Origin of the sequence: Falcatimonas sp. MSJ-15 (genome assembly GCF_018918265.1) — a bacterium.
Taxonomy (GTDB): domain Bacteria; phylum Bacillota; class Clostridia; order Lachnospirales; family Lachnospiraceae; genus Falcatimonas.
This window is the reverse complement of record NZ_JAHLQC010000018.1, coordinates 1-57671: the sequence shown is the minus strand read 5'-3', so window position 1 is coordinate 57671 and position 57671 is coordinate 1. Positions and strand designations below refer to the sequence as shown.

At 32.7% G+C, this 57671-nt stretch carries 45 protein-coding genes, 1 other RNA gene and 1 other annotated feature; of the genes, 38 read left to right on the top strand and 8 right to left on the bottom strand.

The annotated features are described in order from the left end of the window. Positions 1 to 383 precede the first annotated feature (383 nt). From KQI85_RS13320 to KQI85_RS13310, 3 genes are all read left to right on the top strand, one after another. Positions 384 to 1133, top strand: coding sequence for a carbon-nitrogen hydrolase family protein (locus KQI85_RS13320; protein WP_216576566.1), 750 nt, complete (start codon positions 384 to 386; stop codon positions 1131 to 1133). A 106-nt stretch (positions 1134 to 1239) separates the two neighbouring features. Next, complete coding sequence (locus KQI85_RS13315) at positions 1240 to 2190, top strand: pectinesterase family protein (RefSeq protein WP_216576565.1); 951 nt, start codon at positions 1240 to 1242, stop codon at positions 2188 to 2190. Positions 2191 to 2597: 407 nt separating this feature from the next. Continuing rightward, positions 2598 to 3065 carry a GNAT family N-acetyltransferase gene (locus tag KQI85_RS13310; RefSeq protein WP_216576564.1) on the top strand — a complete coding sequence of 156 codons (468 nt, stop codon included), beginning with the start codon at positions 2598 to 2600 and terminating at the stop codon, positions 3063 to 3065. A 233-nt stretch (positions 3066 to 3298) separates the two neighbouring features. On the opposite strand, the gene KQI85_RS13305 is transcribed toward KQI85_RS13310, so the two are convergent. Next, positions 3299 to 3937, bottom strand: coding sequence for an RpiB/LacA/LacB family sugar-phosphate isomerase (locus KQI85_RS13305; protein WP_216576563.1), 639 nt, complete (start codon positions 3935 to 3937; stop codon positions 3299 to 3301). Positions 3938 to 4058: 121 nt separating this feature from the next. On the opposite strand from KQI85_RS13305, the gene KQI85_RS13300 reads away from it, so the two are divergent. The 3 genes from KQI85_RS13300 (at position 4059) to KQI85_RS13290 (ending at position 8182) form a co-directional block, all read left to right on the top strand. After that, a complete protein-coding gene (locus KQI85_RS13300; RefSeq protein WP_216576562.1) occupies positions 4059 to 4955 on the top strand; it encodes a sigma-70 domain-containing protein in 897 nt (298 codons plus the stop codon). A 165-nt stretch (positions 4956 to 5120) separates the two neighbouring features. After that, positions 5121 to 5318: non-coding RNA, 6S RNA (ssrS, locus tag KQI85_RS13295), on the top strand. Between the two features lie 539 nt (positions 5319 to 5857). Next, positions 5858 to 8182 (top strand): SpoIID/LytB domain-containing protein, encoded by a 2325-nt coding sequence (locus KQI85_RS13290; protein WP_216576561.1) that lies wholly within the window; start codon positions 5858 to 5860, stop codon positions 8180 to 8182. Between the two features lie 293 nt (positions 8183 to 8475). On the opposite strand, the gene KQI85_RS13285 is transcribed toward KQI85_RS13290, so the two are convergent. The 3 genes from KQI85_RS13285 to KQI85_RS13275 form a co-directional block, all read right to left on the bottom strand. Next, entirely contained in the window at positions 8476 to 9351 is an 876-nt protein-coding gene (locus KQI85_RS13285) for a YihY/virulence factor BrkB family protein (protein WP_216576560.1), read from the bottom strand. Between the two features lie 121 nt (positions 9352 to 9472). After that, complete coding sequence (locus KQI85_RS13280) at positions 9473 to 10153, bottom strand: ABC transporter ATP-binding protein (RefSeq protein ID WP_216576559.1); 681 nt, start codon at positions 10151 to 10153, stop codon at positions 9473 to 9475. Between the two features lie 11 nt (positions 10154 to 10164). Beyond that, positions 10165 to 13182 (bottom strand): ABC transporter permease, encoded by a 3018-nt coding sequence (locus tag KQI85_RS13275; protein ID WP_216576558.1) that lies wholly within the window; start codon positions 13180 to 13182, stop codon positions 10165 to 10167. A 282-nt stretch (positions 13183 to 13464) separates the two neighbouring features. Further along, positions 13465 to 13679, top strand: a binding site (T-box leader). 76 nt (positions 13680 to 13755) lie between these two features. Between KQI85_RS13275 and pheS the strand changes: the two genes are divergently transcribed. The 8 genes from pheS (at position 13756) to queA (ending at position 26214) form a co-directional block, all read left to right on the top strand. Further along, positions 13756 to 14775, top strand: a complete 1020-nt coding sequence (pheS, locus tag KQI85_RS13270) for a phenylalanine--tRNA ligase subunit alpha (protein WP_216576557.1) — start codon at positions 13756 to 13758, stop codon at positions 14773 to 14775. Between the two features lie 64 nt (positions 14776 to 14839). Then, positions 14840 to 17257: a phenylalanine--tRNA ligase subunit beta gene (gene pheT, locus KQI85_RS13265; protein ID WP_216576556.1), complete on the top strand. Its 2418-nt coding sequence runs from the start codon at positions 14840 to 14842 to the stop codon at positions 17255 to 17257. A gap of 82 nt (positions 17258 to 17339) precedes the next feature. Further along, positions 17340 to 17915, top strand: a complete 576-nt coding sequence (locus tag KQI85_RS13260; RefSeq protein ID WP_216576555.1) for a hypothetical protein — start codon at positions 17340 to 17342, stop codon at positions 17913 to 17915. Between the two features lie 51 nt (positions 17916 to 17966). After that, a complete protein-coding gene (locus KQI85_RS13255) occupies positions 17967 to 19328 on the top strand; it encodes an MBOAT family protein (protein WP_371820645.1) in 1362 nt (453 codons plus the stop codon). Between the two features lie 15 nt (positions 19329 to 19343). Beyond that, positions 19344 to 20675: a DHHW family protein gene (locus KQI85_RS13250; RefSeq protein WP_216576553.1), complete on the top strand. Its 1332-nt coding sequence runs from the start codon at positions 19344 to 19346 to the stop codon at positions 20673 to 20675. Positions 20676 to 20769: 94 nt separating this feature from the next. After that, a complete protein-coding gene (locus tag KQI85_RS13245) occupies positions 20770 to 22377 on the top strand; it encodes a SpoIID/LytB domain-containing protein (RefSeq protein WP_216576552.1) in 1608 nt (535 codons plus the stop codon). A 160-nt stretch (positions 22378 to 22537) separates the two neighbouring features. Continuing rightward, positions 22538 to 25063: an ABC transporter permease gene (locus KQI85_RS13240; protein ID WP_216576551.1), complete on the top strand. Its 2526-nt coding sequence runs from the start codon at positions 22538 to 22540 to the stop codon at positions 25061 to 25063. Positions 25064 to 25188: 125 nt separating this feature from the next. Further along, positions 25189 to 26214, top strand: coding sequence for a tRNA preQ1(34) S-adenosylmethionine ribosyltransferase-isomerase QueA (gene queA / locus KQI85_RS13235; RefSeq protein WP_216576550.1), 1026 nt, complete (start codon positions 25189 to 25191; stop codon positions 26212 to 26214). A gap of 301 nt (positions 26215 to 26515) precedes the next feature. Here the strand turns inward: queA and KQI85_RS13230 are convergent, their stop codons facing one another. Further along, the gene (locus tag KQI85_RS13230) at positions 26516 to 26881 is read right to left on the bottom strand and encodes a PilZ domain-containing protein (RefSeq protein ID WP_253293900.1); all 366 of its coding nucleotides are present in this window, start codon (positions 26879 to 26881) and stop codon (positions 26516 to 26518) included. 252 nt (positions 26882 to 27133) lie between these two features. On the opposite strand from KQI85_RS13230, the gene KQI85_RS13225 reads away from it, so the two are divergent. The 6 genes from KQI85_RS13225 (at position 27134) to KQI85_RS13200 (ending at position 34194) form a co-directional block, all read left to right on the top strand. Beyond that, positions 27134 to 28933 (top strand): ABC-F family ATP-binding cassette domain-containing protein, encoded by a 1800-nt coding sequence (locus KQI85_RS13225; protein WP_216576549.1) that lies wholly within the window; start codon positions 27134 to 27136, stop codon positions 28931 to 28933. Continuing rightward, positions 28933 to 30687 (top strand): alpha-amylase family glycosyl hydrolase, encoded by a 1755-nt coding sequence (locus KQI85_RS13220; protein WP_216576548.1) that lies wholly within the window; start codon positions 28933 to 28935, stop codon positions 30685 to 30687. The genes KQI85_RS13225 and KQI85_RS13220 overlap by 1 nt, the downstream gene beginning before the upstream one ends. Before the next feature lie 159 nt (positions 30688 to 30846). Then, positions 30847 to 31500, top strand: a complete 654-nt coding sequence (locus tag KQI85_RS13215) for a TraX family protein (protein ID WP_216576547.1) — start codon at positions 30847 to 30849, stop codon at positions 31498 to 31500. Positions 31501 to 31697: 197 nt separating this feature from the next. Further along, positions 31698 to 32510 carry a hypothetical protein gene (locus KQI85_RS13210; RefSeq protein WP_216576546.1) on the top strand — a complete coding sequence of 271 codons (813 nt, stop codon included), beginning with the start codon at positions 31698 to 31700 and terminating at the stop codon, positions 32508 to 32510. 168 nt (positions 32511 to 32678) lie between these two features. Further along, positions 32679 to 33719 (top strand): S66 peptidase family protein, encoded by a 1041-nt coding sequence (locus KQI85_RS13205; RefSeq protein WP_216576545.1) that lies wholly within the window; start codon positions 32679 to 32681, stop codon positions 33717 to 33719. A gap of 157 nt (positions 33720 to 33876) precedes the next feature. After that, a complete protein-coding gene (locus KQI85_RS13200; RefSeq protein WP_216576544.1) occupies positions 33877 to 34194 on the top strand; it encodes a hypothetical protein in 318 nt (105 codons plus the stop codon). Between the two features lie 207 nt (positions 34195 to 34401). On the opposite strand, the gene KQI85_RS13195 is transcribed toward KQI85_RS13200, so the two are convergent. Further along, entirely contained in the window at positions 34402 to 34881 is a 480-nt protein-coding gene (locus KQI85_RS13195) for an S-ribosylhomocysteine lyase (RefSeq protein ID WP_216576543.1), read from the bottom strand. A gap of 27 nt (positions 34882 to 34908) precedes the next feature. Continuing rightward, positions 34909 to 35958: a lactonase family protein gene (locus KQI85_RS13190; protein WP_216576542.1), complete on the bottom strand. Its 1050-nt coding sequence runs from the start codon at positions 35956 to 35958 to the stop codon at positions 34909 to 34911. Between the two features lie 497 nt (positions 35959 to 36455). On the opposite strand from KQI85_RS13190, the gene KQI85_RS13185 reads away from it, so the two are divergent. The 9 genes from KQI85_RS13185 (at position 36456) to yajC (ending at position 43968) form a co-directional block, all read left to right on the top strand. Further along, entirely contained in the window at positions 36456 to 36989 is a 534-nt protein-coding gene (locus KQI85_RS13185; RefSeq protein ID WP_216576541.1) for a helix-turn-helix domain-containing protein, read from the top strand. Between the two features lie 22 nt (positions 36990 to 37011). Next, positions 37012 to 38085, top strand: coding sequence for an ABC transporter ATP-binding protein (locus tag KQI85_RS13180; RefSeq protein WP_216576540.1), 1074 nt, complete (start codon positions 37012 to 37014; stop codon positions 38083 to 38085). After that, positions 38078 to 38890: an ABC transporter permease gene (locus KQI85_RS13175; RefSeq protein WP_216576539.1), complete on the top strand. Its 813-nt coding sequence runs from the start codon at positions 38078 to 38080 to the stop codon at positions 38888 to 38890. The genes KQI85_RS13180 and KQI85_RS13175 overlap by 8 nt, the downstream gene beginning before the upstream one ends. Next, positions 38884 to 39672, top strand: a complete 789-nt coding sequence (locus tag KQI85_RS17020; protein ID WP_371820652.1) for an ABC transporter permease — start codon at positions 38884 to 38886, stop codon at positions 39670 to 39672. Before KQI85_RS13175 ends, KQI85_RS17020 begins: the two co-directional genes overlap by 7 nt. 11 nt (positions 39673 to 39683) lie before the next feature. Further along, positions 39684 to 40751, top strand: coding sequence for a PotD/PotF family extracellular solute-binding protein (locus tag KQI85_RS17015; protein WP_371820644.1), 1068 nt, complete (start codon positions 39684 to 39686; stop codon positions 40749 to 40751). Between the two features lie 151 nt (positions 40752 to 40902). Then, the gene (locus KQI85_RS13165; RefSeq protein WP_216576538.1) at positions 40903 to 41136 is read left to right on the top strand and encodes a hypothetical protein; all 234 of its coding nucleotides are present in this window, start codon (positions 40903 to 40905) and stop codon (positions 41134 to 41136) included. A gap of 35 nt (positions 41137 to 41171) precedes the next feature. Beyond that, entirely contained in the window at positions 41172 to 42275 is a 1104-nt protein-coding gene (aroC, locus tag KQI85_RS13160; RefSeq protein WP_216576537.1) for a chorismate synthase, read from the top strand. Between the two features lie 212 nt (positions 42276 to 42487). Next, positions 42488 to 43621 carry a tRNA guanosine(34) transglycosylase Tgt gene (tgt, locus tag KQI85_RS13155; RefSeq protein WP_216576536.1) on the top strand — a complete coding sequence of 378 codons (1134 nt, stop codon included), beginning with the start codon at positions 42488 to 42490 and terminating at the stop codon, positions 43619 to 43621. 68 nt (positions 43622 to 43689) lie between these two features. Beyond that, entirely contained in the window at positions 43690 to 43968 is a 279-nt protein-coding gene (yajC, locus tag KQI85_RS13150) for a preprotein translocase subunit YajC (RefSeq protein WP_371820651.1), read from the top strand. Between the two features lie 201 nt (positions 43969 to 44169). On the opposite strand, the gene KQI85_RS13145 is transcribed toward yajC, so the two are convergent. Continuing rightward, positions 44170 to 44475, bottom strand: a complete 306-nt coding sequence (locus KQI85_RS13145) for a helix-turn-helix domain-containing protein (RefSeq protein WP_216576534.1) — start codon at positions 44473 to 44475, stop codon at positions 44170 to 44172. A 569-nt stretch (positions 44476 to 45044) separates the two neighbouring features. Here KQI85_RS13145 and leuB point away from each other — a divergent pair. From leuB to KQI85_RS13100, 9 genes are all read left to right on the top strand, one after another. Continuing rightward, the gene (leuB, locus tag KQI85_RS13140) at positions 45045 to 46127 is read left to right on the top strand and encodes a 3-isopropylmalate dehydrogenase (RefSeq protein WP_216576533.1); all 1083 of its coding nucleotides are present in this window, start codon (positions 45045 to 45047) and stop codon (positions 46125 to 46127) included. A gap of 46 nt (positions 46128 to 46173) precedes the next feature. Continuing rightward, the gene (ilvD, locus tag KQI85_RS13135) at positions 46174 to 47844 is read left to right on the top strand and encodes a dihydroxy-acid dehydratase (RefSeq protein WP_216576532.1); all 1671 of its coding nucleotides are present in this window, start codon (positions 46174 to 46176) and stop codon (positions 47842 to 47844) included. 17 nt (positions 47845 to 47861) lie between these two features. Next, entirely contained in the window at positions 47862 to 49547 is a 1686-nt protein-coding gene (gene ilvB / locus KQI85_RS13130) for a biosynthetic-type acetolactate synthase large subunit (protein ID WP_216576531.1), read from the top strand. Between the two features lie 491 nt (positions 49548 to 50038). Then, on the top strand, positions 50039 to 51124 hold the full coding sequence (gene serC / locus KQI85_RS13125; RefSeq protein ID WP_216576530.1) for a 3-phosphoserine/phosphohydroxythreonine transaminase: 1086 nt from the start codon (positions 50039 to 50041) through the stop codon (positions 51122 to 51124). A 224-nt stretch (positions 51125 to 51348) separates the two neighbouring features. Then, positions 51349 to 52512 (top strand): phosphoglycerate dehydrogenase, encoded by a 1164-nt coding sequence (locus KQI85_RS13120; RefSeq protein WP_216576529.1) that lies wholly within the window; start codon positions 51349 to 51351, stop codon positions 52510 to 52512. A gap of 161 nt (positions 52513 to 52673) precedes the next feature. Further along, complete coding sequence (locus KQI85_RS13115) at positions 52674 to 53909, top strand: DUF1015 domain-containing protein (RefSeq protein ID WP_216576528.1); 1236 nt, start codon at positions 52674 to 52676, stop codon at positions 53907 to 53909. Between the two features lie 1512 nt (positions 53910 to 55421). Beyond that, entirely contained in the window at positions 55422 to 55877 is a 456-nt protein-coding gene (locus KQI85_RS13110; RefSeq protein ID WP_216576527.1) for a hypothetical protein, read from the top strand. Further along, positions 55859 to 56452 carry a hypothetical protein gene (locus KQI85_RS13105; RefSeq protein ID WP_216576526.1) on the top strand — a complete coding sequence of 198 codons (594 nt, stop codon included), beginning with the start codon at positions 55859 to 55861 and terminating at the stop codon, positions 56450 to 56452. The genes KQI85_RS13110 and KQI85_RS13105 overlap by 19 nt, the downstream gene beginning before the upstream one ends. A gap of 222 nt (positions 56453 to 56674) precedes the next feature. Further along, the gene (locus KQI85_RS13100) at positions 56675 to 57370 is read left to right on the top strand and encodes a hypothetical protein (RefSeq protein WP_216576525.1); all 696 of its coding nucleotides are present in this window, start codon (positions 56675 to 56677) and stop codon (positions 57368 to 57370) included. Positions 57371 to 57671: the final 301 nt, after the last annotated feature.

The window sequence follows — 57671 nt, the reverse complement described above, 5'->3', positions numbered from 1 at the left end:
AAATATAATTAAGCTATTCAAAATTATATATAATAAACTTAGTTTATTCAAAATTGTATAAGATAGAAATTAGAAATTATAGAAAACAAGAAACTGAATGGATGATATCTAATTCATAGAAAACAAGAAACTGAATGGATGATATCTAATTCATGGAAAATAAGAAGTTGAATGAATGATATCTAAATCCATGGGAAATGATAAGCTATTTGAAGAAAATAATTTAATATTCAAATATGCTATAATTAAGATGCTGATTGCTGAATGTGGTAGTTAGAATATATAAGATAATCTAATTAACAAATATAGGCAGGAAGCACAGAAGAGTATAATTTTGTGCGTAATTTATCAGGTTAAAAAAGAAATAGTGAGGTATAGACAGAATGATGAGAATAGGATTAGCAGCAGTAGGATTTAAAGATAAAGATATTGACTATAATAAGAATACGATAATCAATTTTATGAAACAATATTCGGGCAATGCAGATATGTTAGTATTTGGCGAGAGTTTTTTGCAAGGGTTTGATGTTCTTACATGGAAGTATGAAGAAGATAAGTATATTGCAAAAGAACTTACAGATGCAGTAATTACCGAGATAAGTGAAAAAGCAAAACAATATGGTATAGCAGTATCTTTTGGATTTATTGAGATTGATAATAAAACTGAAGAATTACATAGTACACAGATAACAATTGGCGATGATGGTAAAATAGTAAATGTATTCAGACGTGTATCAGAAGGCTGGAAAGAAGGAGATGCTATTAATAATCTGCATTATACAGAAGGAAGAGAATTTCCAAAGTTTACATATAAAGGATATAATTTTTCAGTAGGATTATGTGGAGATTTTTGGTATGATGATAACGCAGATATTGTAAAAAATATGAATGTAGATGCAGTATTATGGCCGGTTTATACAGATTATAATGCAGAAGAATGGAATAATAAAGTATGCTATGAATATGAAGAACAGGCAGGAAAAATAGGAAAAAAAGTCTTGTTGGTTAATTCAGTATGCCTTAATAGAAAAAATGATGAGACAGCAAGCGGAAGTGCATCAGCAATTATAGATGGAAAGATAAATAGATATCTTCCGGCAGGAGAAGAAGGAGTACTTGTAATAGAGATATAAGAGAGTAGAATATCTATGGTAAGTATTTATGAGAAGTGATATATTATTATCACATAAATGGTATTAGAAATTAATTGATATTATAGAAAAAATGGAGGAATATATAATGATTACTGTAGCAAAAAATGGCACTGGTGATTTTACAACAATAATGGATGCGATTAATTCAATAAGTGGTTCTAATGAACCTGAGACAATAGTTATTCATGAAGGAATATACAATGAGATAGTAGAGATAAGACGTTCTAACCTTACGATATATGGTGATAACCCATCGAATACATATTGTACATATAATAATTATGCAAATATGATTATGGAAGATGGTATAAAAAGAGGAACTTTTCGTTCATATTCATTCCTTGTATTAGGCGATAATATTAATATTAATAATCTTACAATAGCCAATACATCAGGAACAGGTAAAGTATATGGTCAGGCAGTTTCAGTATATGCAGAAGGAGATATGATTACATTTAACAACTGTCGTATGCTTGGATATCAGGATACATTATTTACAGGCCCACTTCCTAAACAGGAGATTAAGAAAGGTGGTTTTACAGGACCGACAGAATACTTTGATAGAATTAATGGAAGACAATTGTATACTAATTGCTATATAGAAGGTGATGTAGACTTTATATTCGGAAGTGCAACAGCATTTTTTAAGAATTGTGAGATATGTTCACTTAACAGAGATGAAGAATGTAATGGATATGCAACAGCACCATCACAGCCTGAAGGTCAGAAGTATGGTTATGTATTTGAAGACTGTCGCTTTACAACAAAAGGATGTGCAAAAGGAACAGTATATCTTGCAAGACCTTGGAGAGACTATGGACAGACAGTTCTTATACGATGCGAGATAGGAGAACATATTAATGAGGCAGGTTTCCACGATTGGAACAAAGAACTTGCAAGAAAAGTATGCAATTTTGCAGAGTATAAATGCTATGGTGCAGGTTCAGATAGAAGTAAAAGAGCTGTTTTTTCAAGAGAACTTAGTGATGAAGAAGCTGCTGAATATAGCTTTGTAAAAGTATTTGCACAGAGATAATGAGATATGTATCGAAAAAATGGGGTTTGAAAAAATTCTGCAAATCTATATAAAAGCACTATTGAATTATTATGCAATAAGATGTATAATAACGCAATGAAGTGCGTATATGTAATACATAATAATGCCAAAAGTGCAGATTGCATAATGTCTATAATGCAATAGAGTATATGTGATGTATAATAGAGAAAAAAGTTCGAGTTATATAATATCTAATAATGCAAAGAGTATATGATGCATAATGGAGCAAAATGTATGAAGTATACAATCTAATATATAGAGATAATTGAGCAGATTATATTGAAAAGTAAAGCTAAAGATATCTTAATATAAAACTAGAGATATCTTATGTTAAGAATATAAAGCTACAATTATCTAATAAGTAATATAGGAAAAGGTGGATTAAAATGGGTATAGCATATGAAATAGCAATTGAACCAAGTAAAGATTATGATAATATAGAGTTGCAGGAGAATACTCTTGATGTGGAGACATATTTAAGTCTTAGAAAAGCTGTTAATTGGAGAAAACTTACTGTGAATCAAGCCAAGATGGCGATTAATAATTGTCTGTACAATGTAGTTGCGTATCTTGATGGTGAGCCAGTTGGAATGGGACGAATTGTTGGTGATGGTGCTGTGATATGTTATATTCAGGATCTGATAGTAGTTCCGAATATGCATGGTAAGAAGATTGGAAGTATGATTATAACAAGACTTATAGATTATGTAAAAAGTATAACAGAAGAAGGAAGCACGATGATGTTAGATCTTATGTCAGCACTAGGAAGAGATACTTTTTATGAAAAATTTGGTTTTATAAGCAGACCAAATGATAATCTTGGTCCTGGAATGATCCAATATATAACTAAGTAATATAAACTATTATAAAAGAACAACCAGAAAACTAATACAAAATAAGTATAAAAGAGCAACCAGAAAACCAATACAAAACAAGTTTAAAAGAGCAACCGAAAAACTAATACAAAATAAATTAGAAAAATACTACAAAAAATGGCGAATTCACAATATATGCACATTACCGGTAGTTGGTATATGTATTATGTTGTGAATCGCCATTTTTTTATAAATCTGTAAGATTTTGTATATTAAGCAAGAACTGATTCGATATAAGCTTTGATATCAGGACATTTGCAATTAGCAAAGAATAATTCTTTGAATTTAGCTCCACTTACAGTTGCTTTTAAGAAATCCTGATCAATAGTCTTTAAGATTGTAAGCATATCAACATGTGTAATCTTCTTAACATCATCAAGAATCTTCTTGTTTCTCTGCTCTGGAACAACTCTTTCTTTAGGATAACCACCACCTGGTTCGCCTTCGAATAATTTTTCAAAAATATATGTAAGATTTAATTCAGCACCCCATCCAAATCCTTTTGCAAAAGGAAGAGCGATAGCGTTACCATTGTTAATCTGGCTGAACATATATGCATCTGATGGATCAACAACATGTCCACAGAGTACATTAGGGAATGAGTTACATGCAAGCATTGCACCTTCACCTGTACCACATCCTGTTACAACAAAGTCAGCAGCACCACTGTTGATTAAGATAGCTGTAAGAAGACCGGCCTGAACATATGTAAGCTGAGCTTCATCATCAGCTGAATACATTCCGTAGTTATCTACTTCATAACCTTTAACATCTGCTACTTTTTTAAGAGTTTCGTATACCATGCTATTCTTTGCAGCCTGGCTGTTTTCATTAATTAATGCTATTCTCATTAAATAAATCCTTCTTTCTTTGATATTTGTTTTCCGTTAATAATCATAAGTGAGTAAGCGAGATTTGTCAATAGAATGGTATATGTGCTATAATAAATGAAAAGTATGGAGGATATTAAAAATGAATGAACAGGAATTATTTTCAAAAAATATAGAAGAACTTACTCAATTTGCGAGAGTTAATAATAATCAGATTAATCTGTCAGATGTAGATGATATGTTTAGAGAGATGAATCTTGATGAGAAGCAGATGGAGCTTATATATTCTTATCTTAAGCTTAATAAGATAAAAGTTATGAAGGATGGGGAAGAATATGAGAGAAAAGAGTGGGAGTACGAAGACAAGAATGAACAGGATACTTTGTATGATGAAAAAGATGAGGAAGACGAAGATGCATCTGGAATATTTGAAGCTGAAGAGGAAGAAGTTGGTGCTATCTCTCTTGAAGATGGCAAGACACCAAGCGAAGAAGAAAAAATAGAGATGCAGGAAGAAGAAGCGATATGCTTTGATATGTATATGGATGATATGACGAATGTCAGAAAACTTACTGAAGAAGAGATTATGGAATGTATTAAAAGAGATGATGCGATATCAAGAAATATGTTAATTGAACATTATCTTACAAAAGTAGTTGACTGGGTAAAACCATATACTAAAAAAGGGCTTGCATACGGAGATCTGATTCAGGAAGGCAATATTGGACTTATACAGGCAATTACAGATATCAACAGAGAACTTAATGATATTGATATGATAGATGCTTATATTAAGAAACATACAATAAGACATATCAAGAATGTGATTGATGAATCAGAGAGTGATAAGCTTGTTGGTGATAAAGTTGTTAATAGAATTAATGCAGTTAATGACTGTGCCAATATGTTAAAAGAAGATCTTGGAAGAAAACCTACAAGAGAAGAAGTTGCAAAACTTATGAATATCGAGATGGATGAGCTTGATGATATAATCAAATTATCGGGTGATAAGCTGGATTCTATTGAAAAAAATAAGTAATATACGAAAAAAGTGATTTGTCAAGACACAAATTTAATAAATCTTATTAAATATATTAATAAAATAAGTTGTACTTATAGAACTTTAGTATAAATGGAATCATAGCCTTGATTATAAGCATAATATGTACTATAATGTTCTCAGTAGCAAAGAGAACGTGCTTTACTATTCCTGGGATGTTCGACAACCTTATCCATTTGAACCTACATTTACGTTCAATGGGATTCCTAGATCTCTTCTCAGATGTCAGGCCACTTACTAATTCGAATTTTCTTTTCGCAGTGGAAGACAGATGTTAAGATGCGGTTGCCCACCTAGCATTAGCTAGGCGTCAAACGGGTAGGACCGGCATTTTGGGATATTTGAAAAAGGCTTTTTGAGAGAAGATATTTAATATCTTTTCTAAAAAGGCCTTTTTTGTTGCTGATATATACCGAAAGAGAATATAAGAATATTGAAGTATATAAAATAAGTAATGCAGATATTAAGAATATTAAAGTACTAAAATAAGTAATGCAGATATTAAGAATATTAAAGTACTAAAATAAGTAATACAGCTATTAGGAATATTGAAGTACTAAAATAAGTAATGCATATATTAAGAATATTAAAGTATATAAAATAAGTAATACAGCTATTAAGAATATACAAAATATGAATATCATGTATGGCAAAATGATAACATAGAGCTATATAAGCTATGGAAATAGCAAGAGTAAGAGTATAGCAAGTATATAGTATAGATATCATTAAGAGAAAATAAGACATAATAATAGAGAGGATGACATATTAATTTTTTAAGTAAGAATTACCGAAGTTTAGTTTTGAGAGTAACTCACATAGTAATGGAATGTAGAAGTATAATATTCAGACTGAAATAAATAATGGCGGGAGACGAGAGAATGTATAGATCTGGAAAACTTGAGAAAATACTTATACTTGGTGGTATTGTTTTTTCAATAATAATGATTATGGTAATTGTATTTCTTGTAAGGGGAGGAATGAATGATGACAAAGATACAGTTAATTATGGTATGTATGCCAGAATGATATCGCTTGCACAGGTATCATCATCAACAATAGAGAATACCGAGATGGACAACCATTATGATGGTGATGATGGCTGGTATGTAAAATATATGAATTACATGTATTATAAGAAAGATTTTGAAGCTGGTAAACATAAAAAAGCAGGAGATTATCTTACATATGGAGATTTGAAAGTATTGTTTGATAACAGGAATATTAAGACAGATGATGTTGAAGAGATGACAGGTCTTGCAATACGAAGTAAAAAGAGCAGAGAGAAAATATCATTTGAGAATTTTGTGCTTATATATGATGCGATAATACCATATTTTGACATTGAAAGAATTGGCAATTATGAAGAAGTAACTATATGTGGTAATTATGATTCACATAATATTGTTACTGGTGAAGATGGTATATATGAAGCAGATGGAATAAGTGGTGATGAATATAGAGATAAGAAAGTTAATGCTTTTATAAAAGACGGTGAACTTATATATGTAAAAGCAGTTGTAAGTGATGAGATTACATATAATAATGTATATGTTACAGAATATAGCGATAATGAGCTTAGAGTATATATAGAAGGTATCAATAGAGAATATAAAGTTGATACAGATAGTCAGATAGATAAAGGCAGCATTGCAGATTTGTATATAACAGATGGAACAGTAACGCAGATTCATCTTAAATCAGATAAGATAGACGGTAAAATATTATCTGTAACTGATGAATATATAGAAGTTGAAAAGTATGGTAAAGTTCCTTTAGAAGAGAATTTTAATGTGTATAGGAGTTATGGAGAACTCAAGATGATGAAGAAGTCAGATATTCTTGTAGGATATGATCTACAGGAATTTGTTGTTGCTAATGGAAAGATATGTGCAGCAGTTATAGACAGAAGTCTTACAGCATCTAATATACGAGTGCTTATTATGAGCAGTGGATATACATCAATATTCCATAATAATGTCAGTCTTACATGTACAGGTGGTTTTAGTGTTAATTATGGTGATATAACAGAACATTATGATGCGAATACACCAGTTACAGTTGATAATGAGAGTAGATATCTGACGGAAGGACGAGTGAAGATAGTACCTGATGAAGAGTCTTCAAGAATACAGATTAATTCTGTGGCAAGAAGTCAGGGAATTCCTGCATATCGTGGAGATATAGAGATTGCAAGGACAGAATCAGGGCTTGTAATAATTAACGAACTTCCACTTGAACAATATCTATATTCAGTTGTACCAAGTGAGATGCCTGTACGATATGGTGAAGAAGCACAAAAAGTTCAGGCAGTATGTGCAAGAAGTTATGCTTATATACAGATCCTTAATAATTCATATAGTATGTATGGAGCACATGTTGATGATAGCGTTGCTTATCAGGTATATAATAATATCAATGAGCAGGATATATCTGTAAAAGCAGTTAATGAGACTTATGGAGAAGTTCTAAAGTACGCAGGTGATGTGATTGAGGCTTTTTATTATTCAACTTCGTGTGGATATGCATCTGATTCTGGAATATGGAATGATAATCCGGATAGTTATCCATATCTTACAGGCCATACTATTAATGAGATGAATGAGAAAAAAGATCTTACAGATGAAGTTAGCTTTAGAACATTCATAGATAATCCTGATGCAACAGCGTATGATTCTGACTTTGCTTTTTTTAGATGGGATGCGGTAGCCGGAATTGGTGATATTAGTGGCATTGTAAATAGTAATATTAATGCAAGATACAAAGCTGCAAAAAATAGTGTGAGAACATTAAAAGATGGTGAATTTGTATCCATTCCAATTAGTACAGTTGGAACAATTACGAATATTGAAGTTACAAAGAGAAAAACAGGTGGCATAGCAGACGAAGTTAAGATAACAGGAACGGACAATACGGTTTTAGTATCTGGAGAGTATAATATAAGAGCTTTGTTTGGAGATGAGAGTCTTGTTATTAATAAAAAAGATAAAACTACATATAGTGCCAGTCTTCTTCCGAGTGCATTTATATATTTTGATCCAATATTAAATGATGGCAATCTTAGCGGATATATGATAAAAGGTGGCGGATATGGTCATGGAGTAGGAATGTCACAAAATGCAGTATCTAAGATGGTAGAGACAATGAATTACAGACAGATACTTGAATTCTTCTATAAGGAAACTAATATTGAGACTGTATATTAAAAGTATGAGTAAGGATATTAATAAAGAGTACAAATACATATGCAGATAAAAATACAAATAATTATATGATTAGTATTATGATATTGTGGCTTGATGTACGAATAAGTATGCAAATAGAGATACAATAAGAATAAGATAAATAGGAATGGCACTAAGTTCACCTACATTATAAGATGTATAATGAACTTAGTGCCATTTTTATTAAGAAACTGATTTGTGCAATATAAAAGATGAATAAAAGCCCCTTAAAATATATAATAATATGCAAGAAGTTATATTATAAAGAGTCTATATTATAATAGCTTTTTGTCAGACATTGCATTAAGTCTTTCTTCAATGAATGAATTAATCTCCGCACCAATAAAGAGGATATACATTATAAAATATAGCCATAAAAGAGAGACAACTATTGTAGTAAGACTTCCATACATATATGACATTGAATTAAAATTATCTACATATAGTGAATAGAAATATGAAAAAATCATCCATCCAAGAGAAGCAAATACAGCACCTGGAAGTTTTTTCGGAAACTCAAATGTAAAAAAGTGTCTTCTGTTATGTTTGTTAAATCTTCCTTTTCTGCTTGGAATAAAGTTATATAAAAGTAGGAAGAAAAGCATTAATGCACACCATACAAGCAAAATTCGTATACTTATAAGCCAACCGGAAAATCCTTCAAGAAAAGGAAAAGTGCCGGCAATAAAGTGATGTAATTTGTTGCCATATACTAATAATACAAGAGATATGACTAGTAGTATAATAAAGATTAATGTATAAAAACCTGATATAAGTCTTAGTAAAAAGTAGTTACGGTTTTCCTGTTTTTTATAGATAACATTAATACCTTTGGTTATGGCGAAGAATCCTTTGCCTGCAGACCACAATGCTGATATAACCGAGAAGGAGATAAGCGTTGTGGATGATTTGTCAAACATCTCATCAAGTATGGTTATTATAACAGGCGTAGTATTCTTAGGTGCAATCTGCACCAAAGTTTCTAAGAGAAAAGCCTTGGTTATAGGTGTATACTGAATTAATGTAAGTAACAGAATCAGGCAGGGAAACAGGCTTAAAAATAAGAAGAATGAGGCTTGTGCTGAGAAAGCACCAATGTTATCATTATTCATCTTATCCATAAATTTTCTGGCTATATTAATAATACCCATAGTAAAAGTCCTCCCTAAGTCATAAATAGTGCAGACATATAGAAGCGCCATCTATATGCCTGCACCTGCTAAAAATTCTGCACTTATTATTTTATCATACCTAATGTTTGAAGAGCAAGAACTAATTATCTTGTATTGATACCAGATTGCCATCGGATATAGTGATTACTTTATCAGCCATATCAGCTATCTGTGGATCATGAGTTACAAGTATGATAGTCTGATGAAATTCTTTTGCAGATTCTTTTAAAAGGTTCATAACTTCATTGCTTGTCTTGTCATCAAGATTACCTGTTGGTTCATCAGCAAGAAGCAGAGCTGGTTTTGATGCAAGAGCACGTGCAATGGCAACACGCTGTCTTTGACCACCTGATAATTCATCCGGATAGTATGAGAGTTTTTCACGAATTCCAAGTGAATCAATTACTTTATCTATATGTTTCATATCGGGATGTTTGCCATCTAATTCTATAGGTATAAGTATATTTTCCATAACGGTATGTTCTTCTAACAGATTGAATGACTGAAAGACAAAACCTATTCTTTGTCTTCTTAGTATTGCAAGCTCTCTGTCTCGAAGATCAAACATACTTTTGTCTTCAAGATACATCTTACCGGAGCTTGGTTTGTCAAGACCACCAAGTATATGTAAAAGTGTAGATTTACCAGAACCACTTTTTCCGATTATAGCATAGAAGATACCATCTTCTATTGAGAGATTAATATTCTTAAGTGCGTGTACACTTAGTTCACCTTTTCCATAAGTTTTTTCTATATTAACAGCTTTTAATATTGTTGACATAATTATTCCTCCTAACGTTCGTTTGAATTAATATTTTCAATTGGTGAATATCTTCTTAACTTTCGTACAGGAAGATATGATATAACTACGATTGCAGCTACAAATAGTATGCACAAAGCGATATGAAGTCCCCACCAGTAGTCTTTGAGTGCATAATTGAACATATCTGATATATATCTAAGAAATGTCATTTTACTACATTTTAGTGTAAGTATATCTCCGGTTAATATTATAACAAACATTATAATATGCACAATTATTAGAGAGAGGTAGCTATCTATCAGACCTTTTTTCATATATGTAAGTGCAAAATCATGGTTAGTAATTCCCATAGATTGCAGTATGCCTATTCTTTTGCGTTCTTGCTCAAAAGCAGACATATTGATGTTACCAAGAATTATTAATGCAATAGCTGTAGCACTTAATCCCGTGAGAATAATCATGAAACTGCTATTTAGAGCTTTGTAATATTCTGACCATGTCTGTTCGTTGTAATTAATAAGTGTAAGTCCATAATTAGAAGCGATTGTGAATAATGAAGATTCTATCATACTATTATCAGCAGAAGAATCCATATATATGTTAATCGCACTGTTTCCGTATGCGTAAGGACACTGCTTTAAAAAGAATTTTTCAAACTGACTTAAAGATAGTTCATTACCAACAGGATCAGTTGCCATCTGTGGATATAACGTCTGTGCAAGATTGATTCCTGATATTACTTTTACACCATAGTCTGTATCATACATATCTTCAGAGAATGGCCATAGACCATTATTAGGAAAATAGTATATTATTCCATCAACTTTTACATCATTAATAGTAGTATAAGCTATTGGGAGATTATCAGCAGTTGCAGACTCGATTCGTGTTGAGAGCGTAATAGAGTCACCTGCAGTTAAAGAGTCATCTGTTTTATAACTGCCTTTAAAACGCCCATCATAAGAGAATGTATCTTCATCATATATAGGTATCATAAGAATGACAGAATCACCTTTCGCAAAGTCAGAATCATTAACTGTTCCATAATTAATAAGTGATTTTATACGATTATAGATGTCTGTTGAAGGATCAATAGCATATATAGAAGTAATGACACTTCCTTCAATCATTGACAGATCATCCTGTACTTGTTGACCTTCATATTCCTGGTCCGGAACGATACCAATATAATCGCTGTAATTATCTTCATGTTTGAATCTTTCTTTATATGTATTAAACAACTCACTGTCATTTATGCCATTATATGTAAAATAAGCATGGTTACCATATTTATAATAATCAGTCTGTATCGATGCATCTAATGCTTTAATATCTTTACTTACTGAACTTAGAGAAGTAAGAGTCATTCCATGATTAGCATAGAGCGTATATGAAGGTCTATCTGTTCTTATATTATTATCTCTGTATGAGTCAAAACAATTATATGACAGATATGAACAGAATAATATAATACATATAATGATAAGTGACAAAGAGAATGAGAGAGTACGTGATGTACGATTCATTCGGTTGTGCTGTTTTGTTATATATGAAAAAGTAAGAGCATGATGTCTGTTAGATGAACCGATGACATTACGGGTACTTCTTTTCTTGCGTGATTTTTTTACACTTATTGCACCGACTAGAGGTGTACGGATTGCAATTATCATTGGAATTGCCATTCCTATAAAAAGTGCAATACAGCCTGTTATAAGCGCAAGCAGAAGAATTCGTATATCTATGTGAAATGACACGCTTAAACCTCCCGCATGATTCATTATAAGAGTAGCGAGATAAGTGATAATAAGACCGGTTAATGTTCCTAAAGGTAGACATATAATAAGTTCATATAATCCTTCCCACATAAGAATTGCAAAAATCTGACCATTAGTTGTTCCAATTGATTTTAACAGAGCCAGTTTGCGGCTTCTCTTTTTCATCTGAGTCAGAAAAATCTGGAATATGGCACATGCTGATGCTATGAATATTATTCCAATAATCATGAATGTCAGTGAATTCTCAGCACTGCCTGCGAGTACAGGATATGAAAAAGTATTGCGTCTGAATGGAATATCAGAAGTTGAAAGAGAAGTTAACTGTTCACTATCAAGAAATATATTCTTATATTTATCATATACTTTTCCATTATAATCTTTATTAATAAATATATTTGAAGTATAGTTATAATCTCTTAGATTATCTGTAAGAGTTGTATTATTAAGGTATGATAAGAATGTATCAGCAGCAGATTCTGTTATAAATGATGATGGCAGAATGAAGTTACCACAATCCCAATTACCAGAATAGCTTTTTATAACACCTGATATTGTAAAATCTTTGGTTATTGTTACAGACTGATAGAATAAAAGTCCGTTTTTAATTATATCTTCAGGGCTTGGAACTGATTCATCGGCTGAAAAAGCAATGATATACTGGGAATCAAAAGTTATTCGTGAATTGTCTTTAAATTCAGTTTCAACTGTATGATGTGTATATGTCTTAACAGGACAATCAAAGTAATTATTATCATTAGCAACATAGTCAGGTGCAATTTTCTTAGTCATATCATTAAGATAATCATCAGCAGATATGTCAAGAATTGGAGTATACATCTGCACAGTAATAGTATTGCCTACAGCATTGTCAAGCCCAAGAGATGTAGCTATATTGGATTCTATTAGAATCTCGTCATCATTAGCAGGATAAGTCCCTTGTAAAAAAGAAAAATTGGATATCTTTTTGATATCATTATTAATAGTACCTACCACGCCACAATTATCAGATGATGCAACATTTCTTGAGATGGCAAGATTAAGTGAATCTTCTTTGGAAAGAGTAGCATAAGCATGACCGTCATCTGACATATAAGCAGCTTCAAAGTTACCATAAGTAAGCAGTCGCTTGTCTTCTTTGGTCTTAGTTATACTTGTCTGCAAAGTTGTAGCTATAACTATAAATAGAAAAGTAAGTGATAGAACTGCTGACAATAGGATAGTCGCACGCTTTCGTCCTTTCATTCCGTTTTTTGCAATCTTTTTTGTAATCATATTGTTATAATCCTTCCTAGTTATTTTGAACAGATATTATACTACGATTAGCATACTATGATTAACATACTATGTCTGTCGTAGTAATAATAGCATTGTATATTACTCTAGTCAAGTGCAAATTTGAAAAGTAGTATTATTAATAAAAATTAAAAGTAAAAGAATAAAAATGCTTCATAAATTAAAAGCAAAAGGATAAAAATGGTTCATAAATTTAAAGTAAAAAAATAAAAATGGTTGACAGATTCAGACTAAGTGTTTAGAATGTGTATAGTATATTAATTAAAAGCTGTGAAAGTGCATAGTAGATTACTGTATTCCAACAGAGAGAGAGAATCACCGGCTGTAAGTTCTCTTAGGTTCATTCAGATAATTGAATTTCACACTGGAGCTGCATATCTGAAGATAGTAGGATATGACGTTAGTACACGTTACGTATATGAGAGCTCATTAATGAGAATCAGGGTGGTACCGCGGATATCAGACTCGTCCCTTACATTGGGATGAGTCTTTTTTTATGGCAACGAGGAAAATGCACCCAATATATATTATTGTTTAGATAGGAGAATTATAATGAAAGAAAAATTGCAAAAAATCAGAGAAGAAGCAATTCGTCAGATGCAGGAAGCAACAACTCTTGACAAATTAAATGACATAAGAGTTGCATATCTTGGAAAAAAAGGTGAATTAACAAGCGTATTAAAAGGAATGAAAGATGTTCCGGCAGAAGAAAGACCTATGGTTGGACAGTTTGTTAATGAAGCAAGAACAGCAATTGAAGAAAAACTTGATGAGATAAAGAAAGATATGGAGAAAAAAGCACTTGATCTCAGATTAAAATCAGAGACTATAGATGTTACTCTTCCAGCTAAGAAAAGCAATCTTGGACATCGTCATCCTAATACAATAGCATTAGAAGAAGTTGAGAGAATATTCGTTGGAATGGGCTATGAAGTTGTTGAAGGACCAGAAGTAGAATATGATTATTATAACTTTGAAGCACTTAATATACCAGCTAATCATCCTGCAAAAGATGAACAGGATACATTCTATATTAATGATAAGATTGTTCTTAGAACACAGACATCATCTGTTCAGGTTCATGAGATGGAAAAAGGAAAACTTCCTATAAGAATGCTTGCTCCAGGACGAGTATTTAGAGCTGATGAAGTTGATGCAACACATTCACCATCATTCCATCAGATTGAAGGACTTGTAATTGATAAGAATATTACATTTGCTGATTTAAAAGGAACACTTGAAGTATTTGCACAGGAATTATTTGGTAAAGAGACTAAAGTTAAATTCCGTCCTCATCATTTCCCATTCACAGAACCAAGTGCAGAGATGGATGTTACATGCTTTAAATGTGGAGGAAAAGGATGTAGAATGTGTAAAGGTTCAGGCTGGATAGAGATCTTAGGATGTGGTATGGTTCATCCAAGAGTTCTAGAGATGAGAGGAATCGATACTAATGAATATCAGGGATTTGCATTTGGTGTAGGTCTTGAGAGAATCGCATTGTTAAAATATGAGATTGATGATATGCGTCTTATGTATGAGAATGATGAAAGATTCTTAAAACAGTTCTAACATATAATTAAGAAAAAGATTAGTTTTGATGTTTAAAAAGCGATAAGAAAGGAAAATATAGATTATGAATACAGCATTATCTTGGATAAAAGCATATGTACCTGAACTTGACTGTACAGCTCAGGAATACACAGATGCAATGACACTTACAGGAACAAAAGTAGAGGGATTTGAAAAACTTGATGCAGATCTTGACAAAATTGTTGTAGGTCAGATTGAAAGTATAGAGAAGCACCCTGATGCAGATAAACTTATTATCTGTCAGGTTAATATTGGAGATACAACTACACAGATAGTTACAGGTGCATCTAATGTATCTGTTGGTGATAAAGTTCCAGTTGTTCTTGATGGAGGACGTGTTGCAGGTGGACATGATGGTTCAAAGACACCTGGTGGAATTAAGATTAAAAAAGGTAAATTAAGAGGAATTGAGTCAAATGGCATGATGTGTTCTATCGAAGAACTTGGTTCATCAAGAGAATTCTATCCACTTGCCCCAGAAGAAGGAATCTATATTTTACCAAAAGATGCAGTAGTAGGAAGTGATGCTATTGAATTACTTGGATTTAGAGATGTAGTATTCGAATATGAGATTACTTCAAACAGAGTAGACTGTTATAGTATAGTTGGTATTGCAAGAGAAGCTGCTGCTACATTTGGCAAAGAATTCGTGCCACCTGTAGTAAAAGAGACAGGCAATGATGAAGACGTTAATAACTATGTAAAAGTTACAGTTGAAGCTAAAGATCTTTGCCCAAGATATACAGCAAGAATGGTTAAGAATATTAAGATTGCACCATCACCTGAATGGATGCAGAACAGATTAAGAGCAAGTGGAATCAGACCAATCAATAATCTTGTAGATATAACTAACTATGTAATGGAAGAATATGGTCAGCCAATGCATGCTTATGATATGGATACAATAGAAGGCAATGAGATCATTGTAAGAAGAGCAAAAGATGGAGAAGAGTTTGAGACACTTGACGGTCAGGTTAGAAAACTTGATTCATCAATTCTTATGATATGTGATGCTAATAAACCAGTAGGAATTGCCGGAATTATGGGCGGAGAGAATTCTAAGATAACAGATGATGTTAAGACAGTATTATTTGAAGCAGCATGTTTTGATGGTACTAATATCCGTCTGTCAAGCAAAAAATTAGGTTTAAGAACAGATGCATCAGGTAAGTTTGAAAAAGGACTTGATCCTAACAATGCAATAGAAGCGATTAATAGAGCATGTCAGCTAATCGAAGAACTTGGAGCAGGTGAAGTTGTTGGCGGTGTAGTTGATGTATATCCAGAAGTAAGAGAAGAAGTTCGTGTAAAATTTGAGCCAGAGAGAATTAATAAGTTACTCGGAACAGATATTGATGAAGAGACAATGATTAATTACTTTAAGAAGATTGACTTAGGTTATGATGAGAAGACAAGAGAAGTTATAGCTCCAACATTCCGTCAGGATCTTCATTGTATGGCAGATATAGCAGAAGAAGTTGCAAGATTCTATGGATATGATAAGATTCCAATGACACTTCCACAGGGAGAATCAACAGAAGGTAAGCTTTCATTCAAGATGAGAGTTGAAGCTGTTGCAAGAGATATAGCAGAATTCTCAGGATTCAGTCAGGCAATGACATATTCATTTGAAAGTCCAAAAGTATTTGATAAATTACTTATTCCACAGGATTCAGACCTTAGAAAAGTAATTACAATATCAAATCCATTAGGCGAAGACTTCAGTATAATGAGAACATCACTACTTAATGGTATGTTATCATCTCTTTCAACTAACTATAATAGAAGAAATAAGAATGTTCGTCTGTATGAACTTGGTAATAGTTATATTCCATACGAATTACCACTTGACAGATTGCCAGATGAGAGAATGCAATTTACTCTTGGTATGTATGGAGAAGGAGATTTCTTTACAATGAAAGGTGTTGTAGAAGAATTCTTTGAAAAAGTCGGACTTAAAGAGAAGATTACATGCGATCCTAATGCAGGTAAGACATTCCTTCATCCAGGCAGACAAGCTAATATTGTATACGATAATAAAGTAGTAGGTTTCCTTGGCGAAGTTCATCCATACGTTCTTGATAACTACTCAATAGGTGAAAGAGCATATATTGCAGTAATTGATATACCATCAATCGTAGAACTTGCTTCATTTGACAGAAAGTTCAAAGGAATTGCCAAATATCCTGCAGTATCAAGAGATATAAGTATGCTTGTTCCAAAAGATATGCTTGTTGGAACAATAGAAGAAGCAATAGAAAAACGTGGTGGAAACATACTTGAAAGTTACAAATTGTTCGATATATATGAGGGAGCACAGATTAAAGACGGATTTAAGTCAGTTGCTTATTCAGTAACATTTAGAGCAAAAGACAGAACTCTTGAAGATAAAGACATTAATGAAGTTATGGAAAAGATACTTAAAGAGTTAGCTTCACTTGGAATTGAACTTAGAAAATAATTAAAAGCAGCGTATGATATGCAGCGTTTTACACTAAAAGCTACCCAACACCAATTTTTTTGATGATTAGGAGGAACTAACAATGAAAAACAAAACAATCACGTTACTATTAATATCAATGATTACTATATTAAGTATTGCAGGATGTGGTAAGAAAGATGGCTCATCATCTGATAATGGCAGTACATCTTCATATACATCAGCAGTTGAGATACTTAATGTTATCTGGGACAACTTTCCTGAAAGCGATAAGTTCGAAGTAATAGGCGGCGGAACAGGTAATGCAGTAGAAAATAAAGCAGGAAGTGTAGATGTTACAGATACAGATACATTAACATATAGTCTTCTTGTTCCGGAAGAACTTCAGGCTAAGATAAGTGATGCAGCATCGCTTACACATATGCTTAATGCTAACACATATACAAGTGCAGCATTAAAACTTAAAGATGCAGACAAGGATTCATTTGTAGATACATTAAAGACAGACATTCTTGGAGCAAGATTTATGTGTGGTTTTCCAGAGCGACTTGTGATTATATCAACAGGTGATTATGTTGCATACGCATATGGAGCAGATGATTTAGTTACAACATTTAAAGATATAGCGTCAGAAAAAATAGAAGGAGTTAAAGTTGAAGTAGATCAGCTTTTTGAATAAAATATGTTATTTTCAGGCATACCTTTTTTATTCTGTTTTTTACCGGTATTTATGATAATATATATTATAGTACCAAGACGCATGAAGAACATAGCTCTCCTAATGGGGAGCTTGTTTTTCTATGCATGGGGAGAACCCCGTTATATTATATTGATGATAATACAGATTAGTATTAATTATATACTAGGACTTCTTATTGAATATTCTTATGAGGTTAAAAATAATAAAAAAATGGCAAAAGGCTATATGATAATATCAGTGATATTTGGGCTTGGTATACTTGGATATTATAAATATGCAGATTTTTTTATTGAGAACTTTAATAATATAACCGGACTTAATATAGAATTATTAAAAGTTGCACTTCCTGTAGGAATAAGTTTTTATACATTTCAGACATTGAGTTATACAATAGATGTATATAGAAGACAAGTAAAAGCACAGAAAAATTATATTAATCTTGCTATGTATATAACTATGTTTCCACAATTAATAGCAGGACCTATTGTAAGATATACAGATATTAAGGCAAAACTTACAGATAGAGAATATAGTATGGAGCAGATTGCTTATGGAATAAGACGATTGGTTATAGGACTTTTCAAAAAAGTAATAATAGCTAATACACTTGGCGAGATAGTAGTGCAATATAATAATACAGATGAGAAGACTGTTATATATACATGGATATATGCGATTAGTGTATCATTACAGTTATATTATGATTTTTCAGGTTATAGTGATATGGCTATAGGACTTGGAAGTATGTTAGGATTTGATTTTCCGGAGAATTTTAGACATCCTTTTGAAGCAAAGAGTGCGACAGAATTCTGGAGAAAGTGGCATATTACACTTGGAAGTTTTTTTAGAGATTATCTCTATATACCACTTGGTGGTAACAGAGTTGGTAATATAAGATACATCTTTAATATTCTGATTGTATGGATGGCAACAGGACTATGGCATGGTGCAGCATGGAATTTTGTTATATGGGGATTGTATTTCGCAGTCTTTTTAATAATTGAGAAATATATACTTAAGACATATCTTGAGAAGACAAAAATTGTCGGGCATATCTATCTGTGCATTATTGTGATGATAAGTTTTGTAATATTCAGTGCAGATAATATTGCATCTGGAATTGATACTATATGTATGATGTTTGGACATAGTGTTGCATTAAGCGGAATTAAGACTTTGTATTGCATTAAGAACTATGGCATTATTATATTAATGGCGGTTATTGGCTCTACACATATTCCTATAAGTATATATATGAGAGCAAAAAAGATTAAATATATAGATAAGATTATGGATGTATGCGAAGTTGTGGCAATTATGCTTATAATGGTAGCAGTGACAGCATTTCTTGTAAGTGGTTCGTATAATCCATTTTTATATTTTAGATTTTAAAGGTGGTGTCTGTGGTTGAATAGACGTATGAAGAATATGATGATTATAGGTCTTTTTTCAATATATATTGTGGTGATGGCACTGTGGCTGTGGGGAAAGAGCGATATAGAATATTCTGTCAGTGAGAGAAGAAATCTTGCTAAAAAGCCTAAGATTACAGTGACATCTGTTATAAATGGAAGTTATATGAATAATTTTGATAAGTATGTGACAGATCAATTTCCACAGAGAGAAACATTTCGAAAGCTTAATTCATGGCTCCTTGTTAATATAATGCGAAAAAAAGATGTTAATAATATATATGTAAAAGATGGATATGCAGCTAAGATTGAAGATGTTATTGATTATAAATCAGTTAATTGGGGAATCAGGCAGATGAGATATATCTGTGATAATTATATATATAGCGAAGATTATATGCAAGATAAGAATTACAATATCAAACATACTGCAAATAGTGATATTGACAGTGATGGTGATATTGGTGAAGATTGTAATAACAGCTATGATATTAGTAAATATAGTAATGGTAGCTATGATGTTAGTAAAGATAGTAATAGCAGCTATGATAGTAATAAAGCTAATAATATGCCAGATGATGAAAGAAAAGACAGAGTATATATGTGTATAATTCCAGATAAGAATTATTATCTTACAGACGGAGTAGAGTATCCATATATTGACTATGATGAATTTGTACAGCTATATAGAACAGGAATGGACGATTATGCCAGATATATTGATATTAGTAATCTTCTTAATATAGATAATTATTATAAAACAGATATTCATTGGAGACAGGAGACACTTGTAGATATAGCAAAGCAGATACTTGATGCAATGACAGAATATGATAATGATATATCTAATGATAATATAGAAGATTATAAGGTAAATACAGGCAATGGAGAATTCTATGGAGTCTATTATGGTCAGAGAGCATTGTCAATGAAGCCTGACATTATAAGATATCTTACAAGTGATATTATTGATGATTATAGAGTAACGTATGCTGATACAGGAGAAGCTGTGTCGATGCCTGTATATGATATGGGTAAAACCTCCGGAAGAGATCCTTATGAGATGTATCTTGGTGGTTCTCTTTCGCTTGTAACAATAGATAATGCAAAAGCTGATACAGATAGGAGACTAATTATATTCAGAGATTCTTTTGGATCATCATTAGCACCGCTTCTTGCAGAAAAATATAAGCAAACGGTTCTCATTGATATAAGATATATATCGCCTACTGTTCTCTCTTCGTATGTAGATTTTGAAAATGCAGATGTATTATTCATGTATAGTGAACAGGTTCTTAATAGCTGTGCAGATCAGTTTAAGAGATGAAAATATAGAATAAGTATTATATAAGCCATATTTAATGCCGATAGGTTTAAGTGTGGCTTTTTGCACAAAATGAAAGGGCGGGGTGGAATAGACTATGAGATTAAAAAAAGTAGTATCGGTATTTTTGTGCAGTATTCTTATTTTTTCAAAAACAAATAGTACAAATATTACAGCTAATGCAGCTATTGCATCAGGTGATATAAGAGTCGGTTTAGTGAGCTGTTATTCGGGAGTATCAGCAATTAATATAGAAAATACGAGCATTATATTGGGCTATTCGTCAGGTAATACATATTCATCAGATATAACATTAAATAGTAGTACAGGATTTAGATTCAGTGTAGATAATGCATCTTACTATGTCAGTGATACAGGATTTTCAAGTCTTGATTCAGCAAGAGAAGCAGCCAATTATTATTGTGGGCTTGGTTATAATGCGTATGCAGCAGTAAGAAAAAGTGGAGATTATAAACTTTTTGTTGGAGAGACGGGTGATATAAGCGAACTTGAGAATATTCATTCAGCTATTGAAAGTGCAGGTTATACATTCTCGTCTTCTGTCAGTGAAGATGGACTTAGAATGAAGATGAGTTATGATAACACAAGCATTATAATTGATGCATCAAAGAGTGCGGCTTATCCTCAGTTTAAAGCAGCTTATGCTGATTCTGAAGGTATATATGCGATAGATCTTGGAGATAGAGAATATAGAGGAAGAATAGAGATTGGAAGATATGGAAATGGTACACTTACAGCAGTTAATATTGCAGATATAGAGCAATATCTCTATGGAGTAGTTCCTTGCGAGATGGTGTCTTCGTGGAATATAGAAGCACTTAAAGCACAGGCAGTCTGTGCCAGAAGTTATGCATATCTGACAGCCGGATATACATCAGATACAATTATAAAAAAAGGATATACTCTTGTAGATACTACGGCAAGTCAGGTATATAGAGGATATCTTGCAGAAAAGTCATCTTCGAATCAGGCAGTTAATGATACAAAAGGTCAGATGATCTATTATAATGGCGAAGTTGTAAAAGGATACTATTTTTCAACAAGTGGTGGAAGTACTGAGAATATAGAAGATGTATGGAGTACACCTGTTGGATATCTGCGTTCAGTATCAGATATATATGAATTATTTCCTGAGAAAAAACCTTGGATTGTAAAACTAACATCAAGTGAGATTGGAAGTAAGCTTCAGGCAGCAGGATTATCAGTTGGAAGTATAAAAGATATAAAAGTTGATATATGGACTGAATCAGAACATGCATATTCAGTAAGGTTTGCGGGAAGTGCAGGTAAAGAGAGTATATCAGGCGATAAAGTGAGAACTGCATTATCATTACCGGCAACCAAATTCAAGATAGTAAAGAGCACAGATGATCCTGATAAAGTATATACAATATCAGCCAACGGAAATAGTGAAGTTCAATTAAAAGATTCTTATGTTATTAATTCAGATGGTGAAACTGTCAAGATAGATAGTGAGATAGAACAGGTAATGGTTCTTAGTAAAGATAATATAACTAATTTTCCAACAATTGTACCTTCTGATAGTAATACATATTATTTTGCCGGACAGGGAAGTGGACATTCAGTTGGTCTTAGCCAAAGTGGTGCAAAAGGTATGGCAGATGCAGGATATGACTATAAAGGGATACTTGAACATTATTATACAGGAATAACTGTTAAGTAGAAGAAAGAATATATAATAATTATAGAATTTATAATTTAGAGTGTAAAACCCACTACCTTTAGGTGGTGGGTAGTTCACGAAGAACTATTAAGATACTTAAGATGTTTAAGATATATTAATATGTAATTGTGGTAGTGATGGAATGGAGTAGGATATACTAATGAGATCTATGTTAAAGCGAAGTACATTAAGGGAGATAAAATCAAGCCTTGGAAGATATTTTGCAATATTCTCAATCGTTGCGCTTGGAGTAATAATGTTTGCAGGACTTAAAGTCTGTAGAGCAGATATGGTTCTTACTGCAGATAAGTATTTTAACAAAACAGGATTATATGATTACAGAATTATATCAACGCTTGGGTTTGAGAGAGACGATTATCTAAGATTTGAGAAGTCTGATGAAGTTGTCTTAGCTAAAAGTGGGATAAATACAGATGTTATACAGACATTGTCAGATGGTACAGAAGTGGTTATATCGACATATTCTTATACAGACGAGATTAATACACCGGTTATTGTGTCAGGCAGACTGCCACAAAATGATAGAGAATGTGTTGTAGATTCAGAATATTATGATGTAGATGATATTGGTACTAAGTTTATAATTGCTGATTCTAATGATGATGATACAAAAGAGATGTTCAAATATGGCGAATATACAATAGTTGGTACAGTTAAATCACCATTGTATATTAATGCTGATAGAGGCACTTCTACAAAAGGTAATGGTAAAGTAGCTGCATTTGCTTATTTTATGAGAGAAGCATATAATGCAGATTATGATTCTGTAATATATCTTAGTATGAATTCAAAAGGTGAAATATATTCAGATGAATATGATGACTATATAGAAGCACATAAAGAAGATATAAAAAATGAAGCAAAGAGCATAGCAAAAGATAGATATGACAACCTGTGTGATCAGGCGATAGAAAGTATGGGAATAGATCCTGATATTACTGAGTATGATGCTGTTACGAAAGGCATTGTAGATGAGATTATAAAGAATATTGAAGAACCGGAAGTATATGTTCTTGGCAGGGATACTAATACCGGATATGTGAGTTTTAATAATGATAGTAATATAGTTAATCAGGTAGCAGCAGTATTCCCGGTATTTTTCTTTGCAGTAGCAGCACTTGTATGCATGACTACAATGACTAGAATGATTGAAGAACAGAGAACTCAGATTGGTGTGTTAAAAGCACTTGGATATAGTGGAAAAGCGATACTTGGAAAATATCTGTTCTATGCAGGTTCAGCAGCACTTGGTGGAGCTTTGGCAGGATATGTTATTGGAAGTATTGCATTTCCAAAAGTTATATGGACTGCGTATGGCATGATATATGATTTTGCAAAATTGACATACGTCTGGGATATAAAACTTGCAATTATATCTTTTGTATCAGCGGCAATATGTTCTATTGGAGCGACATATCTGTCATGTATATCCCAGCTTAGAAGCGAGCCGGCAGAACTTATACGACCAAAAGCACCAAAAGGCGGAAAAAGCATAATGCTTGAGAAAATTACTTTTATATGGAAAAGATTAAGCTTTTTACATAAAGTTTCAATTCGTAATGTTTTTAGATATAAGAAGAGATTCATCATGATGGTACTAGGTATAAGTGGATGTACAGCACTTGTAGTAGCAGCACTAGGACTTCTTGATTCATTTGGAGATGTTGTAAATGTACAGTTTGATGATATTGCAGTATATGATGCGGCAATATCTGTACGAGAAGGTAAGCTGTCTAAACAACCTGATGGATTTGAGGATGAACTTAAAAATTACCTTAGCGAATATGCATATCTGCATATTGAGGATGTTGATATAATATCAGATGATGAAAGAAAAAAGACGAATGTTGTAGTTGCACAAGATGAGGCAGCATTTGAAAAGGAATATAGATTTATAGATGTAAAAAGTGGTAAGACTATCGCATATCCTGCAAAAGGTGAGGCAGTCGTTACTAAAAAAATAGCAGATAAGATGAAACTTAAAAAAGGTGATAGTATTACAATTACGAATTCTGACGGCATTAATATTGATGTTAAGATATCAGGTATATGTAAGAATTATATATATACATATATATTTGTGAACAAAGATACATTTGTAGATGATAGTACTGAAGAATTGTCATATAATACGATATATGCACAATTTGACAAAGATACAGAGAGTACAGATATTATAGCAAGATTACTTGCTATTTATAATATAAGTTCTGTTGAGATTAATGAAGATACTAAAGGGATGTTTAATGATATGATGTCAAGTCTTGATTATGTTATTATGATGATAATATTTATGGCGGCAGCACTTGCATTCGTTGTATTATATAATCTTACTAATATTAATATCACTGAACGTATAAGAGAGATAGCAACGATAAAAGTTCTTGGATTCTATCCAAAAGAAACAGCGGCTTATGTATTTAGAGAAAATTTTGTACTTACAGCTTTTGGTGCATTATTCGGTCTGGTACTTGGGCGTGCATTGTTACAATTTGTAATATCCTGTATAGATGTTGATATGATAGCATTTGATTGTCGGATAAGTGGATTAAGCTATGTGCTTAGTGTTGTTATAACATTTATTTTTGCAATCTTTGTCAATCTGTTTATGTATGCGAAGATTAACAGAATAGATATGGTGGAATCATTAAAATCTATAGACTGATTCTTAGAAGAAAAAGTCATTAATCCGATTCTTTACACTGCTTATTCCTTATGCTATAATTATGCAGATATCAAAGTTGGGAATTTTTGCCCCGACATCATTATATATAGAAAAGAGAGAATATTATGAATTTACATGATTTTGATTTTTATCTTCCGGAAGAACTTATTGCACAGGATCCATTAGAGGATCGTTCAAGTTCAAGATTACTTGTACTTGATAAAGAAACAGGTGAGATAGAACATAAGATTTTTAGGGATATAATTGACTATCTTAATCCTGGAGATTGTCTTGTTGTTAATAATACAAAAGTTATTCCGGCAAGACTGATAGGAGAGAGGGAAGGTACAGGAGCACATATAGAAGTACTTCTTCTTAAGAGACGTGAGAATGATATATGGGAAGTACTTGTAAAACCTGGTAAAAAAGCAAAACCGGGAACTATAATTAACTTCGGTGGTGACAAGCTACAGGCCGAAGTACTTGAAGTTGTTGATGATGGTAACAGACTTATTCAGTTTAGATATAAGGGAATATTCGAAGAGATACTTGATGAACTTGGACAGATGCCACTTCCACCATATATTACACATAAACTTCAGGATAAGAACAGATATCAGACAGTTTATGCTAAATATGAAGGTTCGGCAGCAGCACCAACAGCAGGACTTCATTTTACTAAGGAACTACTTGAGAAGATTAAAGAAAAAGGTGTAACAATAGCGAGTGTTACATTACATGTAGGTCTTGGAACATTCAGACCTGTTAAAGTTGAGAATATTCTTGAACATCATATGCATTCAGAACATTTTCAGATTGAAGAATCAGAAGCTAAGAAGATTAATGATGCAAGAAAGAATGGTGGAAGAATTATTGCTGTAGGAACAACAAGTACAAGAACACTTGAATCGGCAGCACTTGAGGATGGAACGATTCCTGCAACAAGTGGAGATACAAGCATATTCATATATCCTGGATATAAGTTTAAGGCAATTGACTGTCTTATAACTAATTTCCATCTTCCAGAGTCAACACTTGTAATGTTAGTATCAGCACTTGCAGGAAGAGATAATATTCTTAATGCATATAAGGTAGCAGTTGATGAACGTTATAGATTTTTCTCATTTGGGGATGCTATGTTTATAAAGTAAATCTGGCTGGCAATATAAAAGAGAGCTAATAAGGCAATATAAAGAGAATTGATAAGGCAGTATAAAAGAAATTGATAAAGCAACATAAAAGAGAATTGATAAGATAATATAAAAGGAATGTAAAAGTGATATGCACAGGCAATTTTGGATACATATCAAAGTTTACATTCCTTTTTATTGTATATTCTATTGTTTTTATTCAAATATTAAGATATGACAACGTAATAAAGTTATCATTTGCTTAGATAGCGAAACAACACAAAATAAAGTTAAAACGTAGTTAATTCTTGATTAGAACAAGCTACTTATCACTATCAGAGTTCTCTTCAATTATCTGGTGAACATCTATAAGATATTGTTTAATAGCATTGATACCAATAAAGCGACAGCCATAAGTAGTCTCAGGCACACCAAGATTTTCCATACGAATTATCTCAATGACAGCATCGAAAGTCTCTTTGTTCCACAATTCAATAGTAGTATCATAGAATGTGTTAAGTTCCATCTTCTCAGTAGATTTGAATGCTATACCATCTTTTGAGATATTGATAACATGAACCACGAATTCTTTGTCACTAATATCTGTAGAAACAGCTTTTTCTTGAATTGTTTTAAGCTTGATAGATACAGATATATCCATTCTTTTTGATTTTCTTCTTTCTATCATTATATTCCCCACTCCTTTTATATCTATGTATTACCAGAATAACAGTTATATAATTCACAAAGTATACATAAATATCGTAAAAAATTAATTAAAATTTATAGATATTTTAAGAAAAAATTACAGTTATGTCAATAAGTCAAAAGGGAGATAAAATAGGTTTGAAAAAACGGCAGGATAAAAGGTTTGCCATACAAAAAAAGGTATGTTACACTTGTAATAGACAAAAGGCGAGAAAAATTGTGAGGTTTTATTATGAATTTGTTAACAATAAATGGAATGACAAAAGCTTTTACAGACAAGATTTTATTTGAAAATGCAGATTTTTCTATAAATGAGAATGAAAAAGTTGGTGTTATAGGAATTAATGGAACAGGTAAATCTACATTGCTTAAGATTATGGCAGGACTTGAAGAGCCTGACAGTGGTGAAGTTATAAAAGGCAATAATGTTATTATAAAATATCTTCCACAGAATCCGGTATTTGATAAGGATGATACAATTCTTGATGCAGTTATAAAGCGTAATACAACTAAAGAGAATGAGTGGACAATTGAAGGTGATGCTAAGAGTATACTTAATAAGCTTGGTTTTGATGATATAAGTCTTAATGTTAATACATTATCTGGCGGACAGAGAAAACGAATTGCACTTGCAGCAGTACTCCTTGCTCCGGCACAGATACTTATTCTTGATGAACCGACTAACCATCTTGATAGTGAGATGACAGAGTGGCTTGAAGAATATCTTAGAAGATATAAGGGCTCAATAATAATGGTAACTCATGACAGATATTTTCTTGACAGAGTAACTAATAGAATTGTTGAGATTGATAATGGTTCACTATATAGTTACAATGCTAACTATGAACGATTTCTTGAACTTAAGGAAGAACGATTTAATATAGAGACTGCACAGGATAGAAAGAGACAGAGTATATTAAGAAAAGAGATAGAGTGGATAAGAAGAGGTGCAAAGGCAAGAAGTACCAAGCAGAAAGCCAGAATAGATCGCTTTGAAGAGATGAGTAAAGCAAAAGGTCCACAAAGAGATGCGAGTGTATCGATGAATTCTCTTTCACAAAGAATGGGCAAGAAGACAATTGAACTTGAGCATATATCAAAGTCATTTGGAGATAAAAAAGTAATTGATGATTTTTCATATATATTTCTTAAAAATAGTCATGTAGGATTCGTTGGAAATAATGGATGTGGTAAGTCAACACTTATGAAGATAATCACAGGTGTTATAACACCTGATTCTGGCAGTGTTGAGATTGGTGATACTATTAAAGTAGGATACTTCTCACAGGAAAATGAGTATATGGATGAGGAACTAAAAGTAATTGATTATATTACCAATGTTGCAGACTATATAAGAACAGATGATGGAGTCGTGACAGCATCACAGATGCTTGATAAGTTCCTTTTTACAGGATCGCTAAAATATCAGGTTATTAAGAGATTATCCGGTGGCGAGAAGAGAAGACTTTATCTTCTTAGAATCCTTATGGAAGCACCTAATGTACTTATTCTTGATGAGCCTACGAATGATCTTGATATATCAACAATGAATGTGCTTGAAGATTATCTTGATACATTTGATGGAATTGTAATTACAGTTTCACATGACAGATATTTTCTTGACAGAACAGTTGACAGAATATTTGCATTCAAAGGTAATGGTATTATAAAACAGTATGAAGGCGGTTATACAGAATATCATGAAAAAGTTATGAAAGAAGAAACGCCAGTTGTAACTGTTACTAAAAAAGCAGATGAAGAAAAGAATTATAAAGAGAGAGTACAAAAACTTAAATTCACATATAAAGAGCAAAAAGAATTTGAGACAATCGATGATGATATTGCAGCACTTGAAACTAGACTTAGTGAGATAGATGATGAGATGATTAAGTTCGCAACAGATTTTGTTAAGTTAAAAGATTTAACAGAAGAAAAAGAAAAAACAGAAAATCTTCTATCTGAAAAAATGGATAGATGGATGTATCTTAATGAACTTAATGAAAAAATAGAAGAGCAGAAGAGGGATAAGTGATGAATATTTCTGGTGGTATATATGAAGTGAAAGGATGTAGCTATATACTAAAGGGCTATAATTTTTGCATAACTGCACCACATAATTCAACAATTGAATTACTGCTCTATGAGAAAGATAATATAGAAAGTAATGCCGATATTATTATTCCTTTTGAACAAAAATATAGATTAGGTAATGTCTGGGCAGTCAGACTATCTAATTGTAATCTTAAAAACTATACATATAATTATAGAATAGATGGAGCAGTTATAGCAGATCCTTATAGCAAGGCACTTACAGTGACAAGTGATGATATATATAGAAGCGTTATTATAGATAATGCCGCATATAATTGGGAAGATGATAAAAGACCTAAGATAGATTATAGCGATATGATTATATATAGGATTCATGTAAAGGGATTTACATGTGGGTATGCATCAAAAGTTAGAAATAAAGGAACTTATAAAGCGATTATAGAGAAGATACCATATCTTAAAGAACTTGGAATAACATCATTAGAACTTATGCCTGTGCATGAGTTTATAGATCATAATCCTAATTATTGGGGATATGCCGGTGGATATTATTTTTCACCAAAGATGTCATATTCTTCAGATAAAAAACCGGGTGGACAGGTAATAGAATTTAAGAATATGGTAAAAGAGCTTCATAAGAACGGAATAGAAGTTATTATAGAACAATTTTATGCACAGGGAACGAATCCATCAATGGTTATTGATTCAATAAAATATTGGTCAGAGGAATATCATATAGATGGTATTCATATTATCTCATATAATGATGTTGAGAAGATTATAGCAGAAGTGCCGGAACTTGCCGATGTGAAGATATTTGGCAATAGCTGGTGGAATATAGATTTTTCGCATGAGTATATTAGAGATAATAATAATCTTATTGAGTATAATGACAGTTTTATGAATACTGCAAGAATGTTCTTAAAAGGTGATGAAAATCAGGTAAATGCTTTTATTAACTGCTTTAAGGATAATCCATATAATGTTGCAAAAGTTAATTATATATCACATACTAACACCTTTACACTTATGGATATGGTAAGTTATGAACGTAAACATAATGAAGCTAATGGTGAGAATAACAGAGATGGAAGAGATTATAATAACAGTTGGAACTGTGGAATAGAAGGTGCAACAAGGAATAGAAAAATACTGGCACTTAGAAATAGACAGATAAAAAATGCACTATGTATGCTTTTTTTGTCACAGTCTATACCAATGTTATTATCGGGTGATGAATTTGGCAATAGTCAAAGTGGCAATAACAATCCATATTGTCAGGATAATGCTATTAGCTGGCTTGATTGGCGTATGATTAAGAAGAATTCAGAGATTTTTGAATTCGTAAAAAAACTTATAGGATTCAGAAAAAAACATCCTGTTTTACATCAGAAAGAGCAATTAAAACTTGCTGATTATAAAGGAAGAGGTATGCCTGATATATCATTACATAGTGAAAAAGCATGGTATCCCGGAATGGAAATCTACCAGAGACATATAGGAATATTGTTAAGTGGATTATATGCTTTTGGCGAAGATGGTAATAAGTGTGATGATGATATCTATATAGCATTTAATATGCATTGGGAAGCTCATTCTTTTGCGATTCCTGACCAAAGTGAAGAATGTGAATATGAAGTAGTCATATATACAGGAGAGAATGAAGTGATTATTAGTAATAGATGTGTTGAAGTAGAACCACGTTCAGTTCTGGTGCTTGTACATCATAATTAGTGATAAAAGCATATATTCTAATTACTTCATATATAAAATTCTTTCTTTTGTCATAGGTGGAAACACACTACCTTTAGGTGGTAGGTAGTTGACAAGAGCATAAATAGACAAAAGCAGTAAATATAAAAATAAAGTGGGGTGAATAGGTTGGATTATGATATGATAATTGAAAAATATGGTCTTTCAACATTTGCACTTAAGATATTTGCATGTATATTGATGTTAATTGATCATATAGGAGCAGTATTTTTTCCACAGATTATATTGCTTAGGATAATAGGAAGGCTTGCTTTCCCAATATTCTGTTTTCTGATTGTCCAAGGGTATATCCATACACATGATGTCAAAAGATATCTTATGCGACTTGTTATATTCGCATTAATATCAGAGATACCATTTGATTTGGCATTTTATGGGAAACTTACACTTGCACATCAAAATGTATTTTTCACATTGTCGCTTGGACTTATAGTTGTATGGGCTGTTGACAGGCTTAACAAAGGATTAAGTGGAATTATATATATTGTTGCATCATTTGTTGCATATTTTGGCAATACGGATTATAGTATATTTGGAGTCTTGCTTATAATGATGCTGTATCTTGTAAGAGGTAAGAAACTGTGGGAAGCTATTGCAATATTTGCAACCAATGTAGGATTATATACAGGGATACAGAGGTATGGTGCAGTAGCGGCACTTCCTATAGCTTTATATAATGGCAAAAAAGGACCGTCATTAAAGTATTTTTTCTATATTTTTTATCCGGGACATCTATTTATTATATATCTGATAACTGTTATTATGCAGCACTAAGATATGAATAAAAGATATATAGTTCGTTTTGATATTATGTATTCTTGAATGATATACAAACATTTTATATTATCAAATTAAAATGATGTTTAATACTGATGAATAAAGCGATAATGTGATTGAGTAATTATATATTATTGTAATCTGTATATATGTTCAGATTACAATGACGTAGAGAAGACAGAAAGGAAGAGAGCATGGAAGATACAAGACAATATGAAGAAGTGTTAAAGCTTATCGATGAAAAAGATTATGAAAAAGCAGTTACACTTCTTGCAGATTATATAGAGAGTATTAAGGATAAATATCCTGAAAAAGAAGATGCCAAATATTATAGTTTTAATCATGTGGTTGAATTATATATATATTCATATTATGAGAGACCACAAAAAGAGATTCTTTTTACAGAACTTAAGATGCATGAATTCTATCGTGTATATGCCTATGTGCTTGCACATATAGGAGAGTATGAAAAGGCATTAGATGCGGTTAACACATCACTTGAATGGAATCCGGTTGACATTGATACAATGTTCGAAAAATGTGAGATACTTCGTAATATGAATAGACTTGAAGATTTTCTTGCGATGACGAAGATAGCATACAGATATGCTTTTTCAAGAGCAACAATGGCAAGGATATATAGAAACTATGGCTATTATTATGTTGAAAAACTTGAACCTGACACAGGAGCAGTTCTGTATCAATATAGTAATATATATTATGAAACAGAGAATGCGAATAATGAACTTGGATTCATAATTAATGCAACAGGACGTCCTCTTATAAAACGTAATGTAAAAGAGATGCAGGAGATAATTATAGGAAAGGACATTCCGCCAGGACCTGATTCTGATACAATAGGAATTGTATTCAGAGTAGGACAGCTTCTATTAGGTGATGGAGATATTGAACCTGCTAAAGACTGTTTTTCAATAGTATATGATATAACACAGGATGAAGAAGTCGGAGAAGTATTGTGGCAGTTATCACAGAATGGGAAAGAATAGATAGCAATAAATATTGTAACTTGTTTAATCTTAAATAAGTACCATAATAAGTATCATATTAAAAAATATAATATCAAAAAGTATTATATTAGAAAGTATAATACTAAAAAGTATTGTATAAAAAGTATTATATTGAAAAGTATTATATTAATTAGCAGGAGGAAATATATGAGATATCCGGATAATCTAAGAGATAATGGCAGAATTGGATTTGTCGCACCATCGTTTGGATGTGCAACTGAACCTTATAAGAGTGCATTTAATAATGCATTATCAAAGTTTGGTGAGATGGGATATACACTGGTTACAGGTCCAAATTGTTATGAAGCTTTAGGAATTGGAATAAGTAATACACCAGATAAATGTGGTAAGGAACTTACAGAATACTATATAGCAGATAACAGTGATGTAATAATATCATGTGGTGGAGGAGAGCTTATGTGTGAGATCCTTGACTATGTAGATTTCGACAGAATAAGCGAAGCTAAACCAAAGTGGTATATGGGATATTCTGATAATACCAACTTTACATTTTTGTTAAATACACTATGTGACACAGCAGCTATATATGGACCATGTGCACCTGCATTTGGTATGGAACCATGGCATAGCTCCCTAGATGATGCGTATAGAATTCTCAGAGGTGAGATAAAGTCTGTATACAGCTATGATATGTGGGAGAAAAAGTCACTAAAAGATGAAGAACATCCATTTGAACCATATAATGTTACAGAACGAACTGTTATTAAGAATTATATTGGAAAGAGTATGACAGACAGAGTAGAGATGTCAGGAAGACTTCTTGGTGGATGTGTAGACTGTCTTGTTAATCTCACAGGAACTTCTTATGACAGAGTAAAAGAGTTCGCAGATACATATAAGGAAGATGGAATAATATGGTTCCTTGAGTGTTGTGATCTTAATGTTATGAGCATAAGAAGAGCAATGTGGCATCTTAAACATTCAGGATGGTTCAAGTATACAAAAGGATTCATAATAGGACGACCATTTATGCAGATATATGAGCCTGAGATGATGGGACTTGATATGTATGATGCAGTGCTTGAAGTTATAGGTGAATACAATGTTCCAGTTATTATGGACGCTAATATAGGACATTTAGCACCTATGATGCCAATTATAAGCGGAGCATGTGCGAAGATAGAGTCACAGAATAATAATGTTAAGATTGATTACGAATTCAGATAATTGCTATTAACAGAGAATACAAAAGATGAACAGGAATGATAATTACAGATGATAACAACACATAATAACTATATAGGTTGAATAAAAACTTTAGATTTGCAAGTAGTTTATAATGTGATTGATTAAGTAAATAATATAGAAAGTTAAGGCAGGTAATATGGAAGTAATAAGATTTTTAGCAAAACATATAGTAACAAGAGAAGGAATCGTTATCACATTAATGTTTGTGGCAGCAATATGGGAACTTATAGATATTTTTTCAAAGAAATGTACTTATGAGAAGAAAGAGAAGATATTCTCTTATATAATTGCATTTTCATACATTATTGAAGGAATACTCTTTCCTATAAGAAGTCTCAATGTTGTAATTAATGCAATATGCACACTTCTATGTGTCACATTGTTAGTATGTCTTATATTAAGACTAAGATTAAGAATTATACAGGCAAAGAAAGCTAAACAAGCATCATTATAATATTTGTAGATTTGTAGATTTATAGTGCAACCGTTAAAAATGATTTAAAACGGTTGAAATGATTAAAGTAATTAAAAAACGGTCGCAAAAACAAACAATCATATTTTTACGTTTGTTTTTGCGACCGTTTGTAATTATTGATTGTAATAGTTTAAGGTTATAATCAATAATATTCTGATATTAATTAAAATCTATCAGTTATATATCCTATTTAGGATATACAAGACGTTTCTCATCAATTGAATATAATGTATTGTCGAGATATCTTTTTGCAAGATATTTTGCCATACCAAGATTAAGATCAAGATAATTACCACAATCTCTTGGGCTTGCACCTGGAATATCACCTTCAAAGTCACGAATGAATTCATACATCTCGGTAATAAGAGTAACAATATCTTTAGATTCATAATCACCGGCAAGAATGAGATAGAATCCTGTACGGCATCCCATAGGTCCAAAATAAATTGTCTTTGATGCATATTCTTTATGATTTCTTAAAAATGTAGCACCAATATGTTCAATTGTATGAATCTCAGCAGTATTCATTACCGGTTCATCATTAGGTTTTGTCATTCTGAGATCAAAAGTTGTAATGACATTACCATTTACATTATCTTTTCTTGAAACATATATACCAGGATATAGATCAAGATGATTAACTGTAAAACTTGCAATTTTTTCCATTATAAATCCTCTTTCTTTTATAAAATACTAATCTAACTTCTTGAATGCAATGCAGTTAGGAGTTTCAATCTTTAACGGAGCACCATTCATAACAAGAAGTCCACGTTCTCTGTCTAATGTAAAGAATGTGATTGAATCAGATTCATGATTAAGGCTTACAAGATGTTTACCATCAGGGAAGATATGAATATCTTTTGGATAATCACCACTTATTGGAAGAACTGTCATAAGTGTAAGAAGTCCGGTATTCTTATCAATCTTATATGTAGCAACACTATTCTCGCCGGCATTAGAGCAGTATAAGAATTCTTCATCAGGTGAGAAGTCAATTGCAGCAGCAGCAGTTGTATTCTCAGGCTTTATAACAGTAGGAATAGTCTGAATCAATTCAAAAGAACCAAATCCATTAGTACATTTGTATTCATATACATTGATGTAGTTCTTAAGTTCGCATACTATATAAGCATATTTGCCATTAGAACTAAACATCATATAACGTGGAGCTGATTCAAGCTCACATCTGATAATCTCATAGAGATTAAGTTTACCAGTCTTATGGTCAAAGTGATATACTTTTACCTGATCAATACCAAGGTCACATACACATAGATATTTCTCATCAGGAGTGAGAATAGCACAGTTAATATGTGGACGGAAGTTACGTTCTGCGATACTTCCCATACCTTTGTGATAGACTTCATCAAGAATCTTACCAACACTACCATCTTCGTTGAGTTCAAGAACAGTAACTTTACCATCGTGATAACCTGATACGAATAAGAAATGATCATCTTTGCTTAATGAGAGATGACATCCTCGCATACCTTTAATACTTCCTGTATTGATAAAAGTCAGATCACCATCTTTTTCAATTACATAAGCAGTTACACCTTCATCACATATTGAATAAAGATATCTTCCATTGTGAGATATAACAAGATATGAAGGATTATTTATATCAATTTCCTTTCGTTCAGTCATTCTGCCAGCTTCACAATCAAGATCATAGATATGGATTCCTTTACTTTTTCCAAGAGTATAAGTTCCAACGTATGAAACATATTTATTATTTTCCATAAATACTCCATCCTTTCATTGTATATTAATGATTAAGATATAATCATATTAATCAGATGCTTACAAAACTTTTATAAAATGAAATGTCAGAATTGACAATTAGCTTTTGTATTATAAATAGTTTTGCAGACATCTAATTATGTCAAATTCATTTTAACTTAATATGCTTCTATATTCAAGTAAAAATACATTCAGATATGTAAAAAAATACCATAAAGTAGAATAAAAAATACTATTGACATGTGCATAAATATGTATATAATAATCTGTGGAAAGTTTAGTTCTACTAAACTTTTAATAAAGTTTTGGTGTTAGAACACAATTACTAAACTTTTTATTTGATTTTAGTGTTAGAATACAATTACTAAACTTTTAGTATAGTATGCTATAGTGCTTTTATAATATATAGAATTAAAATATATGTTGTGAGAGGATATATTATAGAAGTATACTTGCCAGTTTAGGTTGCATATACAAGAAAGAGACGAGGTGGAAATGTGGAGATAGGAGGAAAGATAAAAGAGCTTAGAATGCTTAAGGGGCTTACTCAGGAAGAACTTGCAGATCGTTGTGAATTGTCAAAAGGATTTATCTCACAGCTTGAAAGAGACTTAACTTCACCATCAATAGCAACACTTGTTGACATATTAAAGTGTCTTGGAACAGATCTCAGAGAATTCTTTGATGAAACAGAGGAAGCTCAGGTTGTCTTTAGCAAAGATGATTATGCTAAAAAAGAGGATCATGAACTTAAGAATAGTATGGAATGGCTTATTCCGAATGCACAGAAGAATATTATGGAGCCTGTGCTTTTGACATTAGAGGCAGGCGGTTCAACATATCCGGATAATCCCCATGAAGGAGAAGAATTTGGCTATGTGCTTAATGGAAGTATAATAATTCATGCAGGAGGAAGAATGTATAAAGCGAAAAAAGGAGAATCATTTTATTTTACTCCACAGACAGAACATTATATAGAGTCAAAGTCCGGTGCAACAATAATATGGGTGTCATCACCACCAAGTTTTTAGACAAAGGAAGGATTTATAGTATATGAATAATAAATTAATTGATTTAAAAAATATTACAAAGGCGTATGGCAATAATGTGGTGCTTGATGACCTTAATCTATATATAAGAGAAAATGAGTTCCTTACACTTCTTGGACCAAGTGGATGTGGCAAGACAACTACACTTCGAATTATGGGAGGATTTGAAATACCTGATAAAGGTCAGGTTATATTTGATGGCAAAGATATTACAAAGCTTCCACCGAATAAAAGACAGCTTAATACTGTATTTCAAAAATATGCTCTTTTTACACATATGACTATAGCTGAGAATATAGCATTCGGTTTAAAAATAAAGAAAAAATCAAAAGCTTATATAGATGATAAGATTAAGTATGCGTTAAAACTTGTTAATCTTGATGGCTTTGAGAATAGATATCCGGATTCATTAAGTGGTGGACAGCAGCAGCGAATAGCAATAGCGAGAGCAATTGTTAATGAACCTAAAGTACTATTACTTGATGAGCCTCTTGGCGCACTTGATCTAAAACTTAGACAGGATATGCAATATGAACTTATAAGACTTAAGAATGAACTGGGAATTACATTTGTATATGTAACACATGATCAGGAAGAAGCACTTACAATGTCAGATACAATTGTTGTAATGAATCAGGGATATATTCAGCAGATAGGTTCACCTGAGAAGATATATAATGAACCTGAGAATGCATTTGTTGCTGATTTTATCGGAGAGAGTAATATAATTCCTGCTACGATGATAGAAGATAGACTTGTTAATATTCTTGGTGTTAAGTTCCCTTGCGTTGATGAAGGATTTGGTAATAATAAGCCGGTCGATGTTGTAATAAGACCGGAAGATATAGATCTTCTTGAACCGGGACAGGGAAGAATAGATGGAGTTGTTACTAATCTTATATTCAAAGGCGTTCATTATGAGATGGAAGTTATGGCTAATGGATATGAATGGCTTGTTCATTCAACAGATATGTTCCCGGTTGGTAAGAATGTAAGTATTAGCGTAGATCCATTTGATATACAGATTATGAATAAACCTGAATCTGAAGATGAACAGGCGGTGACTATAGATGAATAAAAAATCACTTGCATATCCATACATTATATGGATGATAGGATTTATTGTACTTCCACTTATAATGGTAGTCTATTATGGACTTACAGATAACACAGGATCATTCACACTTGATAATCTGACAGAGATATTAGTTGATTATAACTACAAGGCACTCTGGCTTGCACTTGGTCTGTCACTTATAAGTACATTAATCTGTCTTATACTCGCATATCCGCTTGCAATGATACTTAAGAAGATAAGTCTTAATCAGCATAGTTTTATAATACTTCTCTTTATATTACCTATGTGGATGAACTTTTTGTTAAGAACACTTGCATGGCAGACATTACTTGAGAGAAATGGTGTAATAAATAGTATATTATCAATGCTTAATCTGCCAAAACTTAATATAATAAATACACCTTATGCGATTATACTTGGCATGGTATATAACTTTTTGCCATTCATGGTACTTCCTATATATAATGTCATTGTAAAGATAGATCCTAATGTTATCAATGCAGGAAAAGACCTTGGAGCAAGCAACGTACAAGTATTTACAAAGATAATACTTCCACTTAGCGTTCCTGGTATAATAAGTGGAATTACAATGGTATTCATACCGGCACTTACAACATTCGTTATATCAGATTTGCTTGGTGGTGGTAAGATACTATTAATAGGTAATGTTATTGAACAGGAATTTACACAGGCAGGTAATTGGCATGTTGGTTCAGGCATGAGTCTTGTTCTTATGATATTTATCCTCTTAAGTATGGCTATTTTAGCCAAATATGATAAAAAAGGGGAGGGAACAGCATTTTGAAAAAAATAATAAATTTTCTTGAAAAATTTTATATGGTGCTGATTTTTTTATTATTATATGCACCGATAATTACACTCATTGTATTGTCATTTAATAAATCAAGGACAAGAGCAAAATGGGGTGGCTTCAGTCTAAAATGGTATATCTCACTATTTGAAGATGAAGCTATACTTAACGCATTATATACGACATTAATACTCGCTTTGCTGTCAGCACTTATAGCAACTATACTTGGAACGATGGCATGCCTTGGACTTAGAATGATGAAAAAATGGTCACGCAATACAGTAATGAGTATAACTAATATACCAATGCTTAATTCTGATATTGTAACAGGTATCTCATTTATGCTTTTATTCATTGGAATTGGCATGAAACTAAGCTTTAAGACAGTTCTTATAGCTCATATAACATTCAATCTGCCTTATGTAATACTTAGTATAATGCCAAAACTAAGACAGATTAATATGAATACGTACGAAGCGGCACTAGATCTTGGTGCATCACCTTCATTTGCATTCAGAAAGATAATACTTCCGGATATTATGCCCGGAATTTTATCAGGATTTTTACTCGCTTTTACAATGTCATTAGATGATTTTGTAATTACACATTTTACTAAGAGTCCTGGAATAGATACACTTTCAACTAAGATATATACAGAAGTAAGAAAAGGTATCAAACCGGAGATGTATGCACTCTCGACAATAATGTTTGTTACAGTGTTAGTATTATTATTAATAATTAATTTAAAGCCTGCAAAAAAAGATAAGAAGGCGTAAGGAGGACTATTATGAGAAGAAGATTAACCGGTATGGTGCTTGCATCAGCACTAGCAATAACTACAATATTTGGCGGATGTAAAGGAAGTGGTTCTGCTGGTGAGAATGGTCAGATTGTTGTATATAACTGGGGTGAATATATTGATCCGGATGTTATAGATATGTTTGAAGAAGAGACAGGAATTAAAGTTGTATATGAAGAATTTACAACTAATGAAGATATGTATCCAAAAGTATCATCAGGTGCAGCAGCATATGATGTAGTATGTCCATCAGATTATATGGTACAGAAGATGATAGAAGAAGGACTGCTTGAGAAACTTAATTATGACAACATTCCTAATATCGCTAACATAGATAAAGACTACTTAGAGAGTGCAAAACAATTTGATCCGGATAATGAATACTGTGTTCCATATTGTTGGGGAACAGTAGGTATATTATATAATAAGACTATGGTAGAAGAACCAATTGACAGCTGGGATGTACTATGGGATGAGCAATATAAGGGCGAGATTCTTATGCAAAAGAGTGTAAGAGATGCATTTGCAGTAGCACTTAAAAAGCTTGGATATTCACTTAATTCTAAAGATGATGCTGAATTAGAAGCAGCCAAACAGGAACTTATAGAACAAAAGCCACTTGTTCAGGCTTATGTAATTGATGAAGTAAGAGATAAGATGATTAATAATGAAGCAGCAATAGGCGTTATATATTCAGGTGAAGCTATATATACACAGAGAGAGAATTCAGATCTTGAATATGTAGTTCCAAAAGAAGGTTCAAATGTATGGATTGATGGATGGGTAATACCTAAAAACTGTTCTAATAAGGAAGGTGCAGAAGCATTTATTAACTTTATGTGTGATCCGGAGATAGCACTAATGAATTTTGAATATATCACATATTCAACACCTAATAAAGCAGCAAGAGAACTTATTGAAGATGAAGACATTAAGAATAGCAAGGTAGCATTCCCAGATAAAGATGTTTTAGACAGATGTGAGACATTCAATTATCTTGGTGAAGAATATGATGAGATATATAATAATCTCTGGAAAGAAGTAATGTCTAAGTAAAAGATATAAAATTTATATGATAAAAAGTTCCATCTACCGATATATATGTATAAGTAGATGGGATTTTTTTGTGTTGATTTAAAACGGTAAAGTGTGATAAAATAAAAAGTACAAAAGGCGTCAGGTCATGTGTACTTAAGGAGGTAATTAAGTGCAAAGAAGACATAGAAAGTATATATTTTTAAAAACAGTTATCATAACAAATCCTGATTCAAAGGAAACAGAGTATGAGACTTATGAGAGTGCTTTTAGAAAAGATACAGACAGCAGATATGAGAGGCTGATAATTGCATTGACTGACGATGGCAGACCGGAAGATATTGTTCATATGGCTGTCAATGCCGGACTTCGTGAAAAACTATACATACAGTACGATATCAGGTAGACTTTTAGTAAGTTGATTTGGAGGAAAAAATAATTATGGCTGGTTCAGGCTTTGGAAACATATTCAGAATTAATACATGGGGAGAATCTCATGGAAAGGGAGTCGGAGTAGTAGTCGATGGTGTACCGGCAGGACTTGAACTGTGTGAAGAAGATATACAGAGATATCTAAACAGAAGAAAACCAGGACAGTCAGTGTATACAACACCAAGAAAAGAAGATGATACAGTTGAGATATTATCAGGAGTATTCGAAGGAAAGACAACAGGAACACCGGTATCAATGATCGTATATAATACATCTCAAAGATCTAAAGATTATAGTGAGATAAAAGAATATTATAGACCAGGTCATGCAGATTATACATTCGATCAGAAATATGGTTTTAGAGATTATACAGGTGGTGGACGTTCATCAGGAAGAGAGACTATTGGAAGAGTTGCCGGTGGTGCAATAGCATGTAAGATTTTAGAGCAGATGGGAATTGAAGTATGTGCATATACTAAACAGATAGGCGATATTGAGATTGAATATGACAATTTTGATAAAGAATATATAAGTAAGAGTACATTATCAATGCCAGACAAAGAAGCTGAGGTAAAAGCAAAAGAATATCTTGAAAGCCTGATAGCACAGAAGAATTCATCAGGTGGTATTATTGAGTGTATAGTAAAAGGAATGAAGCCTGGAATAGGAGAACCGGTATTTGATAAGCTTGATGCATGTCTTGCTAAAGCGATTATGTCTATTGGTGCTGTAAAAGGTTTTGAGATAGGTATAGGATTCGAAGCCGCAAAGATGACAGGTTATGATAACAATGACAGCTTTGTAATGAGAGATGGTAAAGTTACAAAGAAGACTAATAATGCAGGAGGAATACTTGGAGGAATAAGTGATGGAAGTGATATTGTCTTACGAGCTGCAATAAAACCGACACCATCAATAGCCAGTATACAAAATACTGTCAATAGAAGTGGAGAAGACATAGAGATCTCTATAAAAGGAAGACATGATCCAGTTATTGTACCACGAGCAGTAGTAGTAGTAGAAGCTATGACAGCAGTTACAATTCTAGATCTTCTTCTTGTGAATATGGCTTCAAGACTTGACAGAATAATTGATTTCTATAAGATATACTAATTGTGCAGTGTTGCCAATAGATTATGATTAGCTGTGATTATAAAAAAAGTGTAAAATATCAAAAAAATATTGAAAAAAGTACGCTTCTTGGTTATACTTGTAATATTGACGAGACATATATTTGATAGTAAAAATATAGTAAATATATGTATCAATAATAACAGCCTTATAATGCCACAGTGCATTATGAGCGGGAACGAAACGAGGTTACTATGTATAAGTTAATAGCACAGGATGGCCGTGCTAAGCGAGGAGAGTTCCATACAGTTCATGGAGTTATACAGACACCGGTATTTATGAATGTAGGAACAATAGCAGCGATAAAAGGTGCGGTATCAACCACAGATTTACAGGAGATAGGAACACAGGTTGAACTATCTAATACATATCATCTTCACTTAAGACCAGGAGATGAAGTTGTTAAAAAATTAGGTGGTCTTCATAAGTTTATGGTATGGGATAAACCTATTCTTACTGATTCAGGTGGATTTCAGGTATTCTCTCTTACAAGTTTAAGAAAGATCAAAGAAGAAGGTGTATATTTCAATTCACATATTGATGGAAGAAAGATATTTATGGGACCAGAGCAGAGTATGCAGATACAGTCTAATCTTGCATCAACTATTGCGATGGCATTTGATGAATGTCCTCCACATCCTGCAACAAGACAGTATATGGAAGATTCTGTTGCAAGAACAACAAGATGGCTTGAAAGATGCAAAAAAGAGATGGCAAGACTTAATTCACTGCCTGATACAATTAATAAGAATCAGATGTTATTCGGAATCAATCAGGGAGGAACATTTGAAGATATAAGAATTGAACATGCAAAGAGAATATCAGAACTAGACCTTGACGGTTATGCAATAGGTGGTCTTGCAGTAGGCGAATCACATGCTGAGATGTATAGAATTCTTGATGAGACAGTTCCATATCTTCCTCTTGAGAAGCCTACATATCTTATGGGCGTTGGAACACCAGCTAATATTCTTGAGAGTGTTGAAAGAGGTGTTGATTTCTTTGATTGTGTATATCCATCGAGAAATGGCAGACATGGACATGTATATACTAACAAAGGAAAACTTAATCTATTTAATGCAAAATATGAACTGGATGACACACCTATTGAAGAAGGCTGTGGATGTCCGGCATGTAAGACATATAGCAGAGCATATATAAGACATCTACTTAAAGCAAAAGAGATGCTTGGAATGAGACTATGTGTTCTTCATAACCTGTATTTCTATAATCATATGATGGAAGAGATAAGACAGGCAATAGAAGAAGGCAGATATAGTGAATACAAGAGACAGAAACTTGATGGCTTTAAGGAAAATGATAAATAATTTTATTAACAGGAGGAAATGAGATGAACTTTTTACTTACTACAGCTGCTTCAGCTTCAGGTGGAACAATGGGATGGGGCTTTATTATTGGTTATATCGTATTAATCGGTGCATTAATGTATTTTATGGCTATCCGTCCACAGAAGAAACAGCAGAAAAAACAGCAGGAATTAATGAATTCAGTAGAAACAGGCGACAGCATACTTACAACAAGTGGTTTTTATGGAGTTGTAATTGATATAACAGATGATACAGTTATAGTTGAATTTGGTAACAATAAGAATTGTAGAATTCCAATGCAAAAGAGTGCTATTGTTGATGTAGAAAAAGCTAAAAGCGATAATTAATAGCAATGAATAATAACGATAATTAATAGAAAGGCTAAGAACGACAAAAAGTTCTTAGCCTTTTTCTTTTCTTTTTTTGCTCTTTGTTAAGAGGGGGGAATAGAAAAAAGGCATCCATATAAATATGAATGCCAATTCCCTACACTGTTAAATGTCGTCTAGTCATATTTACGACATTTAAATAAAACTGATAGCTAATAATTAGTGTGGCTCATGAAGAGCATCTAAAAAGCCTAAAAGAGTTGCACGCTGCTTTGGTGAAAGCTCATAGATTCTCTTTACGAGTGGATCTTCAAGAAAACCTAAAGGTGCGTTATCATCAAAGAAATCGCTAAGAGAAATTTCTAAAACCTCACATAAATATGATAAGATTTCAACAGTAGGATTCTTATTTCCTAATTCAATCTCTCTTAAATAACTCTGAGATATTCCAGCTTTGTTAGCTAATCTGTTTACAGTGTAATTTTTTTGTGTTCTCAAAAAAGTAATTCTTTTACCAATGTCCATAATTTAGTACACCTCTATTCTGAACTGTTGTTAGGATATCAGAGATATGAAAAAAAAATTACAACTATATAAGAAAAAATTATATTTTATAAAAATAAAATTAATAAATAGTACCTAATATGAAAAAAATATAAAAAATCCAATTAGAAAAATCCGTCAATAAACTATATTTTGGCTAAAATGTATATCAAAAAGTTTTTTTACAAAAATAAGGAAAAAGAATTGATATGAAGAAAAATATTAAAAGAATGAATTTATTAAGAATATAGTAACTTTATCAGGATAAAAACTATATGAAAATATATTTCACAATAAAATGAAAATAATCACAATAAAAAATATCTGATATTATGTGTATTAGCTTATGCAGAAGAATATGAGAGTTCATCGATGTAAAGTGACATAAGAAAAGAGAAATATGATATACATTTGACATGATTGAAAATTAATGGTTGAAAAATAAAACAATATAGTATATGATATAAAACATAGGCTTTAATAACTTACAGCAATAAAGATTAAAGCGACAAATGGTAAAGAAATAAAGATAATATAAAGGAAGTGGCATAATGAATTACAATATAGCAGTTATACCGGGAGATGGTATTGGACCGGAGATAGTCAGAGAAGCAAGGAAAGTGCTTGACAGAGTAGGTAAAAAGTTTGGACATACATTCAACTATAAAGAGCTGCTCATGGGAGGAATCTCAATAGATACATACGGAGTTCCACTTACAGATGAGACACTTTTAGAAGCTAAGAAAAGTGATTCAGTTTTACTTGGAGCAGTAGGTGGCAATGTAGGTAACTCAAGATGGTACGATGTAGCACCTAACTTAAGACCAGAAGCAGGACTTCTTGCAATAAGAAAAGGACTTGGATTATTTGCCAATATAAGACCGGCATATCTATATGAAGAATTAAAGGACAGTTGTCCATTAAAAGCTGAGATAGCAGCAGAAGGTTTTGATATGGTTATAATGAGAGAACTTACAGGTGGTCTTTATTTTGGTGAGAGACATACAAGTGAAGTTAACGGAGTTATGACAGCTGTTGATACTCTTACATATAATGAAGAAGAGATAAGAAGAATTGCAATAAAAGGATTTGAGATTGCAAGAAAGAGAAGAAAAAAAGTAACAAGTGTAGATAAAGCTAATGTTCTTGATTCATCAAGATTGTGGAGAAAAGTTGTTGCAGAAGTAGCAAAAGATTATCCGGATGTTACACTTGAGAATATGCTTGTAGACAACTGTGCAATGCAGCTTGTAAAAGATCCTGCTCAGTTTGATGTAATTCTTACAGAGAATATGTTTGGCGATATTCTGTCAGATGAAGCAAGTATGGTAACAGGTTCAATAGGAATGTTGTCATCAGCAAGTCTTAGCAGCTCAAAGCTTGGACTTTACGAGCCAAGTCATGGTTCAGCACCTGATATCGCAGGACAGAACATTGCGAACCCAATAGCAACTATTCTGTCAGCAGCAATGATGTTAAGATATTCTTTTGACCTTGATGCAGAAGCAGATGCAGTTGAGAATGCAGTAAAACAGGTCTTAAGCGAAGGATATAGAACAGTTGATATTATGTCAGAAGGAATGACAAAAGTTGGCACAGATAAGATGGGAGACTTAATAGCTGACAGAATATAGATAAAGAGAATAATTATTAATATAGAATCGAAAGGAAGATAAGACGATGAAAAGTGATGCAGTAAAAAAAGGAACTCAGCAAGCTCCTCACAGATCATTATTTAATGCACTGGGACTTACAAAAGAAGAGATGGATAGACCACTTGTTGGTATTGTAAGTTCATATAACGAGATAGTTCCGGGACATATGAACCTTGATAAGATAGTAGAAGCAGTTAAACTTGGCGTAGCAATGGCAGGAGGAACACCAATTGTATTCCCTGCAATCGCAGTATGTGATGGTATAGCAATGGGACATACAGGTATGAAATATTCACTTGTAACAAGAGATCTTATTGCAGACTCAACAGAAGCTATGGCACTTGCACATCAGTTTGATGCACTTGTTATGGTACCAAACTGTGATAAGAATGTACCTGGACTTTTGATGGCAGCAGCAAGAGTTAATGTACCAACAGTATTTGTAAGTGGTGGTCCTATGCTTGCAGGTCATGTTCATGGTAATAGAACAAGTCTTTCAAGCATGTTCGAGGCAGTTGGTGCTCATTCAGCAGGCAAGATGACACTTGAAGAATTAACTGAATGGGAAGAAAAAGTATGCCCAACATGTGGTTCATGTTCAGGAATGTATACAGCTAATAGTATGAACTGTCTTACAGAAGCAATAGGTATGGGACTTAAAGGCAACGGAACAATACCTGCTGTATATTCAGAGAGAATCAGACTTGCCAAACATGCAGGTATGAAAGTTATGGAATTACTTGAGAAGAATATTCGTCCAAGAGATATTATGACAAAAGAAGCATTCTTAAATGCACTTACTGTTGATATGGCACTTGGATGCAGTACTAATACAATGCTTCATCTTCCAGCGATAGCACATGAAGTTGGAATTGATCTTAACCTTGATATAGCTAACGAGATAAGTGCTAAGACACCTAATCTGTGTCATCTTGCTCCTGCAGGTCATACATATATGGAACAGCTTAATGAAGCAGGTGGTATATATGCTGTAATGAAAGAACTTACTAAGAAGAATCTTCTTAATACAGATCTTATAACAGCTACAGGTAAGACAGTAGGAGAGAATATAGCAGATGCAGTTAATCTCAATACAGAAGTTATAAGACCTATTGACAATCCATTCAGTGAGACAGGTGGAATCGCAGTATTAAAAGGTAATCTTGCACCAGATTCAGGTGTAGTAAAACGTTCTGCAGTAGTACCTGAGATGATGGTACATGAAGGTCCTGCAAGAGTATTTGACTGTGAAGAAGATGCTATTGCAGCAATCAAAGGCGGTAAGATAGTAGCAGGCGATGTTGTAGTAATTAGATATGAAGGTCCAAAAGGTGGTCCTGGTATGAGAGAGATGCTTAATCCAACATCTGCAATAGCAGGAATGGGACTTGGCTCAAGCGTAGCACTTATTACAGATGGACGTTTCTCAGGAGCATCAAGAGGAGCATCAATTGGACATGTATCACCGGAAGCAGCAGTAGGTGGACCGATTGCACTTGTTGAAGAAGGCGATATTATTAAGATTAATATACCAGAGAATAAACTTGAACTTGATGTTTCTGATGAAGAACTTGCAAGAAGAAGAGCAAACTGGGTACCAAAAGATCCAGGTAATCTTACAGGATATTTAAAACGTTATAGAGAGCTTGTTACATCAGGTAACAGAGGAGCAGTACTTGAAGTACCAGCCAAATAAGATATAGGGGTGAAAAAATGCAACTTAATGGTTCAGAGATAATCATAGAATGTCTAAAAGAACAGGGTGTCGATACAGTATTCGGATATCCTGGCGGTGCAATACTTAACGTATATGATGCACTTTATAAACATAGTGATGAGATAACACATATACTTACATCACACGAACAGGGAGCTTCACATGCTGCTGACGGATACGCAAGAGCTACAGGCAAAGTAGGTGTATGCTTCGCAACAAGTGGTCCGGGAGCAACTAACCTTGTAACAGGTATAGCAACAGCTTATATGGATTCTATTCCAGTCGTTGCTATCACATGTAACGTTACAGTTCCACTTCTTGGCAAAGATAGTTTTCAGGAGATAGATATAACAGGTGTAACTATGCCTATTACAAAGCATAATTACATTGTTAAAGATGTAACAAAACTTGCTGATACAATACGAAAAGCATTCAAAATAGCAGCAAGTGGAAGACCTGGCCCTGTACTTATTGATATAACAAAAGATGTTACAGCGAATGTCACAGAATATGAAAGATTAGAAAAAGAAGAAATAAAACCGGTAACAGAGACAATCACAGATGCAGATATAGATAGAGCTGTAGAGATGATTAATGCTTCTAAGAAACCATTCATATTCGCAGGCGGTGGAGTAATATCATCAGGTGCATCAGAAGAACTTAGAGAACTTGCACATAAGATGAATTCACCTGTAACAGATTCACTTATGGGAAAAGGCGGTTTTAGCGGAGAAGATGACCTATATACAGGAATGCTTGGAATGCATGGAACCAAAGCCTCTAACTTCGGTGTTACAGAATGTGATCTTCTGATAGTCGCAGGTGCAAGATTCAGTGATCGTGTAACTGGCAATACAAGTAAGTTCGCAAAGAATGCGAAGATACTTCAGATTGACGTAGATCCGGCAGAATTCAACAAGAATGTTGTTATAGATGCAAGTGTAACAGGTGATGTAAGAGAAGTATTAAAGAGAATTAATGAGCGAGTAGAAGCTGTTGACAGAACAGAGTGGGTTAATCATATAAAAGAGTTAAAAGCGAAATATCCTCTTACATATAATGAAGACAAGCTTACAGGACCATATATAATTGAAAAAGTATATGAAGTTACTAATGGTGATGCAATCATATCAACTGAAGTTGGACAGCATCAGATGTGGGCAGCCCAGTATTACAAATACAAAGAGCCAAGAACACTTCTGACATCAGGTGGACTTGGAACAATGGGATATGGTCTTGGTGCAGCAATTGGTGCTAAGATGGGAAGAAAAGACAAAGTAGTAGTCAACATTGCAGGAGATGGCTGCTTTAGAATGAATATGAACGAGATAGCAACAGCGACAAGACATAACATTCCTATTATAGAGATTGTTGTTAATAATCATGTTCTTGGTATGGTAAGACAGTGGCAGACTCTATTCTATGGAGAGAGATACTCACAGACTGTATTAAATGATGCAGTTGATTTTGTCAAAGTAGCTGAAGCTATGGGTGCAAAAGCATATAGAGTAACTAAAAAAGAAGAATTAGAGCCTGTATTAAAAGAGGCAATAAGCCTTAATATACCTGTACTTATTGATTGCTATATTGGTGAAGATGATAAAGTATTCCCAATGGTAGCACCGGGTGCTCCTATTTCAGAAGCTTTTGAAGAAAAAGATCTAGAAGAGCAGAATAGATAAGATAAATAGAATAAACAGATAGTTTATATAAAGATGCCGCACTTTTGGGTGTGGCATTTTTATAAAATATGCACTGCTTAAAGTTAAAAAAGTGAAACTGTAGCACTTTTAATTGATGCAATCTGCACTATAATATCTGGATTAGAATGTTAAGTGATATATATTGTAGGTTACTTATAGAGTCTGACTTCAGGTAACAATGTCATAATATCATTAAGCAACAATGCTGGCATAATATAAGAGATGATAATACAGGTATAATATAGGCAGATAATAATGTTAACATAATATAAGCATTTGAATATGATATTTAATCATATTAGTCAATAAGATTAATAAAATTAAATAAAAATCAAAAAATAATTTACTTTAAAGTTGTAACGTATTGACTTTTGGCAAAGATTGTCATAAAATAGACATATCTTGTTGAGAAAAATGATAACATAATTTTAATAAGAAAATTTTGATAAGAAATGAAAGGGAGGATTATCATGAAGAGAGTATATAACTTTTCAGCAGGTCCGGCAGTATTACCGGAAGATGTATTAAGAGAGGCAGCAGATGAGATGCTTGATTACAATGGAACAGGAATGTCTGTAATGGAGATGAGTCACCGTTCTAAAGCATACGAAGAGATCATTACACAGGCAGAAGCAGATCTTAGAGAATTAATGAACATTCCTGACAATTACAAAGTATTATTTTTACAGGGTGGAGCTTCATTACAGTTCGCAATGATTCCTATGAATCTTATGAAGAATAAAAAAGCTGATTATATCATAACAGGTCAGTGGGCGAAGAAAGCATACAAAGAAGCTCAGAAATATGGCGATGTAAGAGCTATAGCTTCATCAGAAGATAAGACATTCTCATACATACCTGATTGCAGTGATCTTGATATTGATGAAGATGCAGACTATGTATACATCTGTGAGAATAATACAATCTACGGAACTAAGTACAAAGAACTTCCTAATACAAAAGGAAAGACACTTGTAGCAGATGTATCATCATGCTTCTTATCAGAACCAGTAGATGTAACTAAATATGGTATAATCTATGGTGGTGTTCAGAAGAATATAGGACCTGCAGGTGTAGTAATTGTTATTATCAGAGAAGACTTAATCCCTGAGAAGACAGAAGATTATGTTCCAACAATGATGCAGTATAAGATTCATGCAGACAATAAGTCATTATACAATACACCACCAGCTTATGGTATCTATATCTGTGGTAAAGTGTTCAAATGGCTTAAGAAGATGGGTGGACTTGAAGCTATGAAGAAACATAATGAAGAAAAAGCAGCTATTCTATATGATTTCCTTGATCAGAGTAAATTATTCAAAGGAACTGTTGAGAAAAAAGACCGTTCACTTATGAATGTTCCATTCGTAACAGGAGATGCAGACCTTGATGCCAAATTCGTAAAAGAAGCAAAAGAAGCAGGTTTTGAAAATCTTAAAGGTCACAGAACTGTTGGCGGTATGAGAGCCAGCATCTACAATGCAATGCCAACAGAAGGTGTAGTAAAACTTGTTGAATTCATGAAGAAATTCGAAGCTGAAAATCTAAAATAGTTATCAGTAGACAAATTATTATTAGTATACAATTATTACTAGTATATCAATTATTATCAGTATACAATTATTACTAGTATATCAATTATTATCGGTATACCAATTATTACCGGTATACTAATTATTATTAGTAGACAAATTATCATCAGTTAATTGCAAAACTCTTTATCTTAAAGAGTTTTGCAATTACTTAATACAATATTATATATGAAAGGAATAGTAAGATGTTTAAGATTAATTGCCTTAATCCTATATCAAATGTAGGAACAGATTTATTCACAGAGAATTATGAGATAGTAGAGAATTATGCAGATTCTGATGCGATCTTAGTAAGAAGTGCAGCTATGCATGACCTTGAATTACCAGATACAGTTGAAGCAATAGCAAGAGCAGGTGCAGGTGTCAATAATATCCCACTTGATGAATGTGCTAAAAAAGGTATTGTTGTATTCAATACACCAGGTGCTAATGCTAATGGAGTAAAAGAACTTGTAATTGCAGGTCTTTTATATGCAGCCAGAGATATAGTAGGTGGAATTAACTGGGTTCAGACAGTAAAAGATGATGAAAACGTAGCAAAACTTGTAGAGAAGAATAAGTCAAAGTTCGCAGGAACAGAGATTCTTGGTAAAAAACTTGGTGTAATCGGACTTGGAGCTATCGGTGTAAAGGTTGCCAATGCAGCAGAAAAATTAGGAATGGAAGTATTAGGATATGATCCATATATATCTGTTAATGCAGCATGGAATCTCTCAACTAATGTAAAACACATTCAGTCTATTGATGATATATTCACACAGTGTGATTATATAACAATCCATGTACCACTTTTAGACAGTACAAAATATACAATTAATAAAGAAACTATTGCTAAGATGAAAGACGGTGTTGTAGTTCTTAACTTCGCAAGAGATCTTCTTGTTAATGATGATGATATGAAAGAAGCACTTGAGAGTGGTAAAGTTAAGAGATATGTAACTGATTTCCCTAATCCAAAGTCAGTTAATATGCCAAATGTAATAGCAACACCTCATCTTGGAGCATCAACAGCAGAATCAGAAGATAATTGTGCAATAATGGCAGTAAAACAGCTTATGGATTATATTGAGAATGGTAATATTACTAACTCAGTGAACTATCCTGCATGTTCACTTGGTGTATGTCAAAAAGCCGGACGTGTAGCAATTAATCACAAGAATATTCCTAATATGATTGGACAGATAACAAGCGTAATATCAGCATGTGGACTTAATATCTCTGATATGGTTAATAAGAGTAAAGGCGATTATGCATATAGCTTAATTGACGTTGAAGCACCTGCAACAGACGAATTATATAATAAATTAAAAGAGATTGACGGTGTAATTAAAGTAAGAATTATTAAATAAGATTGATGGTGTAATTAAAGTAAGAATTATTAAATAAGATTGACGGTGCAATTAAAGTAGGAATTATTAAACAAGCGAGAAGTTATAGATTCGTGGCGAAACCCCATAAGCTTGCTTGTGGGGTAGCCAGTAGATGAAGAATAATGAAACAGGGGGATCTTATGGCAGTTATAAAGACTTTTAAATGCGTTCATCCGGCAGAGGATAAGATTGAGAAAGTGGCAGCTTTACCATATGATGTATACAATAGAGAAGAAGCACTTGCTGTTGCTAAGAAGAATCCATTGTCATTTATTAATATAGACAGACCAGAGACACAGTTTGAAACAGAACATGATATGTATGCAGATGATGTCTATCAGAAAGCAGCAGATATGCTTAATGAATGGATTGATAATGGAACATTTGTCGAAGAGAGAGAAGATGCATTCTATGTATATGAGCTTACGATGAATGGCAGAACTCAGACAGGTCTTGTTGCGTGTGCTTCAATTGATGATTATGTTAATAATGTAATTAAGAAGCATGAGAATACAAGAGAAGAAAAAGAGATTGACCGAATAAGACATGTGGATACAGTAGGGGCACAGACAGGACCTATTTTTCTTGCATATAGAAAAAATAATATAGTGAGTGCAATAATTAACAAAGCTAAATCTAAGAATGCAATGTTTGATTTTACATCAGAAGATGGAATACGCCACAGAGTATTTAAGATTGATGATGCAGTAGATATCGAAGAGATAAAAAAAGCATTTGAAGATATTAATGACATATATATTGCTGATGGACATCACAGAGCAGCATCAGCAGTAAAAGTTGGTCTTAAAAGACGCAATGAAAGCGTATGGTATAATGGAGAAGAAGAGTTCAATTACTTTTTATCAGTATTATTTCCTGATGAAGAGCTTATGATAATGCCATATAACAGAGTCTTGTATGAACTTAATGGAATGTCAGAAGAAGAGTTCTTAGCAAAGTTAAAAGATACTTTTGAAGTTGTAGCAAAAGACAGTGGAGTAGAACCAAGAGAAAAGCAGACTTATGGGATGTATCTTAGCGGACAGTGGTATGAGATAAGACCAAAAGAAAAAGTTAATACAGTAGATCCGGTTAAGAACCTTGATGTATCAGTATTACAGAATCTTCTTTTTGAACCCTTATTAGGAATTGAAGATCCAAGAACAGATAAGAGGATTGATTTTATAGGTGGAATCCGTGGAATAGCTGAACTAGAGCGACTTGTTGATGAGCAAATTGCAAAAGTAGCATTCTCTATGTATCCTACATCAATAAGCGAATTATTCGCAGTATCAGATGCAAAGATGTTAATGCCACCAAAGTCTACATGGTTTGAACCAAAACTTAGAAGTGGAATATTTATACATAAGATATAAGTGAGGTTGAAACCTGCAATAATTGTCTGTACAAGAAATATAGATTATATTCTTAGGATATAATCTATCATAAAATATAGGATAAACTATAAAATAATTATAAAATATATTGAAAAAGTGTAAAAAAAATTCACGGCAGCGAGGGCAAAGCCCTCGCTGCCGTACAAGTGAATCCACAATCAAGTTGTGGATTCACTTGCAATATTGTACTATTGTTCTTATTGGGATTATTGTATTATTGTGTTTATTAGAATTATTATATTATGATACTTATTAGATTACTGTATTATGATACTTATTAGATTACTGTATTATAGTACTTATTAGAATTATTATATTATGGTACTTATTAAAACTATTGTATTATTAGAATTAGATTGATAAAAATCATTAAATAGTTATATGTCTAACTGTTATAATTATCTGTGTAGCTATTATCTGTGTAACTATTATCTGTGCAGATAAATCTTGATAGAAAAGAATCTTGATAAAAAAATGCTCTGGTAAAATATGAAAAGATTAAGTTGTTAAATGCCTTAATGGTTCTTATTTCGTAAAAAAGACTGAACCTGTTGCATTTATTATGATTAAGAAATTCTTAAACGTTCATTATATAAGAATCCAATGAAATTGAATATTAAAGTGGAAATTGATATTATGTTATGCCTTATAGAATATGAAAAAAGTTGTCACTATATATATATAGGTTGATGCAAAGCGTATGTGTTGTATACTATTATTATATGAAAAGAATATAAATGTGAGATTAATTTATCTGTTCTTATTTATTATCAGTTAGAAATTAAAAATGAAAAAATAAGTCAAACCAATAGCTTTTAAGTTTTTAACTGTATGTGGTAGGTAATAAGAGATGAATTATATACATTCTAAGATATTCTTTTGTCTATACCTGCACATTGATAATTTCATATTGCTAATACTTGGATTCTGATTATTGTTCATATTTTGATTATGCTTATTATACATTGTAACCGTAGTAATTATATATGCCAACTGTATTAATGTATGTGTTGGTATTTACATATATACTTACTTATATCTGTTTTGGGCATCTGTATTGATTTTGGCTTCTTAGATTAGTATTTACATAGTTGTGAGCATCATTAATGCAGTATATACAAAATCAACATTAAGAACTTAAACTTACTTCGTCATTATTCAGATCAGTGCAAATTTGTTTGCACTGACTGATAATTCCTCGAACGTGTAAGTTCTTAAAGTTGTTTTGAACATACTGCATTAATGATGCTCACAAGGTATGGATGTATTGCACTATGTTCTATTTATGTATATATGCATAATATAAGATTATGTATGATTATAAAATGATTTGATGAATACAAGTATTAGATTGATAAAGAGTATAAGACTCAAACAGTGTTTTTCTAATATATATTATATACCTGTAGCTGTTTATCTGAACTATTAAGATAATGTAACTGATAATTTAAGGATAAAACCTAACGTAGAACAAAGGAGAAATATATTTTAATGCTAGATAATATTAAAGACACTACAATAGAATTTATTACGAGCAAATTCCTTGGCATTATTAAAGAAATAGGCAATGATATACTTTCTGAAAACGCTTTAAAAAAAGCCTGTGAGAGCAGTTCTGATGATAAGAGTGATATCATAGAAGCAAATATGCGACTGATATCAGATGCTTTGCAACAGGATCTTAACCAGAATGTTATGTATACTGAAGATGAGTTAAAGAAAATATTTGATGATTCTTATGACAACTATATTAAAGATGATACAAGTGATGAGATTAAGGATGAACTCTGGGAAAGGTTCCGTCTATATATGCCACAGTATCTTAGAAGATATGAAGAGTCTCTCTCTGTTGGTGATAAGAGAATTCTTCAGAAAATCAGAGAACTAGATGATAAGATTCAGAATACAAATAATATGGATACAAAAAAATGTTTCATGAAGAAATAAGAAAACTTAGAGCACAGCTGCCTTATAGGAGCAATGTTCCATGCATTGATTTTGACAAAATATATGGTGCAAGAGTTAGCTTTTATCAGCCTATATCTACATACTACGTCAACTGCTTTGATTTTGACAGATTAAAAAGAACAGAAGAATCGGAAGAATTAGGAGAATCAGAAAAACCGGAAGAATCGGAAGAATCAGAAACCCAAAATTCAGATAAAGACAGAAATTTATATGACCCAAACCAATTAACTGATATATTCGAACTTCGATTCCTTATCAAAAATATCGGAAACAGTATTATTACAAAAGTTGCTATTGAAGATGTGAACATTATGTATGTATCTACAATACATGATATTTCTTATGACAACAAAATGGGTGATTGGAAATCAGTAGCTGTTCATAATCAAAAAATTGAAAACATTCTTAATATACTTTCTGAAGCTGAAGATTATATTCACTTAATACTTACTGTAGATGATATGAGTATATTTGAGAAGGAGAAATTAAAGAATAGTATATTAAGGAGTACTGAATTACAGAATACTGAATTACAGAATAGAATATTAGCATAGCTTGAAGATTGGCACAAAAACGAAAGGTTATATATATCCTTCGTGCTTGGATTGCAAGGAAATATTACAAGAAAATACAGATATAGTCTTTTCTTAGCAAAGAAAATTCAATCCAAAGATAACGATAGTATATATGGCGAGTATACGATAGGGGATGTTAATGTTACAGAGATTCAATAAGTCTGCAATATCAATTAAAAGACAAGAGAGGAGCTGATCTTAATGATCAAAGACGTAAAGACACGTAATAAGATACTCGGAGGTATAGGCATCGCAGCTATAATAGCTTTACTGATAGCTATTCCCGCTGTCGGCAGTAGTTCAAAGCACAATGATGTTGCTGCTAATGATACGGAAATTACTTCTGACGCTCTGCAGAAGGAGTCGGACATTGATAGTCATCAATATCCGACTTCATCTGCAGACCTAGAAAGTCAAAGCAGTGAAGAATTAACCACAGCCAATACCCTAGAGAACAGCAGTGAGCCAGTAGAGAGTAGCACAGCTGGAGAAACAGTAGATACAACAAATGTAGCAAGTAATACAGCAGAGAGTGAGCAAGGCAATCAAAATGTAGATACTAGTAATAATACTGTTGTGGATAATAGTAATGCACCGGAGAATGTAGCAGATGATAGTAACAATGGTGCAGATGATACTGTTGTTGATAATGATAGTGGAGATACAGTAGATGTTGCTGATAATAGTGATTGGAATACTAAGATTGAAACTATAGATAAAACAACAGGTGGAAGGGACGAGTCCGGTGGTGCTTATGTGGTTCACGAGGGAGACCAAGCAAGACACGATGTTGGTGATAGTGTAACTGTAAAACAAGTATATGACCAATTAATAATGGACGGATATAGTGATGAAGAGGCTAGAGAAATTTTAAGAGGAAAAGGATACAACATATAGAAAAATAAGGTATATGCTTAATTGGTAAAATAATGTTTATACAGAGTAATTGATACTCTTTATTTTTTACTCTTAAGTTATAGATATAGACTTGATAAATGAATAATATAAAAATGAGCAATTTTGATAAACACTTAAGTGTTTATACAGGTTAAAGGGAAGAGTAGTTAATGGCTCTTCCCTTTTTGTGTTTGCGCGCCATGGGCGCGCTCTAACGGGTGCAAGTCCCAAACATGCCCAGATAGTGGGAAGTGTACAGCCGAACAGCAAGGGTGTCTATCGCAAGGTAGAATCTGAAGGA

What these genes read in the sequence shown, in the direction of transcription:
- KQI85_RS13320 (WP_216576566.1), top strand. Translation starts at nt 384, where the DNA reads ATGATGAGAATAGGATTAGCAGCAGTAGGATTTAAAGATAAAGATATT.
- KQI85_RS13315 (WP_216576565.1), top strand. Translation starts at nt 1,240, where the DNA reads ATGATTACTGTAGCAAAAAATGGCACTGGTGATTTTACAACAATAATG.
- KQI85_RS13310 (WP_216576564.1), top strand. Translation starts at nt 2,598, where the DNA reads ATGGGTATAGCATATGAAATAGCAATTGAACCAAGTAAAGATTATGAT.
- KQI85_RS13305 (WP_216576563.1), bottom strand. Translation starts at nt 3,937, where the DNA reads ATGAGAATAGCATTAATTAATGAAAACAGCCAGGCTGCAAAGAATAGC.
- KQI85_RS13300 (WP_216576562.1), top strand. Translation starts at nt 4,059, where the DNA reads ATGAATGAACAGGAATTATTTTCAAAAAATATAGAAGAACTTACTCAA.
- KQI85_RS13290 (WP_216576561.1), top strand. Translation starts at nt 5,858, where the DNA reads ATGTATAGATCTGGAAAACTTGAGAAAATACTTATACTTGGTGGTATT.
- KQI85_RS13285 (WP_216576560.1), bottom strand. Translation starts at nt 9,351, where the DNA reads ATGGGTATTATTAATATAGCCAGAAAATTTATGGATAAGATGAATAAT.
- KQI85_RS13280 (WP_216576559.1), bottom strand. Translation starts at nt 10,153, where the DNA reads ATGTCAACAATATTAAAAGCTGTTAATATAGAAAAAACTTATGGAAAA.
- KQI85_RS13275 (WP_216576558.1), bottom strand. Translation starts at nt 13,182, where the DNA reads ATGATTACAAAAAAGATTGCAAAAAACGGAATGAAAGGACGAAAGCGT.
- pheS (WP_216576557.1), top strand. Translation starts at nt 13,756, where the DNA reads ATGAAAGAAAAATTGCAAAAAATCAGAGAAGAAGCAATTCGTCAGATG.
- pheT (WP_216576556.1), top strand. Translation starts at nt 14,840, where the DNA reads ATGAATACAGCATTATCTTGGATAAAAGCATATGTACCTGAACTTGAC.
- KQI85_RS13260 (WP_216576555.1), top strand. Translation starts at nt 17,340, where the DNA reads ATGAAAAACAAAACAATCACGTTACTATTAATATCAATGATTACTATA.
- KQI85_RS13255 (WP_371820645.1), top strand. Translation starts at nt 17,967, where the DNA reads ATGATAATATATATTATAGTACCAAGACGCATGAAGAACATAGCTCTC.
- KQI85_RS13245 (WP_216576552.1), top strand. Translation starts at nt 20,770, where the DNA reads ATGAGATTAAAAAAAGTAGTATCGGTATTTTTGTGCAGTATTCTTATT.
- KQI85_RS13240 (WP_216576551.1), top strand. Translation starts at nt 22,538, where the DNA reads ATGAGATCTATGTTAAAGCGAAGTACATTAAGGGAGATAAAATCAAGC.
- queA (WP_216576550.1), top strand. Translation starts at nt 25,189, where the DNA reads ATGAATTTACATGATTTTGATTTTTATCTTCCGGAAGAACTTATTGCA.
- KQI85_RS13230 (WP_253293900.1), bottom strand. Translation starts at nt 26,881, where the DNA reads ATGATAGAAAGAAGAAAATCAAAAAGAATGGATATATCTGTATCTATC.
- KQI85_RS13225 (WP_216576549.1), top strand. Translation starts at nt 27,134, where the DNA reads ATGAATTTGTTAACAATAAATGGAATGACAAAAGCTTTTACAGACAAG.
- KQI85_RS13220 (WP_216576548.1), top strand. Translation starts at nt 28,933, where the DNA reads ATGAATATTTCTGGTGGTATATATGAAGTGAAAGGATGTAGCTATATA.
- KQI85_RS13215 (WP_216576547.1), top strand. Translation starts at nt 30,847, where the DNA reads ATGATAATTGAAAAATATGGTCTTTCAACATTTGCACTTAAGATATTT.
- KQI85_RS13210 (WP_216576546.1), top strand. Translation starts at nt 31,698, where the DNA reads ATGGAAGATACAAGACAATATGAAGAAGTGTTAAAGCTTATCGATGAA.
- KQI85_RS13205 (WP_216576545.1), top strand. Translation starts at nt 32,679, where the DNA reads ATGAGATATCCGGATAATCTAAGAGATAATGGCAGAATTGGATTTGTC.
- KQI85_RS13200 (WP_216576544.1), top strand. Translation starts at nt 33,877, where the DNA reads ATGGAAGTAATAAGATTTTTAGCAAAACATATAGTAACAAGAGAAGGA.
- KQI85_RS13195 (WP_216576543.1), bottom strand. Translation starts at nt 34,881, where the DNA reads ATGGAAAAAATTGCAAGTTTTACAGTTAATCATCTTGATCTATATCCT.
- KQI85_RS13190 (WP_216576542.1), bottom strand. Translation starts at nt 35,958, where the DNA reads ATGGAAAATAATAAATATGTTTCATACGTTGGAACTTATACTCTTGGA.
- KQI85_RS13180 (WP_216576540.1), top strand. Translation starts at nt 37,012, where the DNA reads ATGAATAATAAATTAATTGATTTAAAAAATATTACAAAGGCGTATGGC.
- KQI85_RS13175 (WP_216576539.1), top strand. Translation starts at nt 38,078, where the DNA reads ATGAATAAAAAATCACTTGCATATCCATACATTATATGGATGATAGGA.
- KQI85_RS17015 (WP_371820644.1), top strand. Translation starts at nt 39,684, where the DNA reads ATGAGAAGAAGATTAACCGGTATGGTGCTTGCATCAGCACTAGCAATA.
- aroC (WP_216576537.1), top strand. Translation starts at nt 41,172, where the DNA reads ATGGCTGGTTCAGGCTTTGGAAACATATTCAGAATTAATACATGGGGA.
- tgt (WP_216576536.1), top strand. Translation starts at nt 42,488, where the DNA reads ATGTATAAGTTAATAGCACAGGATGGCCGTGCTAAGCGAGGAGAGTTC.
- yajC (WP_371820651.1), top strand. Translation starts at nt 43,690, where the DNA reads ATGGGATGGGGCTTTATTATTGGTTATATCGTATTAATCGGTGCATTA.
- KQI85_RS13145 (WP_216576534.1), bottom strand. Translation starts at nt 44,475, where the DNA reads ATGGACATTGGTAAAAGAATTACTTTTTTGAGAACACAAAAAAATTAC.
- leuB (WP_216576533.1), top strand. Translation starts at nt 45,045, where the DNA reads ATGAATTACAATATAGCAGTTATACCGGGAGATGGTATTGGACCGGAG.
- ilvD (WP_216576532.1), top strand. Translation starts at nt 46,174, where the DNA reads ATGAAAAGTGATGCAGTAAAAAAAGGAACTCAGCAAGCTCCTCACAGA.
- ilvB (WP_216576531.1), top strand. Translation starts at nt 47,862, where the DNA reads ATGCAACTTAATGGTTCAGAGATAATCATAGAATGTCTAAAAGAACAG.
- serC (WP_216576530.1), top strand. Translation starts at nt 50,039, where the DNA reads ATGAAGAGAGTATATAACTTTTCAGCAGGTCCGGCAGTATTACCGGAA.
- KQI85_RS13120 (WP_216576529.1), top strand. Translation starts at nt 51,349, where the DNA reads ATGTTTAAGATTAATTGCCTTAATCCTATATCAAATGTAGGAACAGAT.
- KQI85_RS13115 (WP_216576528.1), top strand. Translation starts at nt 52,674, where the DNA reads ATGGCAGTTATAAAGACTTTTAAATGCGTTCATCCGGCAGAGGATAAG.
- KQI85_RS13110 (WP_216576527.1), top strand. Translation starts at nt 55,422, where the DNA reads ATGCTAGATAATATTAAAGACACTACAATAGAATTTATTACGAGCAAA.
- KQI85_RS13105 (WP_216576526.1), top strand. Translation starts at nt 55,859, where the DNA reads ATGTTTCATGAAGAAATAAGAAAACTTAGAGCACAGCTGCCTTATAGG.
- KQI85_RS13100 (WP_216576525.1), top strand. Translation starts at nt 56,675, where the DNA reads ATGATCAAAGACGTAAAGACACGTAATAAGATACTCGGAGGTATAGGC.